This window comes from Deltaproteobacteria bacterium, assembly GCA_016709225.1.
In the GTDB taxonomy this organism is placed as follows: Bacteria; Myxococcota_A; Polyangia; order Nannocystales; family Nannocystaceae; genus Xiheibacterium; species Xiheibacterium phototrophicum.
On sequence record JADJEE010000012.1, the window covers coordinates 746,005 to 803,675 of the forward strand.

Here is a 57,671-nt window from a genome sequence, read left to right on the forward strand (position 1 = left end):
CTCGCGGCCGCCCACGCGCAGGGCGTGTTCCACCGCGACTTCACCCCCGACAAGGTGCTGCTGGGCCCGCCGGGTTCGCTGCGGGTGGCCGACTTCTCGCTCGCGCCGGCGGTCATCGACGCGCCCGATGCACCCACCGAAGACGTCGCGCGGCTGCGCAAGCGCCTGGGCCTGGACGGTGCGGTGCCGCCGTTGATGATCGGCACCATCGAGTACGCCGCGCCGGAGGTGCTCGCGGGCGCCGAAGCCGATGCGCGCAGCGATCAGTTCTCGTTCTGCGTCGCGCTCTACGAGGCGCTCTACGGCGAGCGGCCGTGGCCAGCCGACACCCGCAACGCGCTCGCGGGCGAGATGGCCGACGGCCCGCCGCGCACCGCCCCCGATCACAGCCGCGTGCCAGCGTAGCTGCGCGATGCGTTGCTGCGCGGCCTGCAGATCGCCCCCGAGGATCGCTGGCCGTCGATGGAACGGCTCATCCGCGAGCTCGATCGCGATCCCGCGGCGAGCCGTCGACGATGGCAGCGAGGGCTCGCGGCGATCACCGTGGTCGGCACGCTCGCGGGTGCCGGCGCGTGGTGGGTCGATCGCACCGAGCAGCGCTGTGCCGAGGCCGGCAGCGAGCTCGAGGGGGTGTGGGACGCCCGTCGCCGCGCGGAGCTGTCACGGGTGTTCGAGGGCGACGGCGCGGCCTATGCCGTCGACAACGCGCGGGCGGTCGGCGATGCCATCGACGCGTGGGCAGCGGTGTGGTCGCACCTGCAGGTCGAGGCCTGCGAGGTCACACGCGTGCGCGGCGAGGCCTCGGAGGAGCTCTACACCGAGCGTCGCGCGTGCATGGCGGTGCGACTCGACGAGCTGCGAGCGCTGTTGGCGATGCTCGAGTCGATCGACGCCGAGGGCCACGAGCGCGCGCTCGCGGCCGCCGAGTCGTTGACCTCGACGCGGGTGTGCACGCGGCCGTCGGGCCTGCTCGAGCTCGCGGTCGGTCCCGATGTCGATCCCGCGCGAGTCGACGATCTGCGGCTGCGCATCGCTCGAGCCACCACGCTGCTGCAGCTCGGGCGCGCGCGTGCGGTCGAGGCCTCGCTGCCGGAGCTCGAGCGCGACGCCGACGGTCTGGCGCAGGCGGGCGTGCAGGTGCAGCTGGCGCAGCTGCGCGGCGCGACGGCGCGGGCGCTGGGCCGTGACGACGCCGCCATCGACGCCTTCCACGACGCCGCGATCCGGGCCAGCCAGAACGAGCTCGATCAGGCGCTCGCGCTGGCGTGGCTCGAGCTGGCCGCCATCTTCGCCGACGGCAAGCAGCTCGACGAGGCGACCCGCGCCCTCGACCACGCGCGCAGCTTGGTCGAGCGCACGCCCTACGACGAGGTGCGCTGGCGCGTGGCCGCGACCGCCGGCCAGATCTCCGCACGGGCCGGGCGCGACGCCGACGCGCTCGCGCGCTACCACGAGGCGCTCGCACAGCTCGAGCGTCGACGAGCCTCGACCACCGCGCGCTACGACCTCCTGCTGCAGCTGGGCGAGCTGACGGCCGCGCGCGGCGACGTGCCGGCGGCGACCGGCTACTTCACGCGCGCGCTCGAGCTGGTGCGCGACCGCCTGGGCCCGCAGCACCCGACGTTGGCGACGCCGCTGCTGCGCCTGGGTGAGCTGCAGCTGCCGCGCGAGGGCACCGCGGCCGCACGCGCGACCTGGGAGCGCGCGCTGGTCATCGTCGCCGAGGCCCACCGCTCCGACGCCAACGCGGTGGTCGAGATGCTGCTGCGCATGGCGACCGCGCTGCGCGAGCACGGCGATGCCGACGGCGCGCTCGAGTACGACGGCCGTGCGCTCGCGGCCATCGAGAGCACCCACGGCGACGACGACGCCCGCGCGACGGTGTGGCTCGACGAGGGGCGCAGCCTGCTGGCGCTTGGTCGCGTCGCGCAGGCCCGCGTGCCGCTCGAGCGCAGCCTCGCCCACCGCGAGTCGGTGCTCGCGAGCCTGGGACCGACGTCCGCCACCACCAGTGGCAACGCCAGCCATCGCAGCGCGGCGGCGCAGATGGTGCTCGACGCCGGCGCCGAGCTGGTGCGGGCACTCGCAGCGCAGGATCCCGCCTCCGACGCGGCCACCCAGCTGGCCCGCCGCCTGCGCGTGGTCGCGGCGCAGCACCGCCTCACGGTACCGTCGTGGCTGGTGGGTGTGACCGACACCGCCGCCTCGGGGGCTCCGCCGTGATCGCACGTGTCGCTGCGTTGGCACTGCTGTGCACGGTCGCGTGTGACAAGCAGCGCGCGGCAGCGAAGGTCGCGAGCGCGGTGCTGGCCGAGCGGCCGCCTCGCACCGCGCCCAAGTCCGACAGCCTCGTCGCCGGCATGCTGGTGGCCGGCGATCCGACACCGGCACCCACGGCAGCGGAGCTGCTCGCCACCGCCAAGCTGGTCGGCATCGGCGGTGGCGCGGACGCGTGGTTGTTCGACGAGGCCATGCCCGACGACAACCCCGGCTGGATCGGCCCGCGCATCGATCGCGCCGGCGGCTCGAAGGCGGGCCGCGATCAGCTGGCGCTGCGACGCGCCGCATTCGCGAGCCACGTGCCTGCCGTCGGTGACCGCGGCGATCTCGACGATCGCGAGCTCGCCGAGCGGGGCATTCGGGCCGGCGCCGATCTGGTCGCGCTGGTCGGCCCCGAGCGCAGCTGCATCGCCGGCCGCGGCACCCCGTTCGTGCAGGCGGTCGATCTCGGCGGCCACGTGCTCGACGTGCGGTGGCGACTCGATGGCTGCGGCGAGGGCCCATGGGCGCCGATCGGGCTGGTCACCGATCGCGTGCCGGTGGCGCTGCGTTGGGTGCCGTTCTCGTGCGAGCCCGACGACGCCGGCGCGCGTTGGCAGGATCCTGCAATCGGCGACGGCGTGATCCGCTTGGGCGCGCTGTGGCAGCTCGAGGCGCCGGTCGCGTTGGTCGGCGTCGACGACGACGGTGGCGTGATGTGGATCGTGGGCGACGACGGGTTGCAGCCGGCGCGACGCTTCGCGACCGGTGACACCGTGCCACGACGCCTCGATTGCGGCGATGCACCGACCGCCGCCGACGCCGATGCGGTCGACGACGATCGCGACACCGACGTCCCCTGACGCGGCGCGGCGATCCACATGCACCAGCGCCGGACCGGCGAACTGCCGGAGTGCAAGCGAGACGACGGGTCGTGCACGCGAAGAAGCACCGCCGTGACGGTCGTCGTGCGCGGGGCCACGAATGCGCGGGCGCGATGCAACAACTACGGCCGACCCGCGTCATCCGTCTGAATCGGACCCCCTGCGTGCCCGCTCGACCCCACCGCCCCGCTGCCAGGCTCCACCTGCGTGCGCCGGCGCTCGCCCTCGCGATCGCATCGGGCTGCTTCTCGGAGTCCCCGGCGCAGGAGTCCACGGCGGCCTCGATCGGCGAGGGCGGCAGCAGCGGCGAGCCGAGCACCAGCAGCGGCGACACCACCTCGGGTGCATCGAGCACGGACGCCGGGGACACCACCACCACGCCGATCGTGACCGACGGCTCGCTCGACACCGGCGGGACCACGGCGGCGGACAGCGGCGAGTCCTCCGGCGGCGCCGACGACAGCTCCACCACCGCCCCCGACGCGACCTCGAGCTCGAGCGGCGGCGAGTCGTCGAGCAGCGGCGAGCCCGAGCCGCTCACGGTCGACCAGCTCGTGCCCGGCGACCTCGTGATCACCGAGGTGATGTGGAACCCCTACTGCACCGGTGACGCCTGCGAGTGGGTCGAGCTGTGGAACGCGACCGGCCAGGTCGTCAACCTGCTCGATCTCTACGTGCAGGACATCGACGAGAGCGTCGGCAATCAAGGTCGGATCACCGACGACGTCTTCGTGGGCCCCGGCGAGTACGCGGTGATCGCCCGTGGCATCGGCGACTGGCCCTACTTCTTCGAAGCCACGGCGGCCTACGGCCCCAACCCCGGCCTCAACAACTCCGACCCCGACACGGTGCTCGTGCGCAGCGAAGCCATGGTGCTCGACGAGATTCCCACGCTGCCCTTCGATACGCCGCAGGGCACCGCCTGGTCGCTCTCCGGCAGCACGCTCGGCGCCGACGACAACGACAACGCCTTCAACTGGTGCCTCGCGGACACCGTGCTCGACACCACCGTGACCGACGAGTACGGCACACCGCTCGAAGCGAACCCGGACTGCTGACGGCAGGCGCGGGATTCCACGGCCGCGGTCTGTGCTCGACCGCGCGATCCCCCGCGGTCACGTCGGCAGGCCCAGTCGGGCTGCGAGCGCCGCCCGCGAGTGGATGCCGAGTCGCTCGTAGACGTTCGACAGGTGCCGACCGACGGTGGCCGGGCTGATGTGTAGCTGCTTGCCGATCTCGGCGTTGGTCAGGCCGGTCGCGACCAGGCGTGCGACCTCGAGCTCGCGGGGCGACAGCGGCAACGCGGGTGCGGGTGCGGGCGTCGGCACCGGAGCCGATGCCACCGGGGTCGCGGCCACCGGCGCGGCCACGGCTTGCCCGCGCGCACCGACGTAGCGCAGTCGCAGCACCACCGGCCCGATGCGCAGCTCGTCGCCGTCACGCAGCGAGGCCTGCTCGACCTTGCGGCCGTTGAGGTGCGTGCCGTTGCGCGACGCGAGGTCGACCAGCAAGATCGCCCCGCTCGCCTCGACCACCAGCCGCGCGTGCTTGCGCGAGACGCCATCGACCGGAATCGGCACGTCGACGGCGGCATCGCGTCCGATCACGAACACGCCGGGGGCCAAGCGGCGGGGCGGCCCCGGTTGGGCGCCGCGCACGATCTCGAGGTACGGCGTCCCGAGCTGCGTCTGCTCCGCCTCGTCGTAGTCGCTCGTGGGCCCGTCGTTCGGCAAGGGAGCACCCAATCTACCATGTGACCGTACGCATGGCCTCGGTGACGCGCCGCCTTGCGGCGCGCGCCCGCGATAGGTGAGCATGCCGCAGCCGTCGTTGCAGCCCTCGCCGACGCCCCGCGAACATGTTCAAGAAGCATCCCCGAGGTCTCCCCGTCCTGTTCTTCACCGAGATGTGGGAGCGCTTCGGCTTCTACCTGTTGCTCGGCATCTTCGTGCTCTACATGACCGACCCCGCGGATCCCGAGAATCCCGCGATGGGCGGCCTGGGCATGTCCGACCGCGACGCGTCGGACATCTTCGGCACCTACCTCGCGCTGGTCTACCTGACGCCGTTCGCGGGCGGGCTGCTGGCCGACCGCGTGCTCGGCTACGGGCGCTCGATCATCATGGGCGGCGTGTTGATGGGCGTGGGCTACTGCATGCTCGCGATCCCCGGCGACGGCCTGTTCTTCTGGCTGTCGCTGCTGCTCATCATCATCGGCAACGGCTTCTTCAAGCCCAACATCTCGGCGCTGGTCGGCAACCTCTACGACACCGACCGCTTCCGTCCGTACAAGGAAGCCGGCTTCAACATCTTCTACATGGGCATCAACATCGGCGCGTTCGTCTGCAACTTCGTCGCCGCCGTCGCCCGCAACAAGATCGGTTGGTGGGCCGCGTTCATGTCGGCCGGCATCGGCATGTTCCTCGGGGTGGCGTGGTTCATCGCCGGCCGCAAGCACGTCGCCGAGGCCGACGTCATCAAGCCCACCAAGCCCGGCGACGAGCCGGTCGGCCGCATCCTCGGCAAGGTGCTCGGACCCGCCGCCGCGGCCGCGGTGCTGGGGTGGTTCGGCGTGCCGGCGCTGCTCGGCGAGGGCTCGACGGTGTTCGGCTCCCACAGCAACGACGCGTTCCTGTTCGCGTGCGTACCGGTGGTGTGGTTCTACGTCTCGCTGTGGCGCAAGGCCGAGGGCGAGGACCGCGAGCGCGTGGGCGCGCTGCTGCCGATCTTCGGCGTCGTGGTGGTGTTCTGGGCGGTGTTCCACCAAAACGGCTCGGCGCTGACCGTGTGGGCCGATCGCTTCACCGATCGCGACATGCCGGCGTCGGTCGCCTCGGCCGCGAAGACCTTCGATCTGGTCGAAGAGGTCGACACGACGCCGCGCATGGTGCCCAAGACCGACGCCCACGGCGTGCGCCAGCTCGACGCCGACGGCAAGCCCATCGAGGTCGAGGGTCCGCACCCGTACTTCAACAACGTGCCGGAGTCGCAGTGGCCGCCGCCGCAGGTGAAGAAGCCGCTGTTCTCGACCGAGCTGTTCCAGTCGATCAACGCGTTCTTCGTGGTGCTGCTGACGCCGTTCGTGGTCGGGGTCTGGGCGTGGGCGAGCCGCCGCGGCAAGGAGCCCTCGACTCCGGGCAAGATCTCGATCGGGCTGTTCATCACCGCGCTGTCGACCCTGGTGATGGTCGCGGCCACCTACGCCACCCACAACGGCGTCGAGAAGGCCTCGTGGCTGTGGCTGGGCGGCACCTATGCCGTGATCACGGTCGGCGAGCTGTGCCTGTCGCCGATGGGCCTGTCGCTGGTGTCCAAGCTGAGCCCGCCGCGGCTGACCGCCGTGATGATGGGCGGGTGGTTCCTGTCGACTTCGATCGGCAACAAGCTGTCCGGCATCCTCTCGGGTCTGATGGACGCCTTCGAGCACAAGTCGGTCATCTTCTTCATCAACTTCGGCGGTGCGGTGGCGGCCTCGCTCGCGATTGCACTCATGATCCCGCGCATGCGCGGGGTCATGCAGCGCTACGTCGGTAAGTAGTGCGATGGCGGCGACGGCCGCCATCCGTGCACGCCCTGGTCTGTAGCCCAGAGGTTCGTCTGCGTCGCCGAGCTGCCTGCTATGCTCGATGGCGGACGTGGCGACCGGTGAATCCACCGCGGGCTCGGGGCCCGCCCAGACCCTGCCGGCCGACGGCCCGGAGGCCCCGCAGGGGCTGCAAGCCGAGACGCCGCGGCTGCAGCAGGGCGCGCAGGTCGGTCGCTACGTCGTGCTGCGTGAGCTCGGGCGTGGCGGCATGGGCGTGGTCTACTCCGCCTACGATCCCGAGCTCGATCGTCGCGTCGCGATCAAGCTGCTGCACGGCGACGACCGCTCGGACCGAACCCATCAGCACAATCGCCGGCTGGTGCGCGAGGCCCAGACGCTCGCGCGTCTCAACCACCCCAACGTCATCACGGTCCACGACGTGGGCACGTGGTCGCACTGCGTCTTCATCGCGATGGAGTACGTCGAGGGCGGGACCCTCCGGCAGTGGCTCGATCGCGGGCGACACCCGTGGCCGGAGGTCGTCGCGCGGCTGGCCGCGGCGGGTCGCGGTCTGCAGGCTGCGCACGACGTGGGCCTGGTGCACCGCGACTTCAAGCCCGAGAACGTCCTGTTGGGCACCGGCCCGGAGCCGCGCGTGCTGGTGGCGGACTTCGGCCTCGCGCGGGCCGTCGGCGAGGTCGTGGCGGATCCCGAGCGCACGCTCGACGATGGCACGCCGCTGCCACGATCGCTGGTCGGCGCCGAGCTGACCATGACCGGTGCGCTGCTGGGTACGCCGGTGTACATGGCCCCCGAGCAGCACATGGGGCGCCCGCCCGACCGCCGCACGGATCAGTTCGCGTTCGCGTTGGTGTCGTGGGAGGCGCTGTTCGGCCAGCGCGCGTTCGCGGGCAAGACCGCCGCCGAGCTGGCCTGCACCGTCACCACCGGTGCGATCACACCGCCGCCATCGCGTGCCGGGGTTCCGCGCGCGATCCATGCCGCGCTGCGGCGGGCACTCTCGGTGGATCCCGAGCAACGCTTCGGTGACCTGCGCGAGCTGCTCGCGGCACTCGAGCGCACGCAGGGCGGCGGCCGTCGCCGCACCGTCGTGGTCGCGCTCGCGACGGCCACGGTGGTCGCCAGTGCTGCGGCGCTGCTCGGCCGGTCCGCGCCACCGTGCGAGGGCGGTCCCGAGGCGCTCGCGCCGGTGTGGAGCCCGAGCCGGGCCAACGCGCTGCGCGACGCGTTCGTGGGCACCGGAGCGCCCTATGCGGAGGCGACCTTCGACCTCGTGCGCGCGCAGCTCGACACGCGCGCACAGGCCTGGCTCGAATCGCACCGCGAGGCCTGCGAGGCGACGCGCGTGCGCGGCGAGCAATCCGAAGCCGCGCTCGACCTTCGCATGCAGTGCCTGCGTCGACGCGCCCGCGAGCTCGACGCGGCGCTCGAGGTGATGCAAGACGCCGACGCCGACGTCGTGCGCAATGCCGTCGACGCCGCCCACCGTCTGCCGCAGGTCGAGGCCTGCAACGACCTCGACGCGCTGCAGAGCGCGCTGCCACCCCCATCCGACGCCGACGCCCGCACACGGCTCGGCGACTTCGAGGCCCGGCTTGCCCGCGCCGACGCGCTGCGCCACGCGGGCAAGTACGACGATGCCCGCGATCTGGTGGAGGCGCAGCGCTCGACCGCCGAAGATCTCGATCGCGCCGACGTCGACGCCGAGTTCGCACTGGCGCTCGCGCGCACCCTGCAACCGCTCGGCCAGGGCGACCCGGCGCTCACGGCTGCGAAGCGGGCAGTGTGGACCGCCCACGCGGCCCGGCTCGACGAGCTGGAGTTCAGCGCAGTCATCACCGTGTTGGCGATCATCGTCGACGAGCTGCGCAAGCCCGAGCTCGCGGGCGACTGGGTCGAGCTCGCCCGCGCGACGGCGTCGCGCATGGGCAATCCGCCGACGAAGATGGCAGAGCTGGAGCACCGCATCGCGGGCCTGCACTTCCGCGCCGGTGAGTACCAGCTGGCGCTCGAGGCCAACGACCGCGCGTTCGCACTGGTCGAGCGCGCCGACGACGACCCCATGCTCGTGACGCTGCAGGCGCAGCGCGCCTCGATCCTCATCGACCTCGGCCGCACCGCCGAGGGCATCGCCGCCAACCGCAGGGTGCTGGCGCTGCGCGAGCGCACGCTCGGGCGCGAGCACCCCAACACCGCGCGCGCACACAACAACCTCGGCAACGCGATGTTGAATGCCGGCGAACGCAAGGCCGCGATCGAGGAGTACACCGCCGCGCTCGACATCTGGACCCGCTCCCTCGGCACCGAGCACACCGACGTCGCGATGGCGCACATGAACCTCGCCAACGCCCTCGCCGAGTCGGGCGGCGCCGTGGCGGCGCGGGCCCTGCCCCACTACGAGCGTGCGATCGCGACCTGGACCCGGCTCTACGGCCCCGACGACGTCCGGGTCGGCCTCGGGCTGTCGAACCTCGCGCGCTACCAGCTCTTCAACGACCACGTCGCCGAGGCCCTGGCTGCCCTCGAGCGCTCGATCGAGATCGCCGAGCACACGCAGGGGCCGGAGCACCCCGACCTCGTGTTCCCGCTGCTCAACGTCAGCGACGCGCAGACCAGCCTCGGCAACTTCACGGCCGCCGCCGAGGCGTCCGCACGCGCGCTGGTGATCGCCCGCAGCGCCTTCGAGGGCTCACACCCGATGATCGCGCGGGCGCAGGCCATGCATGCCACCGCACTACTGCACGGGCAGCAGCGTCGCGTCGATGCCAACCTGGGGGTCGAGCACGCCGTGCTCGACGCTGCCGTCGCGGAGCTCGAGGACGCGATGGCGATGCAGACCGAGCTCGCCGTGCGCAACGACGAGCTCGGCCTCACGAAGTACGCGCTCGCGCAGGCGCTGCTCATCGGCGGTGGCGACCGGGTCCGCGTCCGCACGCTCGCGCAAGAGGCGGTCGTGCTGTTCGCCGCCGACCCGTACCAGCGCGAGCTGACCCAGGCGTTCGTCGATCGGCTGTGAGCGGCGGTTGGCCGCCTGTCCGCATCGGCTTCAGCCCCGCTCGCGCTCGGCCGCCGCCGCGGATTCCTCCTCGCCGTCGTCGCGGTACGCCCCCGCGGCGCGCTGCCACGCCCGGCTCGCTGCACGGTGGTCCCCGCGCGCGCGCTCGATCGCCGCGAGTTCGGCGTACGCGTCGCCCAGCATGCCGGGTCGACGATCGCGCCTGCCCTCCAGCTCGACGAGTGCGCGCTCGATCGTCGCCGCTGCTTCGCCGAGCTGGCCACTGTTTCGCAGCGCCTGCGCAAGCGCCTGCCGTGCGACCGGAAGCGTGCGTGCGTCGTGCTGCACCGCGTCGAGTTCATCGACCAGCGTGCGCAGGATCGAGGTCGCCTCGCCCGCCTCGCCCGCAGCGAGCAGCAGGCCCGCGAGGTTCAAGCGCGGCGCATGAGTGATCTCGTGGGTCGGGCCGTGGCTGCGCGACAGTGCGGCCACAGCCTCGCGCTGGGTCGCGAGATCCGGCCGACCGAGTTCGACGAGGATCCCGCCCAGTAGATCGAGCAGCTGCCCTCGCCGGTGCGCGTTGGGACCGAGCAGTGCATCGAGATCGGCGATGGCCTCGCGGATCGCCAGCTCGGCGGCGCTCGGGTCCCCCGCCAGCAGCTCCGCGACCGCCAGCCCGTGCAGGGCGGTGACCAACTTCTCGTCGAGGCCGAGCGAGCGCGCCGCGGCCACTGCGTCGCGCGCGGCCGCTCGCGCACGTGGGCGGTCCTGGGTGATCGAGTACAAGCCGAGCGCGGCCGTCGACCACGTGGCCCGCAGCCGCGGCGGTGCCCCAGCGCGATCGAGCTGCACGCGGGCGTCCTGCAGCCAGCGCCACGCGGCCTCGTGATCTTGTCGCTCGGCGGCGAACCCCGAGAGCTCGGACGCGCTCTCGACGGCAAGCGCGGCGTCACCGGCTGCGCTCGCATGGCCGAACGCCGCTTGGTACCAGCGCCCCGCCGCCGCGGTGTTGCCGGCGCGGATCTCGAGCTTGGCCAGAAGATGCGCCGCCTGGCCAAGGACCGCATCGCCGTAGGCCACCGCTGCATCATCGACGACCGCAGTGAGGATCCGACGCGCATCCTCGACCGCGCCCACCTGCAGCGCTGCGGCGGCCGCATCGAGCTGCGCAAGCCCACGCAGTGCCGGCGGCTCGACGAAGGAGGCGCCGGTGCAAGTCCGCCGCTCCACGTGCTGCTGCACGGCCGCCGCCAACGCGGCCAGCGAGCCTGTGTCCGCCTCGTCGATCGCATCGAGGAGCGCGCGGGTCTCGGTCCGTGCGGTGTCGAGGCACGCGATCTCGACTGGGTTCGGCAGTCGCTCGCACGCGAGCCGCAGCTCGGAGCTCCACGACGCAAGATGGGCATCGAGGCGCACGACGACGCGGTCGAGCTGTCGTTGCTCCGGGCTGCCGAACGGTGCGTCCACGCGCGCGCGCAGATTCGCCTGCGCCACAGGACTCCAGCGCGGGAACGCCAGGGCGAGCAACGCGGCCGGCTCGTGGCGAGCAGCCGCATCGCACGCGACTGGATGGTGCTCACGGGTGCCAGGCAGCGAACTCCACCCGAGTGCGAGTGCAGCGGCGCTCGCCGCTCCCGCCCACGCCAGCGCTCGCGCTGCCGACGGCTGGCTCGCACGCCGCAGCGCCGAGGCGAACGCGTGCATGCTCGAGAATCGCTCGCGGGGATCGATACGCATTGCCCGTGACAGGACGCGCGACAGCGCTGCTGTGGGCGGTCGAGCGGGCAACGCAGGATCGGGTGAGCCCAGCAGACGCGCCGCCACCTTCGCCAGCGCGTACTGGTCGCTGCGCGCATCCACCGATCCGCCGGCGCGTTGCTCTGGCGACATGTAGATCGGTGTGCCGCCCCCCTGGGCGCCGCGGGTGGCGACCGCGAGGCCGAAGTCCGAGACGCGCACCACGCCGGCGTCGGTACGCAGCAGATTGCTGGGCTTCACGTCACAGTGCACCAGCCCTGCGTCGTGGGCCGCCGCGAGCCCCAACGCCGCCTGCACCACCGCATCCATGATCTCGTCAGGACGGGGTCGGCAGGTACGCCACCACGACTCGAGGTCGCCGCCATCGACGCGGCGCATGACGACGTACGCGCGGCCCTCCGCCCACCCGAGGTCGAACACCTCCACGACGTGGGGGTCGGTGATGCGCGCCTGCGCCCGTGCTTCACGCAGGATCGCGGCCTGCGATGGGTCACCCACCGCGACCAACGGATGCAGCACCTTGATGGCCACCTCGCGCTGCATCCGTGGATCGCGGGCCACGTAGACCGTGCCGAAGGCCCCCGCACCAAGCCATTGCCGCAACTCGTACCGTCCCAGCCGCACCGGCGTGGCGCTGCCCAGCAGACTGCCCTTGATGCGCGCCACGACGCGGCGCAGCTCGAGCGTGTCGGTCGGTGGTGCCGCCTCCTGGACACGCGCAGCCGCGATCGCCTCGGGTTGTCCCGCGCCCATGCCCCTGGTATCTACGATGATACGTGCCGACCGACGACGTTGCACTCCTGCTCGCGTGGCGTGCGGGCGACCGCGACGCCGGCGGCGACTTGATCGAGCGATACGCCGAGACACTGCTGCAGTTCTTCCGCAACAAGGTGAGCGGGCCCGTCGATGACCTCGTTCAGCAGACCTTTCTGACCTGCGTCGAGCACCGCGACGACGTGCGCGACCCTTCGCGGTTTCGGGCCTACCTGCTGACCGTCGCACGGCGCGTGCTGCTCGAGCACTACCGCGTGCGCTCACGCGACCGTCACCACTTCGACCCGCTCACGACCTCGGTGTGGGACGTCGATGCTTCGCCCAGCAGCATCGCGGCCGATCGACAGGAGCGACAGCTCCTGGTCGAAGCGCTACGGCGCATCCCGCTCGACTTCCAGGTCGCGCTCGAGCTCTACTACTGGCAGGACCTGTCGGGCCCCGAGCTGTGCGAGGTCCTCGCGCTGCCCGAGGGAACCGTACGCAGTCGCCTGCGACGCGGCCGCGAGCTGCTTCGTTCGCAGATCGAGGCACTCGCCGCTGACAACGCGCTGCTCGACGCCACGCTCGGTGAATTCGAGCGCTGGGCCGACGCTGTGCGCGACGCGGTCGAGCACTGACACGCGTCATCCCGCCTGGCGTGCCACCCAGGCCTTCGCGTCGGCGGCGGCGCGCGCAAGTTCCTCGTCGGTCATCATCGAGCCCAAGGTGAGGCGATCGGGACGGTCGAGACTCATCGATTCGATCGCGCGCGCGCCGGCGACCGCGAGCTGGGAACCTTGGGCGCTCAGCTCCTCCGACTTGGTGCCGCCGCCGACATCCGGGACGTCGAGTGACGCCTCGCACAGCGCAGGGTCATCGAGCACTTTGACGAGCTTCGGCCCGAGCTCTTTGTAGAACCTCCGCATCGAGCCGAGCCCGGAGACCGCCTCGCAGCGGACGTACGCGTTGCCGTCGGCGAGCAGCTCGAGCAGGCGATCGCGTGCGGTCGGATCGGCGCCGACGAGCTTCGCCCAGGCGCGCGCCGCCGCGCCGCGCACCGCCGGCTCCGCGTGCGACGAGAGCCCTTGCACCGCAGTGAGGATGCGTGCGCGTAGCGGGTCGGCCTCGTCATCGGCAACCATCGTGTCGAGCACCCGCCACAGGCGCGACGGCGGGCCGGCCGGGTCGAGCGCCGCGAGTGATAGCTCGCGTTCGGGTCGTCCGACGGGCAGCCGCCACAGCGAGGCGAGCGCATGGTCCTTCACCGCCTGGTTGGGGTGGCTGCGCGCGGCGTCGGCCAGCGCCTCCATCAACAACTTGTCGTTGACGAAGACCGGCTGCCCCATGAACTCGGACATCGCAGAGATGATGGCATCGAGCACCTCAGGGTCCGCGGTCCGCATTCGTGCCGCCAGCACCTTTGCGCCGGCTGCGGTTGGGGCCTTGGACATCGCAACCCCGATCAGTGCGTCGCCGGCCAGCTTGGGTGTCGGTGCGGTCGCAGCCACCCACGCCAGTGCGTCGGCGCTACCGTCGACGCGGTCGTCGTCGGTCAGCGCGTCGTCCTGGGCGCGGGCGATCATCTGCGCGGCGGCAGCCTTCGCATCGGCCGCGACCTCGAGTTCGAGCGGCCCGAACGGCACACCGTAGCCGCCCGCGTCGGGGCCGACCGACACGCGCTCGGCCTCGCCGGCGCTTGCGACGGACTTCCCGGCGTCGCTGGGCGCCGATTCGCGGTCGCATGCAACGAAGAGAGCGCACAGGGAGAATGCGAGTCGGATCTTGGTCATCTCGCGCCCCCCAGAGGAACGAGTCGACACTTCGATCAGACACCCGCGCGTGAGCTAGCAGCCAGTCGTGACCCGTGGCGCGAGAACGACGTCATCGGAGGCGAGGGGATGAAGACGTGCCGGGCGCATGCCGCGGCTCGACGCATCACCGGGGCTTCTTCGGCACCGCACCGCCCGCTACCGCGGTGGCCCCATGGGCACTGCCGGGTCCGAACGCATCGATGCAGCCGCGGATGATCGCCGACTGATCCTCTTTGAGCTCCACCGGCGCGCTGTCCAGCGCATGCACGATGCACGCGCCGACCTCGACGCTGGCGGTCTTGGTGCACTGCGCGATGACCATGGGCAGCTGGGTGCCCTTGGCGCTCTCCCACTTGGCGAGCGTCTCGCCCTCGTAGAAGCGCTTCATGAAGCGGTCGTACGCAGGGCCGACCGCCGCGCACGCCTTGTCGAGCGACTTCTCCGGCTTCTTGCCCGGCGGCAGCACGCACACCGCTTCGATTGCCTTGGCCTTGGCTTCGTCGGCGGCGGCCTTGGCCTTCTCGTCGGCCTCGCGCTTGGCCTTGCGCTCCGCGAGGCGCTTGTCGAGATCGGCGTCGGACGCCTTCGAGTCGTCCTGCTTGGCGGCGGGCTCGGTCTTCTTGCCGCCGTCGCAGGCCGCGACGAGCAGGCAGGGAATCAGCACCCAGGTCGGCGATGACGCGAACTTCATGCCGGCACAGGATACCGGAGGCACGCCGTCGCCCGCGTCGACTCCGCGGTATGCTCACCCCGCCGTGGTGATCCCGATCCGTCGTCCCCGCCATCGCGTCGTTGCCCGCATGACCGCCGCGCTCACGCTGGCGACCGCGTGCGGCGGCGACAAGCCGGGCGCAGGGGCGGCCCGGGACGGGGGTGCGGCCGCGGCCACCACCACGCCGGGTGATCCGTCGACGAAGCCCGACGGGCCGGCGGACAAGCCGGTGGCGCCGCTGCAACGCGCGAGCGCGGCTGCCCCGGGCAAGGCCAAGGGCGCCTCGCAGCTGGGCTTCGACCTCGCGTTGCTGTCCTCGCTGTACGCGCTCGACGGCCGCGCAATCGCGGCGTCGTGGGGCGCCGCTGGCGAGGGCGAGCCCCAAGCAGCGCGCGACGACGATCTGGGGACCGCATGGCGGTGCGTCCCTGCCGAGGGCCAGCCGTGCGCGATGGGGCTGTCGTTCGCGGAGCCGGTGTCGCTGCGGGCGGTGCGACTGTTCGCGGCCGCAGGCCCGCGCTGGAACGACTACCGCGCGCACCCGCGACCGAAGCACGTCCGCGTGCACACCGACGCGGGCTGGTTCGACGCCAAGCTCGACGACGGCGCAGCGCACCACTACGTCGTACTCGACGCGTCGGTGAAGACCACGACCGTCGCGATCGAGGTCACCGACGTCTACGCCAGCAAGAAGCCCGCACCGCTGTGGTTCGCCGAGCTCGAGGCCTTCGGCGACGACGGCCCCATCCGGCCGCCGCTGCCATTCGACCCCGCGCGTACCGTGGTCTCGTTCGAGACCGAGGCGTGGAAGAGCGACGCCGGCTCCCACGGCATCCGCGTCGCCTTCCTCGAGGAGCTCGGCCAAGACGGCGCGCTGCACCGACGGACCCGGGGCACCGCCGTGCACGGCCGTGCGGGCGATCGCTTCGCGGTCATCGAGCGCCGCTTCGGCACCGACTGCGTGCACGGCCGCGGTGCGTACCTGCTGCTCGATCGCACCACGCGCGTGATGTTCCCGCTCGGCGACAAGGCCGACGTGCCGGCGACCGTGACGCTGCGCAAGGACGGCCTCGGCGCGCTGTTCGTCCGCGAAGGCGCGCCGGAGCACACGCGTGCCCTGGTCTACGAGAACGACGCGCTCGTGCGACACGTGCCGCGAACCAAGAAGGGCGAGACCGACGCGCAGTTCGCCGCGCGGCTCGGCTTCACCGGCGTCGCCGAGCGCCGCGGCGCGGCCAAGCCGGGCGATGCGATCGCCGGCTGCGTGAGCGGCGTGAAGGAAGAGGCACTGGTGCAGCAGGTCGCCACCGCGCTCGGGCTCGAGAACCTCCGTGCCGCAGACGCCAGCGTGTGTGCGATCGGCACCTCGGAGCGCGCCGTGGTCGGCACCGACGGTGCGGCCTGCGGCGCGCGCTGGTACGCCGCGGTGGTCGGCGCGGGCAACGAGATCGTCGCGCAGAACCTCGCAGGCGACGGGGATGGGGACGGCGCGGAGTTCACGGTGATCGCGGGCGTCGGCGTGGTGCTCGAGGGCAGCCGTGGTGCCGGGCTGTCGAGCGACCTGTGGCTGCTCGCCCCGAGCGGCATCGAGATGTTGGTGAAGGGCGGCGCCCTGGCGGTGCGCGAGCCCAAGGCATGTCGCCCGTGCCAGCCGGCGACGCCGGTCGAGCCCGCGGACACCGACACCGACGGCCCCGCGCCCGACGGCGGCGACGGTGCACCCGCGAACGACGACGGTGCACCCGCGAACGACGGCGGTGCGCCGCCCGACGACGATGCGGCGCCCGGCGGCAGCGACGATCCCCCGACCCATGACGATGCCGCGGGCAAGCTGCCCGACGTGCGCGACCTACCCGACCCGCGACGCGACGACGACGAGCCCTAGGCGCCCGCGGACCCACGCAGGCCTCCCCGCACGATGCTCGACCCCTGCCCCGACGAAGCCGCGGTGCTGCGCTACCTCGCGGGCGAGGCGGGCGTGGAGGCGCTCGCACTCGAGGCCCACGTCGATCGCTGCACGCTGTGCCGCCGATGGTTCGCGGAGCTCGCACGCACCTCACTGGGCCTGCCCGCGGTCGCGGTCAGCGACGACGATGCGGCGGGACCCAGCCTCGGTGAACACCTGCCGCCGGGCACCGAGGTCGGTCGCTACCGCGTGCTGCGGGTACTCGGCAGCGGCGGGCTCGGGGTCGTGTACGCCGCTGCCGATCCACGGCTTCGCCGCACCGTGGCGCTCAAGGTGCTACGCACCGAGGTCGCGCAACGACGCCGCACGCCTGCTCGCCGAGGCCCGTGCGATGGCGAAGCTCTCGCATCCCAACGTGTGCGCGGTGCTCGACGTCGGCGTTATCGACGGGCGGTGGTTCCTCGCGATGGCACTGCTCGAGGGCGGCACGCTGGCGCAGTGGCTCGACCAGTCGCGTCCGCGCGCGGCGATCCTGCAGCGCTTCACCGAGGCAGCGCGCGGACTGCTGGCGGTGCACCGCGTCGGCGTCATCCACCGCGACTTCAAGCCCAGCAACGTGCTGCTCGACGCCCACGGCACCGCGCAGGTGTCGGACTTCGGACTGAGCGCCGAGCTCCGCGAGAGCACCGAGGCCCACGGCGGCACGCCGCATTACATGGCCCCCGAGCAACGCGACGGCGGCGGTGATGCGCGGGTCGATCAGTTCGCCTTCGGCGTCGCACTCGGAGACGCACTGCGAGGGCCGTCGTTGCCGAGTTGGCTGCTCGAGCTCGTCGCGCGATGCACCGCCATCGACCCCGCCGCGCGATACCCCGACATGGCCGCGGTGCTCGCCACCCTCGAGCGTCGCGGTGGCTCGCGCCTGCGCCGGGCCGCACGTCTGGGCGCCGTCGCCACCGTCGGGGTCGCGGCGGTGATCGGTGCGACCGTGATCCCGCGCAGTGGGTCCCCCGAGCGGGCCGACGCCGCCGAAGCACCGCCGCCCGCGGCTGCTCCGATCGACACCGAGGTGCGCGCGCGGATCGATCGCGCGGTCGCGCGGGATCTCGCCGGCGCAGAGCCCACGATCATGATCGAGATCGAGGCCGCGATGGCGGTCGCGCTCTCGCACGGCGACGCCGCCGGCATCGCCCTGTCACGCCTCGCGCGGGCCGAGGCGCTGGCCAAGTTCGGTCGTCTGCAGGCCGCCTACGACGAGCACGCGCGCGCGTTCGAGCTGGCCACCACGATCCCGCGCGATGACATCGCGGTCGACGCGGCTGCCGCCGCGGTGAGCTTGCTGGTCGACCTCGGCCGCGCCGACGAGGCCGACCAGTGGCTCCGCCGCGCCGAGGCCACGCTGGCCCGCATCGATCAACCCGACACCCACAGCGTCGCGGGTGTCGAGGTCGCCAGGGCGCGCGTGGCCGAGTCGGCGCACGACCTCGAAGGCGCGAGGGTCCGGCTACGACGCGCGATCGAGCTGCTCGCCGCCGCGGCACCCCGGCTCGACGGCGAGCGCGCGGTCACGCTCTCTCGGCTCGCGCAGATGGAGGCGCGCATGGGCGACGGCGCGTCCGCTCGTCGTCACTTCGCCGAGTCGATCGCACTGGCCTCGATCGTCAGCGGTCCGCAATCCGTCGAGGTCGCCGAGACCGAGGCCAACCTCGCGTTCCTCGAGGCCGAGCACGGCGAGTTCGAGGCCGCACGCGTGCGGCTCGAGCGGGCGCGCAGCTCGATGATCCGCGAATTCGGCGAGGCCCACGACGACATCGTCGCGCTCGACTCCAACCTCGCCAGCTTGATGCTCCGCACCCGCGCCTTCGACGATGCGCTCCGGCTCGTCGACGCCACGCTCGCGCGCGCCCCGGAGCGGCGCCCAGTCACGTGCGTGCTGCGAGAGCAACGTGCGCTGGCGTTGATGGGGCTGACCCGCGAGGCCGACGCCGTGGCGCCGCTGCAGTCCGCCATCGACTGCTACGACGCCGTGCTCGGACCGGGTAGCCGCGAGGCCGAGCTGGCGGGCGTCGATCTCGAACGAATCCGCGGCAACGGGGCCGCCCCGCAGTGATCGTCTTGCCACTGGCCGTCGACGCTCGACATCCGCCGCGGGCGTGACGGCGCGGTGTACCATCCCCCGCCGATGGCACGACGTCGGAGGGTCTCGCTGCTGTGGCTGGTGTTGCTCTCCTGCGCCGGCGGGAGCAAGCCAGGCGTGGGCACCAAGCGGCCCGAGATCCTCGGTGATCGCTGTGACATGGCCGCGAAGCAGGCCGCGCCGCTCATCGTCGACTGGAGCTCGCAGGCGCGCAGCCGACTCGAGGCCGCGGTGCGCAGCGGGCCGGTCGTGCCGGTGCGCGTGAGCGACTGCGAGATCGAGCCACTGTGGCAGTGCCAGCTGCCGGCGAGCTACGCCTATCAGCCCAGCTCGGTGCGACGCGAGGCCGAGCACATCGCCGATCGCAACGCGCTCTTCGCCCGCATTCCGACCACCGCGGTCTCACTCGAGGCGACCATCGCCGCCGGCTCCGAGCTGCAGGTCGACAAGACCACCGTCGGTCGCTTCGCACTCCCCACGCTCGCGCTGGCGGAGAACCAACTGGTCGGCCAGTGCACCGGCGCGACGCACTTCATCTCTGCGGTCGACGTCGGGGCGTTCGAGTTCTCGAGCGGCCGCAAGCTCGACGCGGACGCGAAGGTCACGGTCGGCAACGCCGGCGGCGGGATCTCGCACGGATCCGAGCACCAGGTGCTCGCCGCCGACGGCGAGCTGCAGCGCTGCGCCGACGAGGCCGGCGACGCCGCGGCACCGCGTGAGGGCTGCCGCGCGCCGATCCAGATCGACCTCACGCCGCTGCAGCCCTCGCTGACCAAGGACGAGTTCCTCGCGATCGGCGTGAAGGGCAGCCAGCTCGCCTTCGACACCTGCCACGTCGGCAAGCAGCTCGGCGGTCGCTCGGGGGTGAACCTGCTGGTGTACGTGATCGCCGAGCCGAGCGGCTCGCTCTCGCTGCGCTACCCCGGCCCGCCGCCCGAGCCGGCCTACGACGACTGTCTGCGCAGCGTGTGGAGCAGCCTCCGGGTCGAGCCCTTCACCGGCCCAGCGCTCGTGTTGGAGGCGATGGTCTACGACCTGTCCGTGCAGCCCGGCGAGGGCCGCGAGCAGGTCCACGCGGCGATCCGCCGCTCCTACCTCGACAACTTCAGCCGCGCCGAGCCCGGCATTCCGCCGCGCACGATCGGCGAGCAGATCCACTACGACTACGCGCGCAACGGCGTGACCGCCACCGATGCATGGCAACCGCGATGACGCGGTGCAGACCGTCGCGAGCCGCCCCGCCAGTGGTCGTTCTAACAGCCCGAGAGCGCTGCGCGCAGGGCGTCGATCAGCCGATCCGTCGCCTCGGCCGCCGCCTTCGACACGCCGGTCAGCTGCAGGTACCCGTGGGGCAGCGACGGCTCCCGCAGCAGCTGCACCGCGACGCCGTGCTCGCGCAGGCGCTCGGCGTACGCGAGGCCCTCGTCGCGCAGTGGATCGAAGCCCGCGATCGTCACCAACGCGGGCGCGAGTCCATGCAGCGCATCGGCGCGCAGCGGTGAGACCCGCGGGTCGGCGCGGTCGAGCTCGCCGAGCGCGTGGCGCTCGAACCACTGCATCAGCGGCTCGGTGAGCCACGGTCCGTCGGCGAAGGCCCGCCGCGAGGCGTAGCTGCCGGCGACGTCGGTGTTGGGATAGATGAGCACCTGCAGCGCTGGCTGCGGCTCGCCGTGCAGCGCCAGCTGCTGACACAGCACCGCCGCGAGGTTGCCACCGCGGCTGTCGCCACCGACCGCGATCCGCTGCGACGCGATGCCGAGCCGCGGTGCATTCGCCCGCAGCCATCGCATCGCCGCCAGCGCGTCGTCGGCCGCCGCCACATACGGCACCTCGGGCGCGAGTCGATAGTCGACCGCGACGACCGTCATCCCGCCGCGGACCGCGAAGGTGCGGCAGATGGTGTCGTGCGACTCGAGGTCACCGATGACGCCACCCCCACCGTGGAAGTACAGCAGCGCCGCGTCGCCGTGGGCGGTGTGCGGGCGGTAGCTGCGGGCCGCGATCGCGCCGTCGTCACCCGCCATGCGCAGCTCCTGGGTGGTGACGCGTGGCGGGTCGCGCTCGAGCACGCGCATGCGTCGGTACTCGCGACGGGCCCGCGCGACGCTGCCGTGCTCGATGGGTCGGTGTCGCGCCGCCTTGCGCAGCAGATCGGCCCACTGCACCTGCGGATCGAGCCGGTGCCCACCGTGCTCGACCGGCATGCGCGCGAGCATGCGCTGCACCACCGGCGCAGGCAGACGGCCCAGCGTGCGCGCGATCGCGGCCTCGACGCGCTGCCGCGCGGCCTTGAGGCGGCCGCGCGCGCCATCGGAGCCGTGATCGTCGCGTGCCACGGCCGAGGGCCCTAGCCTTCCTTGCTGGCGAACAGGCGCAGCATGTCGACGCAGCGCGCCGAGTAGCCCCACTCGTTATCGTACCAGGCCACGACCTTGAAGAAGCGGTCGTTGAGCTCGATGCCGGCCTTGGCGTCGAAGATGCTGCTGCGCGGGTCGCCGATGAAGTCGCTCGAGACGACCTCGTCCTCGGTGTACCCCAGCACGCCCTTCATCGGCCCCTCGGCGGCGGCCTTCATCGCGGCGTTGATGTCGGCCAGCTTGGTGGCCTTCTCGGTGCGGAAGGTCAGATCGACCACCGACACGTCCGCGGTGGGCACGCGGAACGACATGCCGGTGAGCCGACCCTTGAGCGCCGGGATGCACAGCGTGACGGCCTTCGCGGCGCCGGTGCTGGCGGGGATGATGTTGGTGTACGCGTTGCGACCGCCCCGCCAGTCCTTCTTCGACGGGCCGTCTTGGGTCGGCTGCGTCGCGGTGGCGGCGTGCACCGTCGTCATCAGGCCCTCGGCGAGGCCGAAGGTGTCGTGGATGACCTTGGCGACCGGCGCCAGGCAGTTGGTCGTGCACGACGCGTTCGAGATGATGGTGTGCTTGCTGGGATCGTACAGCTCGTGGTTGACCTTGTACGCGAAGGTCGGGACCTGCTCGGGGCTCTTGGTCGGGGCCGAGAGCACGACCCGCTTCGCACCCGCGTCGATGTGCTTGTGGGCGCCCTCGTAGTCGAGGAAGATCCCGGTCGACTCGAGGACGTAGTCGACGCCGAGATCCTTCCACGGCAACTTCGACGGATCCTTCTCGGCCAGGCAGCGCGTGGTCTTGCCGGCCGCACGGAAGCCACCCTCGACGACCTCGACCGGCTGTCCGAAGCGACCATGGGTCGAGTCGTAGCGCAGCAAGTACGCGAGGTTGTCCGCGGGCACGAGGTCGTTCACGGCGACGACCTCGATGTCCTCGCTGCGCGCGGCCATGCGGTACACCAGACGGCCGATGCGGCCGAACCCGTTGATTGCGACTCGGATGGTCATGTTCGTTTCCTGGCCGACGAAGACGTCGCCGGCGTAGCTGCGGCGACCTTAATGGCCTTTGGCCCCGCGGATCAAACGACATCGATCGCCGGGCGCCGCCCGCCACACGCAGGCACTGCGCTGCAGTGGGAGCCAACGCACAGATCCTCGCGCGCGGGCAGACGGCGTCGCAAGGCTTGCCGCGCGCGTGCGCCCGAGCCGCGCGACCGTGGTACGAAGGCGGCAGTGACGAGCGACGTCCCTGCCCTCTCCGGCACGATCTACATCCCCGACACGTCCTCGCTGGTCGAGAACCCCGACGCACTCGACCGGCTGCTCACCGACGGCAACGTCGTGGTGTTGCTGCATCAGGTCATCGAGGAGCTCGGCCGCCTGCAGGGCAGTCGCAACAAGTCCGACGGCGTGCGCGCCGCGGCGCGCACGGCCACGCGCAAGCTGCTCACGCTGCGCAGCCAGGGCCACATCCGCCACGACCTCGACGGCATCCTGCGCGCGCCCGATCCCGCGAAGATTCCGCGCACGCCGCAGGGCGGTGTGATCGCGTGGGAGCCGGCCGGGCCCACGTTGCCGCCCTACGACACCGCGAGCGGCGACAACCTCATCGTCGCGGGCGCACGACGCGTGACCCTGCTGGCCGAGGCCGCCAAGCCCGGTGCGTTCACCGTCAACGTCGTCTCGGAGGACAACAACGTCCTGCTCAAGTGCGACGCGATGGGGCTGCACGCCGAGAACCTGCGCTACGGCAAGCTCGAGCTCGGCGGGCTCGACGAGGTCTACCGCGGCTACGCGACGCTCGAGGTCGACGAGGCCACGCTGCAGTCCTTCTTCGACAGCGGCGAGGCCGGTGAGCGGCGGCTGTCGCTGGCCGCAGTCGAGGCGGTCGCGGGCGCGCGCATCGGCGACGACATCGTGTGGAACACCGGCGTGGTGCTGAGTTGTGGTGAGCGCACCGTGCTCACGCGCGCCGATCTCGACGTCGGCGAGCTGCAGGACCTGCGCTACGCGCAGTACTGGGATCGCAAGCGCCACACCTACGGCCCGCGGCCGGTGCTGGGCATGACGCCGCGTGATCCCTACCAGTGTTTCGCGATGGAGTTCCTGCTCGATCCCGAGGTCCAGCTGGTCGTGCTCGACGGCCCCGCCGGCTCGGGCAAGACCCGCATGATGGTCGCCGCCGCGCTGTACCTACTGCTGGGCCAGCCCACCAACGTACGCTTCGCCAACGGCTCGAGCCTGGCGCACACCAATCGCTTCGACAACGGCCTGTTCCTGCTGCGACCCGAGCACCCGTCGTCGAACTACGAGCTCGGCTTCCTGCCCGGCGATCACGATCAGAAGCTGTCGCCCTGGCTCGAGCCGTTGCTGCAGCACATGCGCTCGCTGTCGGCGCTCAACGAGCATGATTTCGTGCACGACCTCGAGCAGCGCGAGCAGCTGCACAAGCTCTCGACCGCGATGCTCCGCGGCCTCGACATCGAGCGCTCGGTGGTCCTGGTCGACGAGCTGCAAAACGGCGACCGCCACCTCGCCAAGACCCTGATGAGCCGCTTCTGCGAGACCTCGAAGGTCGTGCTGGCCGGCTGTCTCGACCCGGTGCAGATCGACAACCCCTACGTCGACTGGCGCAGCAACGCGTTGACCCGTGTGAAGCAGACCTACAAGGGCTTCGGCCGCTACGTCGCGCAGATCAGCCTGGTCAACAACTACCGCGGGCCGATCTCGAAGAAGGCCGACGAGCTGTAGCGGCGGGTTTTAGGGTTTGATGCTGCCGAACATGATGCCGTCGAAGCCGGACGTGTCGATCTCGTCGCCGCAGTAGCTGGCCTTGCCGGCGAGGTGCCCGGCGAACACGATATTGTCCTGCGAATCGACGGCGATCGCCTCACCGACGGCATCCGATCCGGCCATGCTCGCAAGCGATCGCTGTGCGAGCAACGAGCCATCGTCGGCGCTGTAGCGGGTGATGAAGAGATCCTTCGTGCCGGCGCTGACGACCGCCCCGCCCCCGAGATCGCAGCTGCCCGAGAAGCCCGAGGTCATCAAGATGTCACCGTTGCCATCGATGTGGGTGTCGGCCCACGTGAGCGCGGTCCCTTGCTGGTCGCACGGCAGCTGCCGGACCCACAGCACGTCGCCGGTCGCGGCGTCGAACTTTGCGAGGAAGAGGTCGAGGACTTGATCCGAGAAATCGACCGGACCCGCACCGAAGTCGACCGTTCCCAGGCCGAACCCGGCCACCACGATGTTGCCATCGTCGGTCACGTCGACGCTGTAGATGTCGGTGAGTGCGCTTCCGGGTTCGCCACCGATCGTCTTCGTCCACACCAGGGACCCATCGGTAGCATCGCGCCGACTGACCACACTGGTGAACTCGTTCCACGAGTAGCCGACGAGGTAGAACCCGTTGGCGTCGTCGATCGCGGCGCCATGGCTCCACGTCCAGTCGCCGCTATCCACCGACCACAGGTGAGTGCCGTCGCTGCCGTCGTACTTGGCGACGAGCGTGCGGCCGTCGGCATCGGCAGGAAAGCTCGGACCGCCGAGGTCGAAGGACACGGGAGTTCCACCGATGTCGGCCGCGACGTAGACATCACCGGCAGCGTCCGCCGCGGCCGTACCCGAGTCGGTGACGAAGGAGTTGGTGCAGAACCCGTGGGACCACACGTGAGCGCCGCTGGCGTCTGCGTAGCGTGCGACGAAGATGCCGCCACCGGACGAGGAATCATCGAGCGGCGGACAACTGACTTCGCCGCCACCGAAGTCGACCGTCCCGACCGCACCGAGGACGTTGGGCTGGTGGCTGAAGTAGCCGGCGGCAAAGACATCGCCGCTGCTGGGCTCGATCGCGAGGCCGACCACGGAGTTCTGCGCGCTGGCGAGCTCGTCGACCGTGCTGAGGCAGTGATGCCACTGCTCGACGCCGTACGACGCGGTCAGCTTGGTCACGAAACCCGCCGTGAACGCCGGGATACATGGCGCGCCCGAAGGCGAGCCGAACTGGAACACGCCTCCGCTGTAGTAGCCGCCGACGAAGACGCTGCCGGCGTCGTTGGCTGCGATCACACGCGGGTGCCCGTAGACATCGTCAGCGGCCCCGCCGAGCGCCCGTAGCCACCGCATGTCGGTCAGCTGGACCTCCACCTCGACGTCGTCGTAGGGCGTGAACATGCAGCTCTGGTCGGAGCCTGCGCACGGCCCCGACCACCCGCGAGCCTCGAGCTGACCGGGCTCGGCGGTGAGCGTCACCTCCGTGCCGGGCTCGAACACCGCACTGCACTCGGCACCGCAGGCGATGCCGATCGGCTCCGAAGAGATCGTCCCTTCGCAGCCGGTCGGCACCACCGTCACGGTGACCCCGGAGCCACCCGAGCTCGAACCCGACTCGCTGCCCGACGCCGTGCCATCGCTGGCGGTGCTGGTCGAATCTGCGGTGCTCGGCGCAGTCGTGCCGGAGTCCGCGTCGCTGGAGTCGCCCGGCGTGCCCGTGGTCGTCGTGAGGCCAGTTGCATCGGTCGCACTCGTGCCCCCGCTGGTGTCTGCGACGACGCCGATGTCACCGGAGCACGCGCTGCAGAACACCAGGGTCGTCACCAGGCGTCGATCGAGAAGGTCTGTCATTCGCCCAGGCTTGGTGGGGCCGCGGGGGGCGAATCGATCACGCGCGACCACGTCGCCTCGCTCGCGTTGACTCACGCGTGCACCCACCAAGGTGCGCGCGCTGGTCTTCGTTGCGTGCAGATCCAGCAGGTCGGAGTGCCGCCGCTCGTCCCCATGAGCGAACACACGACGATGACGATGACCGATCGGGCCCTCGCATCTCCACCAACCCGGTCGAGCTACGCTCGTGTCGTTGTCGATGTCGATCCCAGAGCCGGCCGCGGACGCGGTGGCCGCGTCGTCCGTGGCCGACACGCTCCGCGCGACCGGCCCGCTGGTCCTGCGGGTCTGCCGCGGCATTCTGCACGACGGACCCGACGCCGAAGATGCCGCTCAGGAGGCGCTGGTCGCCCTCGCGAAGGCCCTGCGGGGGTTTCGCGGCGAGTGTTCGCTCGCCACGTACGCGACTCGCATCGCGATGCGAACCGCGATGCGTCAACGCGCCCTCCGGCGGCGCCTCGATCTCGCCCACACCGGCGAGCGTCCGACCGCCGACGTGCCGGCTGGGGCGCTCCCGAGCGCCGAGCTCCGCTTGCTCGTCACATCGCTGCTCGATCGGCTTCCGCGCGAGCAAGCCGACGCCTTGGCCCTGCGGTTCGTGCTCGGCCATACGCCGGCCGAGATCGCCGAGATCTGCGGGGCGCCGGTGAACACGATCCGCAGCAGGATCCGGCTCGCCCGGAGCGCGCTGCGGTCTGCCATCGCAGATCATCCCGCATTGCGCGAGGACGTAGAGGTCGACGATGAGTGATCGCGAACCCACCCACGCGCGGGGAGACGGCGGCCCCGCGATGACCCGCGTACCCCTGGAGGCCGCGTGCCGGCAGGCGTTCGACGAGGTCATCGCCCGTCGGCCGGGCGACGCCGCGCGCCTCGATGCGATGATCGCCGCCGTGCTCGCGCCGACAGCTCCGCCGGCGCAAGCTGGCGCGATCGTGCGAGCCGGCCCCGTGATCGTCGGCGTCGCCCTGGGCAGTGCGCTGGCGTGGGGTCTCGGCCATCACGCGACGGGCAGCATCGCGCCCATCGCCCGCGTGGCGCCGCAGCTCGATGCTGCACCCGCCGACGACGCGGCGCCGCAGCTCGATGCTGCGCCCGCACGCGTCCATCACGACCCGCGGGCGCCGCAAGACCCGCGGGCGCCGCACGAGCCGCTGCTCGCCGAGGCACCTGCTCGCGCGACCCGACCCGCTGCGGTGAACGTCGACACGCCGACGAGCGCGATGACCGACGGACCCACGGCCAGCGCGAGGGCGTCGTCGCGATCGCGCGAGCGATCGCCGGAGCGAACTCGACCAGCTGCTTCGGTGGTACCCGCCTCCGCCAGCGAGCTGCTCGAGCGCGCGAACGCAGCGCGGCGGCGAGCAGAGTTCGTCCGCGCCGACGAAATCTACGCTGAACTCGAGCGCGAGCATCCGGGCTCACGGGAGGCCAACGTCGGTCGCGTGAGTCACGGGCGCCTCTTGCTCGACCAGCTCGGGCGCCCCGACGCCGCGGCGGTGGCATTCGCGACATATCTCGCCGAGAACCCGGCGGGCAACCTTGCCGCGGAGGCGCGCGTCGGTCGTGCTCGCGCGCTCGATGCCGCCGGACGCCGCGATGAGGCGCGCGAGGCTTGGCGCGACCTGCTGCGCGCACACCCGAACTCGATCCACGCCGATCGGGCTCGGCGCGCGCTCGCCGAGTGATCTGGCATTCTGCGCCAGGTGCGTTCGAGACTGCTGACGTCCTGGCGCGGGCCGCTGCTCGCGTCGGTGCTCGGGCTGCCAGCGATTGCGACGGCTGCGCCCGCGCCGGCGGACACCGCCGCGTCGAGCCAACGTGGGCTGCGCGTGCGATTGGTGGTCGCCGGATCGGCCGCGCACGTCGACGCCGCGCGTGAAGTCTTGCTCGAGCTGCTCGGGCGGGTCGAGCCCGCCCTCGTGCTGGAGTTCGTGCCGGGCGAGGAGCTCGATCTCGACGAGATCGTCGCGCGGCGCCCCGACGCTCGCGACGCGCTGGCTTTCGTCTACGTCGATCTCCGCCGATCCGAACGCCTGGTGCTGATCGCCGACGGGCCCTACGCACGAATCCTCGTGCGCCGGCTCGGGTCCGGCGAGTTCGACGAGGCTGCGCGCGAGGAGATCGCGGCGATCGTGACCGCTGCCGTCGAGGCGCTCGTCGACGGGGCGCAGATCGGCATTGCCCGGCCGTCGCAGCTCGAAGACCCCGTGGTGAGCCCGTCGAAGCCGCCGCTCGCATCGGCACGGGCCGAGCCCGCACCGCGTGCGCATCGGTCGGTCGCCCACGTGCATCGCCGCTGGGCGCTCGCACTCGCCGGCGCCTATCGGGTGCAGGCACTCGCGCCCGCCGCTCCGCTCCACGCGCTCGACCTCGGTGTCGGCACCGTGAGTCCGTCGCGTGTCGCGTTCGAAGCCATGGCGTGGGCCGGAGCGCTGCTGCCCGCCCGCCCGGGCGAAGCCGCCGGCGTGCGGATCGCCGGCGCCTCGGCGCGCGCACAGCTGGGCGTGCGCGTTCGCTTCACCCGACGCCTTTCGTGGCTCACCGCGGGTGGCCTCGGCATCGCCGTGCTCTCGGTGCGAGTCGACGACCGGCCCGCGACCGTGGCCGCGATCCCAACCGCACACTGGCGCGCAGGACTGTCGCTGCAGCTCGCCCCCCGCTGGAGCCTCGGCCTCGTGGGCCACGCCGATCTGGACCTCGTCGACACGCGCGTCGTCGCGCGCCCGAGCGGGCGCATCCTCTTCGATCCGTGGCGCGTCTGGCCCGGCGCGGCGCTGGTGATCGGGTTCGGCGTGCCAGCACGGGCACCGACGCGGCAGTAGGCTCCCGCGCGTGAGCCCGGCCGCCCGTCGCGAAGTTTCGTCCTCCGCTCGTCATCCGCCGCGGGCTTCCGGGCAAAGGGTCGGGCGTGATGCGCCAACCCCACTCCATCGCACTGGCCGCCGCTGTCGACTGCAGGGGCAGCGCTCTGCTGACAGCGCTCGTGGTGGTGGGGCTCGTGGTGGGTTGCGGGGGAATGAAGCGATCGGTGCAGTCGGGGAGCGGGCACGGTGCAGAGGGTGTGTTCGAGCTCTCGCCGGACTTCGTGCCCAATCCCACGGTGGTCGACGTGGGTCTGCGACGCGATCAGTTCGACCTCCACCAAGGGCTCGAGCCCTACGGGTTCGGTCAGTGCGGAAAGAGCGGAGTGACGACGCCCACGCCGGCACACACCTTCCGCTTGAGCGCGACCCATGAGGATCTCGAGGTGCGCCTGGTCGGCAGCGCCAACGTCCGCCGGGCGGCGTTGGTCGATCCCGCGGGCAACGTCACGTGCCTCGAGGCCGAGACGCCCGCGAACCTCGGACGTTGGCCCGAGGGCAGCTACGCGCTGCACCCGATCAAGGAACCCAGCGGAGAGCCCGGAACGCCCCAGTTCATCTTCACCGCGCCCATGCGCGCGCACGCGGACGCCGGGGCGCAGCTCGCCGGTGAGCTTCGGCCCGGAGCGAGCGCCAATCCGGCCTATGCAACCGCGGCCGCCCCCAAGGGGACGCTGCTGCGCGCCGGCGACGTTGGCGTGGGCGAGTGCGCCGGCGCGGCGACGCCTGTCGCTGCGGTCTCGAAGCTCGTCGTGAACGAGGCGTCGAGGTTTCTGCTCGACATCGAGCCCGCGATGGCGCCCAAGTTGTTCGTTGCCAAGGAAGGCGGCGGCTGTGTCGAGCACGGTACGCGCAAAGGCGTGGAGCTCCCCGCTGGTACGCACGAGCTGTGGATCGCCGTCCCGCAGAGCACGAAGCTGCCCGAGGCCTGGGAGGTCGCGGCGACCGACGCCGAAGCGCCGCTGAGCTTCGGTGATGCGCCCAGGCACACGCTCGGCGCCGAGCCAGTGACCGTCCTGACGACCACAGGCAAGCTGCAGATGAGGGGCGGACCGGCGTGCGGCCAGGGGCAGCGCGCTCCGAGCTTCTACTTCGTGCACGACGCCAAGGCAGCGCCGACGGTCTCGCTGCTTCACAGCAGCGAGCCGGCGAAGCTGTCGTTCGTCGGCCCGCTCGAGCGGCAGTTCGAGCCGGACGGAATCCACTGCCAAGGGCAGCTGCTCGGACCGGGAACGTACGCGGTATGGGTGGACGCGCCCGAGGGGACCGACGCGGTCGTGCTCGTGGGCGACCCGCAACGCGTCGACCCGTTGGCCACGGCACGCCCGGTGCCAGCGAACCCGTCGCTCGCCGAACGGGAGTATGGCCGCTACTTCGCGTACTACGGCGAGCGGGACGGCTTGCCGATCGAAGCCCTGTTCGCCGCCGCGCCCAAGCAGCTGTTCGTGTTCTCGACGCGGGCCACCCAAGGGATCGCAGCCGGTGAGCCGCTACTCTTGCTCGATCACGCTGCGAAGGAGTCCGTCGTGGTCACGCTCGCGGGTGGGCATCGAAAGCTCCGCACGCCGGATCTCACGACGACGGTCCCGAAATCCGTCGTCATCCCGAAGCTGCAGGCGCCCAGCGCCCCTGCGAAGGTCAACTGGTACTACGCGCGCGGGGACCTCGCGAAGGTCGCGGGTCCTGGCGAGTCCGCGTTGCTCGCCGCGTACGAGCGCGAGCGAGACGAGATCTACGGGTGCGTGCAGGACTATCGCAAGGAACACGACCCGACCTACGACAAGAACTACGACCTGGTGAACCTCCGCACCGGCGAGACCCTGGCAAGCAAGGTCGCCACGGTGGCGAAGCACAAGTGCGGCTTCGCGAAGCTGATGAGCAAGGCGGAGCGACTCCCGGCCCAAATCGTGGAGTCGCGCAAGCGCTCGCAGGCGCGGGCGGTCGCCGCTTTGGCGGAGAAGTTCGAGTAGGTCGGAGCGCGCCGGCCGGCGCACGTGTCGAGGCGGTGGATCGCGGTCGATCGTGCCGGCCGCGGGGCTGGCGTGCGCGCGGCTCACTTCACCAGCCAGTCCGTCGGCGACGGTCGAGTCAGTCCAGCCGTGGTACGGGTTCGTCGTCCGCGGGTGGCTCGTCGTCCGCGTCGTCGAACTCGTCCACCAGCCCGATGCCGGCGTCCTCGTGCTGTTGCACGCAGGCTTCACTCTCCGTGACGGAGGCCGCGCATTGCTCGTCGCAGTACGGACAACAACCGAGCTGCGAGATCAGACGCGCGTGGCATTGCCCGAGCTCCGTGGCGCCCGCACACGATGCTCCCCACACCGCACACGACGCGATCCCCAGGAGCGCGACGAATCGTGCGGCGTCCATGGTGGCAGCATGCGTCCCCGCGGCGATCGAGGGCAAGCGGGCTTCCCCTCGAACGTTCTGCGCTGCACCGCACGCGGGCTATCGACGACGGCGAAGGTCCGCGCGCGGCGTCGACGGGCAGCGCGTGGTACGCCGATCAGCGGCGACCGGTGGGCCCGCGATGGACGACGCGCCGTTGCACGGGAGCACCACCATCGGTACGCGCGCCGGTGTCCGTGGTGCGCAGCACGCTCGCCGACACGTCGTCGACCCGTCCATCGTGGGCCCAACGCATGGCGTCGAAGCCCTCGGCGCCGGCGGGCAGGTCGATCCAGATCAGCTCGCCGTCGCCGTCGGCGATCTCGTAGCGCACGGCTGTCGATACCGCGATCGCGACGCCGTCGGCCCAGAACGTCACGTCACCGCCGATGCGACCGGACTGCGCCGGGCGACCCGCCGCCACGCGAACCCACCGGGTCGGGCCATCGGGTCGTGGGTTGCCGACCAGTGCGAAGTGACCGGGTTCGGCGTCGTCGGCCAGCATCCCGACCGCGTCGATTCGCGCCAGCGTGCGCGCCCAGGTCCAGTTGCTGACCCACGATGGATCGCAGTACGTCATGTAGTCGAAGCTGTTGCCGCCGTACAAGCTCTGGTGGTACGGCGCCCAGCCCCAGCCGGTGATGATGCCGTCGGCGTAGGGATAGTCGGGAGTTGCATTGGCCGGCGACGTATTCGGGCACGGCACGTGACGCAGGCCCTGATTGTGCCCGACCTCGTGCACGAGCACGTCTGCGGTCGTGATCGCGTCGGTCCACAACGAGGTCGAGACCCGCAGCTGCGCGTTGGCGAGATCGTCGTCGCCCAAGGTCACACCGATACCGTTGGTGCCGGCGCTGCCGCAGCCCACCACCGGGCAGCCGATGTCGACCAACCCGGCGTAGTAGACCTGCGGTGAAGCGCCGTCGGCGTTGCGCAGATCGACCAGAAACGCGAGCGTGTCGTTCAGTTGTGCGGTGGTGCCGATCGCACCGCTGTACACGACCGGCTCGCGCAGGCTCAGCACCAACTCGCGGACCGGATGTTCGTCGTACAGCGCACGCCCGATCTCGTCGAGGTCGGCCTGTGCGAGATCGACGGTGCTGTTGCCACCGGCGGCGTACGTGAGCGGCACCAGCATGACCTCGAGTCGCGCGAACGTGTCCGCGATCGCGAGTGGCTGATAGCCCTGTGCCGGCATCCGTGCGGCTGGCCCCACGTCCGGCCCCGGCAGCGCGACGTCGACCTCGCGGATCTCGACGGCGATCTCGGCGCCCGCGTCGATGTCGGCGGTCGACACCTCCCACAAGAAGCCGCCCTGGATCGTCGTGGCATCCGCGTCACCATCGACCGACACCACGTTGGAGTAGATCGACACTTCGGTGCCGCGTCGCACGAGCAGGCGCCCCTCGAGTTCGCGCGGCACGAACCCGGGCTCGACCGTCCACAGCCCCCGCACGAGCGCGGGGCGTCCCGCGACGAGCTCGCCGTCGTCGATGAACTCGCCGTTGTAGAGCACCGCACGAGCGACTCCCTGGTTCACTTCGATCGTCGTGACGGTGACGTGCTCGGCGAGCGGCGCTTCTTCGGCGCCCGGGCCGGCCGATGTCTCGCCCTCGTCAATCCCGTCGGATCCGGCGGATTCGGTGGATCCGGCGGACGCGGGCTCCGTGCTCGCCTCGGCCCCCGGACCCGAGCTACCGCCTTGCCCCGATCCACCGCCGCCGTCGGAGCTCGACCCCGTCACGACGCCCGACCCACGTCCACCCTCGGCGAGGCCGGAGTAGCACGCCGAACCGAGGAGCAACCACCACACCGTGTCTCTTGCCGCCATGGAGCGACGCTAGCAAGCAGGCATCGCACGAAACATCCGCCGAACCGACTACGTGTTTCGTCGCACCGCGTCGATCGAGGCATCACGATTCGACGACGGTGCGGACAACGTCGCGGGCGTTTGCGCCGGTCGCCGATCGATCGTGCCGCCAACGCGAAGCCCGCGTCGCATCGCGGACTACCAAGAAGGCGTCGCTTGCGGCGGTGCGACGGAATCGAAGGCAGCGCGCTACGCAGTTCGGTGGATGCCGCGTAGCGAGCTGCGCTGCTAGAACCGCGTCATGGGGACGGCACGATCGACGTCGCGGGGTGCGTTGGCGATTCTCTGCACGACGGTCGCATGTGCCGGGCCGAACGTCGGTGACGGCGCGGGCATCGACCCGAGCTCGGGCACTGCATCGGCGAGTTTCGGCGAACCCAGCTCGGGGGCCACCGGCGGTGGCCCATCGTCCGGGAACGACAGCGACGTCTCCGGCGCCACCGACGACGCCACGACCACAGCGGGTGGGAACTCCACTGCCGGCGAGGACGAGTCGAGCGGGGGACCATCGGGATCGGTCGATGGCATCTGGATCTCGGCCGAGGAGTTGCTGGCGCTGCCCATCGAGGGTCCGGCTTGGGATGCGGTGCTGGCTGCGGCGCAGGCCGACGCGGGCACGCCCGATCTCTCCAACCAGGATCAAGCCAACAATGTGCGAGTGCTTGCCAAGGCCTACGTCTGCGTCCGGCTCGACGACGCGGCGATGTGCGACGCCGTGCGAACGGCGGTCATGGCCGCCATCGGTACCGAGGACGGAGGCCGCACGTTGGCGCTCGGCCGCGAGCTCGCTGCCTACGTCATCGCAGCGGATCTCGTGCCGTTGTCGGAGGCCGACGACGAAGTTTTCCGCGCCTGGCTCTCGGATGTCCTCGACGAGGACCTCGATGGCCAGACGCTCGTCAGCACCCACGAGACGAGGCCCAACAACTGGGGTACGCATGCCGGCGCAAGCCGACTCGCAGCGGCGCTCTACCTCGGCGATGACACGCAGGTCGAGCGCTGCGCGACGGTGTTCCGCGGCTGGCTCGGCGATCGCGAGACCTACGCGGGCTTCGAGTACGGCGAGCTCGACTGGCAGGCTGATGCAGATGCCCCGGTCGGCATCAATCCCGTCGGAGCGTCGATCGAGGGACACGACGTCGACGGCGTCTTGCCCGACGATCAGCGACGCGCAGGTGCTTTCGCGTGGCCGCCCCCCCAGGAGAACTACGTCTGGGAAGCACTGCAGGGCGCGGTCGCGCAGGCGGTGATGCTCGAGCGCCATGGGTACGACGCCTTCGCTTGGCAGGACGCCGCGCTGGAACGCGCACTGCTGTGGCTGCACGAGCAGGCCAACTACCCGGCGGCTGCCGACGACACCTGGATCCCACACGTGGTCAACGCCTTTGCCGGCACCTCGTTCCCGGCCGATGTGCCGTCGTCGCCAGGGAAGAACCTCGGCTTCACCGACTGGACGCTCGCGCCGCAGTAGAGACAAGGCCGATCGACTGCGGGCGGGGTCGCGCGGACGCGCGTCGCCTCACGCACGTGCGCCGTCCTCGCGCGCCTCGAGGCGCCGCGCCGCGCCGTGCCGCGCCGCCCGTGTTACCTTCGGACCCGGCCGCGGTCGTGATGCTCGAGGGCAACGCAGTACCTCGCGACGATGAGTCGCAGTCGCTGACCGGCGTGGTCAGGCGACAGCACACCGTCGTGCTGTGCTGTGCGCAGAGCGTCGTCGAGCTCGTCGAAGAGGTCGCCCGCAACCTGCGTGGGCTCGGCTTCGAGGTGCAGGTGATCTGCGGCGCCGAGGCGCGCACGGTGTTGCTCGGCCAGGGTCGCGATCGCGACGAGCCGACGATCTACGTGGTGTGCGTGCAGGGCACGCTCAAGGAGCAGGTGCTCAAGCCGCTGCGCCAGGCGTTGGCGACCCATGGTGGGCCGAACCAACACCTCTTCGTCGCGGTACTCGACCTCGCGTTGCCGCTGGCGATGGTCGGCCAGATCCGTCGCTTCGCCGAGGCGCTCGAGCGACCGCTCACGGGCCGACGACGCGACGCACTCGGCGAGCGTCGGCAGTGGCGCGAGCAGCTCGGCCCCCACACCGAGCGGGTCGCGACACGCTCGTACCGCGCGATCGAGCTGAAGGGCACCGAGGGGCCGGCGGACACCCAGGTCAGCACGCGTCGCAGCGGGCCGCAGGCGATCATCGGCCACATCTCGCCGGCCCGCATCGGCGTCACCGACAAGTTTCGCGCGGTGACCGGTGCCCTGCCGAGCGTCGACGCCGAGTCGTCGGGCACCCACGATGGCAGCGGCGCCCGCAAGCGTCGCAAGGGCCACGCGCCGAAGGTCCGCGTGAAGGCCGTCGCGAACCCCCGCGCGCGACGTAGCACGCCGCACCCGCGGGCCCGCGGCGAGGCCTCCGGCGCCTCCGATCCCACCACCATCACCACCAGCAGCGACGACGCCGAGAGCGCGACGACGCTGGCGCGCGGGACCATCATCACGCCCGCACGCACGGGCGACACCGTCGTCAGCGGCGCGCCGCAGCGTGTCGACGCCGGACACACGCCCGCGGTGCCCGTGGTGTCGCCCGCCGCCGCGAGCGTCGATGATGCGGCCGTCGTGGCACCACGCGGTCGCGGTCGGGCCGGGCTGTGGACCGGTGCTGCGATCGCGGGCGTGGCGATCGCAGCGGTGGCGCTGTGGTCGACCGGTGCGATCGATCGACTCGGTCGTGACGATGGCCGTGGCGGCGTGCAGGCCAGCGCGGCGGCCCCGGTGCCGCCGTCGGGCGGGGCGTCCGCGCCCGAGCCGGCAACCCTCGCTGCCGCCCGCGACGCCGCCGTGGACACACCGCCCGCCGTCGCGGACGCACCGCACGTCGATGCAGCGACCGCGCTTGCGGATGCTCCGACTGCGGTCGCGGATGCTCCGACCGCGGTCGCGGATGCTCCGACTGCGGTCGCGGATGCTCCGTCCCCAGTTGCGAATGCTCCGTCCCCAGTTGCGGATGCTCCGACCGCGGTCGCGGATGCTCCATCGGTGCCACCCGTCGCCGCGGCCGCGCCCGCAGCCAGTGCCACCGACGAACCCGTCGATGCCGACGGCGATCGCGAACCCGCGGACACCGGCTCGACGCACACGTCCCCCGCGATCCCGGCGTTGGTCGCCGCCGTCGCAGCCCATCGCCTGCGCGAGACCGACACGCTGTGGGTCACCGCGACCTCGGCAGCCCCGCGCACGTGGGCCGAGGCCCGCAAGCGCTGTGCCGCGCTCGAGTACGACGGCGTCAGTGGCTTCCGGCTACCGCACCGCCGCGAGCTCCAGCTGCTCGACGCCATCGGGCTACTGCCCGACGAGCCCCACTGGTCGCGCACCGTGCCCGACGACGACAAGGCGTCGGCGTGGGTGCTGCACCCGAGCACCGGCGCCCTGACGGCGTGGCTGAAGGACGAGCCGGCCGCCTCCGTGTGCGTGCGCGCGCGCTGAGCTGCGAAGCGAACCCCGCTCGGCGGGCGCGAGGTCAGGGCTCGTCGGCGCGAGGTGCTTCACTGCTCGACGCAGGCGCAACGGCCTCGTCGCCGGGCTTGCGACCACGAATGCGCCACCACAGCGCGGCGACCAACGGCGTCACCGCCAGCGTCACGATGATGCGCAGGGGCTGCGTGGCCTTGGTCGCGAGGTAGGCCGTCAACACCGTGCCGGTCTCGCCGGCGGCGCCGTCGAGCGAGATGCCCGCTCGAATCGCGATCACGAAGCCCAGCCAGGTCAGCGCGAAGATCACGAAGTAGGTGACGATCGCGATGCCGCCGTACTCGGCAAAGTGATCGCTCAGCTGCTGCTTCTGGCGCCGCAGCCATGCGGTCACCCGACCGAACCCCGTCGGCGGCGTCGCGCTGGGTTCGTCATGTGCCATGGGCGAAGGTCCGCAGCTTGGTGCCGAGCACGTCGAGCGCGACGTCGTTGCGACCGCCCTCGGGGATGATCATGTCGGCGAAGCGCTTCGAGGGCTCGACGAACTCCAGCGTCATCGGGCGCACCGAGCTGTAGTACTGCTGGCGCACCGAGTCGAACGAGCGGCCGCGCTGCTCGATGTCGCGTCGGATACGGCGGAACACCCGGATGTCGGCGTCGGTGTCGACGAACAGCTTGATGTCGAACATCTCGCGCAGGCGCGCATCGGCGAGCACGAGGATGCCCTCGACCACGATCACCGGCGACGGGACCACGTGGAGGGTCTCTTGGCTGCGGCGGTGGGTGGTGAAGTCGTAGACCGGCACCGCGACCGTCTCACCGCGACGCAGTGCGCCGAGGTGCTCGACCAGTAGCTCGGTCTCGAGCGATTGCGGGTGGTCGAAGTTGAGCTCGCAGCGCTGCTCGTAGGTCAGCTCGGGACGGTCCCGGTAGTAGCTGTCGTGCTGCAGCAGCGCGACCCGCCCCTCGACCGCGGCGGCCAGGCGCGAAGCGACGGTGGTCTTACCCGAGCCGGTCGCACCGGCGATTCCAACGACGAGGCAGTGCACGGGTGATCTCGCGGGATGCCATAGCACACCGGCGGGCGGTGATGCGGCCGGCGGCCGCGCATGGGTCGGCGTGACCGCACGTGCGCGCCATGGTGGCCGGCGGAGCGGTCCGCGCTCTCGCAGTGGCCGCGTCGGCGTCGCCACACTACGAAGCCAACATGACCCTCGGTCACCGCTTCGCCGCCCACGATCGCGCGTGGCTGCGGCTGTCCCCGGGGCAGAACGAGGCGCGCTCGCGCGTGCTGGCGAAGCTGCACGACGGCACGTACGAGCTCGAGGCGACGCCGTGCTTCTGCGGCGGACCGCCCCGCGATCTCGAGATCTCGCTGCGCGATCGCTACGGGCTGCCGGTCCGCACGGTGTTGTGCGAGCACTGCGGCCTCATGCGCAGCGATCCACGCATGACCGCGGCCGCGGCCGCACGCTTCTACGACGAACACTACCGCGATCTCTACACCGGGCCCGGCAACGGCGAGGCGCTCTACCGCAGCCAGGTCGCACGTGGGCGCGGGCTCACCCAGCTGCTCGCGAAGCTGCTGCCGCAGATCGAGCGCGTGTACGAGGTCGGCTGCGGCGCCGGTGGCCTACTCGCCCCCTTCGCCGAGCTCGGCAAGCAGGTCGCGGGCGTCGACCTCGGCGGCGAGTACCTCGAGGTCGGCCGCGGCCATGGGCTCGCGCTGGTGCAGGGCGACGCGTCGGCGCTGTTGGCCGCGCAGGGCCGCACTGCGGACCTCGTGCTGCTCATGCACGTGTTCGAGCACTACCACGACCTGCACGCGAGCGCGGCGGAGCTCGCGACCCTGCTCGACCCCGGCGGCGTGCTGCTGGTCGAGGTGCCGGGGATCGCAACCATCGGCACCCACTACCGCAGCGATCTGCTCTCGTACCTTCAGAACGCGCACAACTATCACTTCACCGCCACCACGCTCGAGTTCGTGCTGCGACGCTGTGGGTTCGACGTGCTCGCGTGCACCGAGAGTGGCGTCGCACTGTGTCAGAAGCCCGAGGCCCCGACCGCGACGATGGTTCCGCCCCCGCGCGGCGAAGCGGCGCGCGTGCTCGACATGCTGCGCGGCTTCGAGGCCGCCTTCGTGCGCGCCAACGCGGCCTGACCGAGGTCGCCCCCATGGGCCGCCGCGCCACCCCGCCGCACAACCGCTATGCTGCGGGCCGTGCCCACCGCGACGCGCGTCGACGTTCCTTCGGCATCCGCAGCTCGAGCCGCATGGCGATGGGCCCGGACCGTGGCGATGCCGAGCCTCGCGTGCGTCGCGGCCTGCTCGGGTAGCGCGGCGACCACCGCCCACGGCACCACGGCGTCGAGCCCACCGGTCGAGCCCGCCACGGCACCGACGCCGGTCGCCCCCGTGGTCGCGCCGCCGGTCGAGCCCACGCCGCCGCCGCGAGCGGTGGGCTGCTGGGAGCGCGAGTTCGGCACGCCACCTTCGGCGGGCAGCGAGCGCCCGTCCCTGAACAGCGCGATGCCAGGCTGCGAACGCTGCGAGCAGCTGCGCGTCGGCCCGAAGGCCGATGGCCTGCACGCCGAGGTGCTTCGCCGTGTCCGCGACGTCGTCGAGTCACTGCCGGCACCCGAGGTCGACGAGCCGGTGCTGTGGATCAACTCGGGCAAGCGCGACGGCGATCCGGACGCCAGCATGCACAACCAGGCGCTCGGCATCGACGCGGTGATCTGCGGGCTCGACACCCGCGCCACCGGCCAGCGCCTGCGCGAGGCCGGCTTCACCTGCGTGATCGAGTACTACGACGGCGCCGGCAACCCGTGCCACTTCGCCCACGCGGACCTCCGCGGGACGCGGTGGGCGGCGGGCGCCTACGCCAAGGGCGGTCGCAAGTCTCGCAGCTGCCCCAAGCGCGCGGTGAGTCGTTCGATGAACTGCGACGGCAACGCCAAGCGCGACTGGACCTACTCCGAGGGCTGACAAAGCCCGCGTGATCGATCACCCGACGCGGGCTCACGCCGGCTGCATGGACCACGCGGGCGCGCCGAGGATCTCGGCCAGCGCCTTGTAGGCCCGGTGCGCGCGCACGCGAACCGCCCCCTGCTTCACGCGCAGGCGATCGGCGACCTCGGCCATGCTGAGGCCGCCGAGCTTGTGCAGCCGCACGACATCGGCCTGCGTCTGCGGCAGCAGCTCGAGCGCCGCATCGAGCACGCGCGCGGCCTCCTGCGCGGCCTCGACCTCGAGGCCGACGTCCTCCGGGCTGCCGCCCGGCTCGGGCGCACCGATCGAGGCACCGTCGCCGCGGGCCAGCACGTGCTGGTGTCGACGCTCGCGGCGGTAGTGCTCGCGGAGGTGATCGAGCGCGACGTTGCGGGCGATCGAGAGGTACCAGCCCTCGACCGCACGGTCGGCGGCGGCCGACACGGACTCGAAGCGCTCGCGCGCCGCGTGGGCGCGCAGGAACGTCAGCTGCAGCAGGTCTTCGACCAGCACCGGGTCGTGGACCAGCCGCGAGAGCCGGGAGCGGATCTTCGGCGCCAGCAGTGCGTGCAGCTTGGGGAAGACCTCGGGGTCGCCATCGATGTAGCGGACCATCAGAGCATGCAGCGCGGTGCCGGCGGGCACGCGCCTCGTGGCGGGCGTCGCTGCGGGGATCTCGGGTTGGATGGCGGCGGTCATGGCGGGCACCTCGTGCAGCGGGCGGAGTTGGACTCTCGGAGACAATAGTTGACTGGTCGTCTAATCTGACGGGACGAGCCGACGATTTTGCGCGTCGGTTCGAAGCGGTCGCTTCAGGCGGGCGCAGCGGCCGGGCTCGCGCCCACACCGACGCGTCCCTGGAACGCATCGAGGGCGGCGCCGGCGACCCGGGAAAAAACCGCGGGATCGTTGGCGGTCTTGCTCAACACGATGGCGCCTTGGATGGTCGCCACGAGACCCTCGGCGGCGTCCCGCGGATTCGCGACCGCGAACTCTCCCCGCGCGACGCCTCCCCGGATGAGACCTTCGACACCGGCGGTGAGTGCCTCGAAGACCTTCGCGATCTTGCGGCGGATGGCCTCTTCACGATCCGCCATCTCGAGCGCGAGGTTGCCGATCGGACAGCCGCGCATGCAGCCGTCGCGGTTGTGGCCCTGCTGCAGGGTCTTGCCCAAGGCCTCGAACATGGTCCGGATCTGATCCATCGCGGTCGCGCCCGGCCGCAGGCACCCGATGAGCAGCGCCTCGTAGCCGCGGGCATACTGCTCGATCGCGTCGAGGGCGAGGTCGAGCTTCGAGGCGTAGAAGTGATAGAAGCTGCCCTTCTTCAGGTCAGCGGCGTCGCAGATGTCCGCGACCGACACGGCCGTGTAGCCGCGCTGATGAAACAGGCTCGCCGCAGTCGCGACGAGGCGCTCCTTGGCATCACTGCAGCGGCCCATGTTCCGATCCGGTCATTCTTGACTGACTGGTCAACTATGAGAGGCGCCCCCCGGGCCGTCAAGGGGGGGACTACGCGCCGAACTCCACGGGGACCCGGCTAGCGGGGCTTGGGGCCGGTGCCGCGGGCGCGGGTGGCGGGGCGGGGCCGGCCGGCGGCCTCACCGCGTCCGGCCAGGGCCGGCGACGGCGGCAGCCCGGTGTGCTGTGTCAGGGCGGTGCCCGGCCGCGGGCCCAGCTTGCGTCGCCGCCCCTCGGGCGCTGCACCGGTCCCCGCGGGCTGCCACGATGGCACCAACTGGTGACGACCATCGCCGATCAGATCGCCGCGACCCATGCGATGCAACGCCGCGCGCAGCATCGGCCAGTTGTTGGGATCGTGGTAGCGCAGGAAGGCCTTGTGGAGTCGACGCGTGCGCATCGCCTTCGGCACCACGACATCGCCACCGCGCCGACGCACGCGCGCCAGCGGGCTCTTGCCGCTGTGGTACATCGCCGTCGCACTCGCCATCGGCGACGGCAGGAACGCCTGCACGGCGTCGGGTCGGAAGCCGTTGCGCTTGAGCCACAGCGCCAGCTCGAGCATGTCCTCGTCGCTCGTACCCGGGTGCGCGGCGATGAAGTACGGGATGAGGTACTGCTCCTTGCCGGCCTCACGCGTGAAGCGATCGAACAGCGCCTTGAAGCGGTCGTAGGTGCCGATGCCGGGCTTCATCATCGCCGAGAGCGGGCCCTGGGCGATGTGCTCGGGGGCGATCTTGAGATACCCGCCGGTGTGATGGGCCGCCAGCTCGCGCACGTACTCGGGTGAGCGCACCGCGAGGTCGTAGCGCACCCCCGAGGCCACCAACACCTTCTTGATGCCGGGCAGCGCCCGCGCGCGGCGGTACAGCTGGATGAGCGGCCCGTGATCAGTGCCGAGGTTGCTGCAGACGTCCGGGTACACGCACGACGGCTTGCGGCACGAGGCCTCGATCTCGCGGCTCTTGCAGGCCAGGCGATACATGTTCGCCGTCGGTCCGCCGAGATCCGAGATCACGCCGGTGAAGCCCGGCGCGGTGTCGCGGATGCGCTCGATTTCACCGATGATGGAGTCCTCCGAGCGGCTCTGGATCACGCGCCCTTCGTGCTCGGTGATCGAGCAGAACGAGCAGCCACCGAAGCACCCGCGCTGGATCGTCACCGAGAAGCGGATCATCTCGTAGGCGGGGATCTTGGCGCCGCCGTACTCCGGGTGCGGGACGCGGGCGTAGGGCAGCTCGTAGACCCGATCCATCTCGGCGGTGGTCAGCGGGATGGGCGGCGGGTTCAGCCACACGTCGCGGTCGCCGTGGGCCTGCACCAAGGCCCGCGCATTGCCGGGGTTGGCCTCGAGGTGCAGCAGCCGCGACGCGTGGGCGTAGAGCACCGGGTCCCGCGCAACCAGATCGAACGCCGGCAGCCGCACCACCTGCTGCCCGCGATCGGCCCGCAGCGCCGCGAGGTTGCGGCGACGCAGCGTGACGACCTCGCCGGCTGTGTTCGCAGCCGGCGTCGGCGTGCTCGCGTAGGGATCGGGCAGCGGCCCCACGGGTCCCGGTTCGTCGAGGTCGCGCGAGTCGATCTCGTGCCACGTGCCCGGCGGGAACTCGCGGCACACGAACGCGGTGCCCCGCACGTCGCGGATGTCGCGGATGTGCTGGCCAGCGCCGAGCCGGTGCACGACCTCGACCAGCGCCCGCTCGGCGTTGCCGTACAGCAGCAGATCGGCCTTGGCGTCGAGCAGGATCGAGCGACGCACCGCGTCGGACCAGTAGTCGTAGTGGGCGATGCGACGCAGGCTGGCCTCGATGCCACCGATGACGAGCGGCACGTCGGCGAAGGCCTCGCGGCAGCGCTGGGCATAGACGATCACCGAGCGATCCGGCCGCAGTCCGGCGGCACCGCCGGGCGAGTAGGCGTCGTCGCTGCGGATCCGGCGATCGCTGGTGTAGCGGTTCACCATCGAGTCCATGTTGCCGCCGGTGACGCCGAAGCAGAGGTTCGGCCGGCCGAGCGACGCGAACGCGGACGCGTCGTGCCACTGCGGCTGCGCGAGGATACCGACGCGGAAGCCCTGCGCCTCGAGCAGCCGTCCGACCAGCGCCATGCCGAAGCTCGGATGATCGACGTAGGCGTCGCCGCTGACGATGACGACGTCGCAGCTGTCCCAGCCGAGCTCGTCCATCTGCGCGCGCGAGGTCGGCAGGAACGGTGCGACCCCGAAGCGGTGGGCCCAGTATTGCCGGTGCCCGAAGAGGTGCCGTGCGGGCTCCATCGGTTCCCCAGATACACCGGCGTCGACCGACGAAGCAAGCTGCGTACGGTCACGCGCGGCCTGGGGAATGGCGCCATCGGCGGCCCGGTCGGCTGGGCATGGATCCCGAGGTCGTTTCCGTGCTCGCGTGGCTACCCGTACCGCTGCTGCTGCTGGGTGTGATGGCGCTGCTGCGCTCGACCTTCTTCGTCGTGCATCAGCAGAGCGTGCACGTGGTCGAGCGCTTCGGTCGCTTCTCGCGGCTGGCGCGACCGGGCCTCAACCTCAAGATCCCGTGGTTCGAGCGCGTCGCTGGGCGCGCGAACCTGCGCGTGCAGCAGCTCGACGTGAACGTCGAGACCAAGACCCGCGACGACGTGTTCGTGCGGGTGGTGGTCTCGGTGCAGTTCTTCGTCATCCCCGAGGCGGTCTTCAACGCGTTCTACCGCCTCAGCGACCCCGCGGGGCAGATCCGCAGCTTCGTGTTCGACGTCGTGCGGGCGCGCGTGCCCAACATCCCCATCGACGACGTGTTCCAGCGCAAGGACGACATCGCCGACGCGGTGAAGGCCGAGCTGTCGGAGGTCATGGGCGGGTTCGGCTACGGAATCGTGAAGACGCTGGTGACCGACATCGACCCCGACCCCCATGTGAAGGCCGCGATGAACGAGATCAACGCTGCGCAGCGGATGCGACAGGCCGCTGCCGAGCGCGGTGAGGCCGACAAGATCCTGCGGGTCAAGGCCGCCGAGGCCGACGCACAGAGCAAGGCGCTAGCCGGCCGCGGCATCGCCGACCAACGTCGCGCCATCGTCGACGGCCTGCGCGAGTCGGTCGACGAGTTCCAGCGCTCCGTGCCGGGCGCGACGCCGCAGGACGTGATGCAGCTGGTGTTGATGACGCAGTACTTCGACACCCTCAAGGAGCTGGGCCAGAGCTCGGCGACCAACACCATCCTCATCCCGCACTCGCCGGGTGCGCTGTCGGATCTCTCGTCGCAGCTGCGCGAGGCGATGATGACGGCGAACCAGGTCCGCACGGTGACCGGTCGCTAGCAGGGGCGGTGCTGTCCCACGGTGGGCGTCGCGACGGCGTCGGAATCCGCGACGTCGCCACGCCGCTCATCGACCTTGCGCCGGCTCGTCGTCCTCGGCCAGGGCGTTGCGCTCGAGCTTCGCCACGCTCTGGCGCACGAGCTCGGGGTCCGCCGACGAGTTCAGCAACCGCTCGCGCAGCGCCACGCGGGCGCGCGCCAGTCGACTGCGGACCGTGTGCGGCGAGATACCCAAGATGGTCGCGATCTCGGCGCCCGGGAGCTCCTCCCAGTAGGCGAGCTCGAGCACGATCTGGAAGTCGACCGGCAGCTGACGCAGCGCGGTGAGCATCAACACCTCGTCCTGTTGCCGCGCGATCCGCTGGCTGACCGAGGTCCCGAGGTCGACCACCGACATCGTGGTCGGGTCGAAGACACCATCGTCGCGCACACGCCGACGCAGGTGATCGAACAGGCGGTTGCAGGCAATGCCGAGCAGGTAGGCGCGGAAGCCCGCCGACGGCACGCTGTCGCGGGCGCGGACGGCATCGGCGAAGGTCTGCTGCACGAGGTCCTCGACGTCGTCGCCGAGCTTGCTACGGAAGAACCGGCCGATGGTCGCAAAGTGCCGACGCAGCAGCTCGTCGCCGGCGCTGCGATCGCCCCCGCGCCACGCTCCAAGCAACGCTGCATCGTCGGCCACGGCGACAGCTTACCACGGCCGTCGCGCCGTACGGCTCCGCGCCGCCGCGGTGGGGAGGCGACGGCGTCGGCGCGCGCGGCGTTGGCCGGCGGGCCGAGCGAGCCGCCCACCGCTCGGCCGCTGCCCGCGTCGGCCTCAGTTTTCGGTCGGCAGCAGCGATGCGTCCTTGGCGTACTCCAACATCTGCTGCGTGAAGTCCTCGGGGTACTCGATACGGACGTCCTTGATCGTCTCGCCGTCCATCACGGGCACCAGGCGCGGCTGGATGAAGCCGGCGTAAGGCGCGATGCCCAGCGCGGCGTAGCGCTTGCGCACCTGCGCGTGCAGCTCGCGATCCACCTTCACGCCGTAGGTCTCGACCAGCGCCTTGCCGGCCTCGTAGTCGCCGGTGCTCTTGATGCGCTGGACCTCGGCGAGCAGCTGACCGAAAAGGTCGCGCAGCTTGGCGTAGTCGCGGATCACGAAGTAGCTCTTGCCGTCGCGCTCGACCCGCTCGACGACCTTGTCGGCCTTGCCCTTCTCGAACACCCACGCGGCGACCATCTGGCGGTTGCGCATGTGGGCCTCCTCGAGGTCCTCGCCCTCTTCGAGCCTGGCGAGCTGCACCATCAGGCCGTTGCGGATGTAGTTGTCGTACGCGGCCTTGCCGACGTCGGTGGTCTTGGCGACGCCGATCTCCACCAGCTTCGGATCGGGCATGTAGTAGAGCGCGACCAGGTCCGCACGCGCCTCCTCGAGGGTGTTCGAGTAGTTCTTGAGGGTCTCGTTGGGCTGCGCCACGTCCGGCTCGAGCTGCCCCGACGCGTGACCGATGACCTCGTGCATGTCGGTGTGCAACGCGTCGGCGAGATCGGCGTGGGCCTTGGCGCGCGCGACCTCCTCCTTGCTCGCCGCGAACTCCTCGAGCACGCCCGACTGCCGCTTCGAGGCGTCGTAGGCGTACACGATGTTGCCCAGGTTGACCGACTTGCTGCCGTGCTCCGCCCGCACCCAGTTGGCGTTGGGCAGGTTGATCCCGATCGGCGTCGACGGGGCCGAGTCGCCGGCCTCGACCACGGCGAGGATGACCTTCGCCGAGATGCCGGTCACGCTGGGCTTGCGATGGTTCTTGGCGATCGGGGAGTGATCCTCGAACCACTGCGCCTGAGCACCGATCGCGGCGATGCGCTTGCTCGCCTCCATGTCCTTGATCGACACCACCGACTCCCAGGCCCCGCGATAGCCCAGCGGGTCGCCGTAGACCTCGATGAAGCCGTTGACGACGTCGACCCGCGACTCGGTGTCGGCCACCCACGCGATCGAGTACTCGTCGAAGCGCTTCAGATCACCGGTGCGGTAGAACTCGATCAGCTTCTGTAGCGCGAGCTTCTGCTTGTCGTTCTCGGCCACGCCGACCGCCAACTCGAGCCACTTCACGATGTCGCTGATGGCGGCGTCGTACATGCCACCGACCTTCCACGTGCGCTCGACGACCTTGCCCCTGCGCTTGGCGAGCTGCGAGTTCAGGCCCCACGACACCGGCGTTGGGTCCTTCTTGTCGACCTTGCGCGCATAGAAGCGTTCGACGTCCTTCTGGCTCACGCCGTCGTAGTAGTTGGTCGCAGAGGACTTGATCAGATCCTGCTTGGGATCGAGGTTGACCCGCTTGGGCGCGACGCTGGGGTCGAACACGACAGGCGCCAGGGTCGCGAGCAGCTGATCGATGCTCTGACCACTGCGCAGCGGCAGCTTGCCTGGATCGACCGCCTTCACCATCGCGGCCAGCTGCTCGGCGTCGAAGCCGGGGGTCAGCTTCTTCATCGAGTAGTGATGATGGATGCCGTTGCTGAACCACACGCGCTTGGTGTAATCGAGCAGCGCGGCGTAGCCCGGCAACGCGTGGCTGGCCTCGTTGCCCACCACGGCCTCGAGGGTGCGTCGCACCAGCAGGTTGTGGCGGTAGTTCTGATCCCAGATGATGTCGCGGCCCGCGAGTGCGGCGCGGTAGAGGTAGTAGACCAGCTGCTTCTGCTGCAGCGGCAGCGCCTCGAAGCCGGGTACGCGGTAGCGCAGGATCCGAACGTCGGCGAACTGCTCGGCGAGCACCTTGAAGTCGTCGGCGGGCGCGGCGTCGCCCTGCGTCTCACCCGCGGCGGCGCCGGCAGGGCCGTCCGTCGTCGGCGCGGTGGTCTCCGGACGGGTCGGTCCGGGACAAGCCGACAGGGCGAGCAACGACAGCGCGAACGCGACCGTACGGGGCTTTTGCATGGGGGGAGACAACCCGCGGGCGACCGCGCTCGTCAAGCGCGGAAGCCGGCTTGGTGCCGGTCCGGCCCGGGCCAGGCCGGGCCGAATGTCACGGATTCGTGCGGCGCAGGCCATCGCGATCGATGTGCGGGCCCCGCTCGCCCCCCTGGACCTGAGCGGACGCGCAGGTACCGAAAGGGGGTCGGTGTTTCGGTCCGCAGCTTGGCCCCGTGCGTGGACCCCACCTAAGCTTGGATCCCTCGGCAGTGAACCCTCCCCTGCAACCCTCACCGTCACGCGTCATCGAAGAGGAAGCGCCGCACACCGATGCGATCGCGCAGGTGCTCCGCGTGCTCTCGATCCTGCGTCGGCGATGGCTCGTCGTCGCGGTGACGGTGGTGCTCGCCGTCGCGGCCGCGGCGCTCGCGGTCACGATGCTGCGACCGCGCTGGCGCGCGAGCACCTCGGTGGTGCTGCACATGTCGGGTCCGCAGGTCCTCGACAAGGTGAAGGGCATCGCCGAGGACGCCGACGCGCGCGTGGTCGGCTACAAAGAGTACTACCAGACCCAGCGGACCATCATCCACAGCCGCGCGGTCGCGAAGCTGGCGCTCGCGAAGCTGGGCCTGGCCTCGGATCCGACGTTCCTCGGCATCGACGGCATCGAGTCCGAGGCCGAGCGGGTGGCGGTCGCTGCGACCATCGACCCCATCGAGCGCCTGCGGGACCTCGTGTCGGTCGAAGAGGTCCGCAACTCGCGGGTGCTCGAGATCTCGGCCGAATACCCCGACCCCGAGGTCGCGCGCGACATCGCCGACCGCGTCGCCGAGGCCTACCTCGAGTACGTGCAGTCGAGCCGTACCGATCTGGGCAGCGTCGCCAAGGACGACATCGCAGCCGAGCGCACGCGCGCCGAGAGCTCGATGAACGAGGCCGAGCACGCCCTGCAGGATTTCAAGGACAAGCACGGCATCGCGGCCGCCACGCTGTCCGACCGTCAGGATGTCATCAACCAGGACGTGATGATCTGGTCGTCGCGTGCGAAGGAGGCCGAGGCCGAGCGGATCACCCACGAGCGCATGCTCGAGCAGGCCAAGCGCCTGCACGAGGCTGGCAACCTCGCGGGCGCCACGCTGCTGCCGGAGAGCCGCCGCGCGTTGTTCGAGACCATGCGCCAGCAGGAGCTGGAGGCCGAGGCCGAGTTCGCCACCGCCGACGAGGTCTACGGCCCCAAGCACGTCGAGCACGCCAAGGCCAAGCGGAGGCTAGAGCTCGCGCAGCGCAAGATCGAGCGTGAGGCCAAGAGCCTGATCGAGTCACTCGAGGCCGAGGTCGCTGCTGCGGCCGCGACCGAGCACGACCTCGAGCGCAAGCTCGGCGGTGAGAACTCCCGCGCACTCAAGCTCGGTGGGCTCGAGCGCGAGTACCGTGAGCTCGAACGCGCGGCCAAGAAGGCCGAGGAGGACTACCTGCTGATCGCGCGTCGCGACACCGAGATCGCGGTCAGCAACCGCGTCGAGGACGAGGGCATCGAGGTGCTCGACTGGGCGGTGGCACCCAACGTGCCGGTGTTCCCGCGCAAGGGCCTGATGTTCGCGCTCGCGGTGGTCGCAGGGCTGTCGATGGGCTCGTTGCTGGCGGTGGCGGTCGACTTCCGCGACCATCGCATCCGTGGCCTGCTCGACCTCGAGCGCGCACTCGCGAGCTTCGGGGTGCCGGTGCTCGGCCAGCTGCCGCTGCTCCCGCCCGACACGCGCCTGGGCGTCGCGAACGCCCGCGCGCAGCGGCGGCAACGCGATCTCTACGCGCACCTCTATCCCCAGTCGCTGATGGCCGAGCGCTGCCGCGGCATCCGTACCTCGCTGGCGTTCTCGCAGGGCCCCGACGCGCTGCGCACCATCATGGTGACCTCGCCGAGCTCCTCGGAGGGCAAGAGCTCGACCGCGATGAACCTCGCGCTGTCGTTCTGCCAGGCCAGCAAGCGCGTGGTGCTGATCGACGCCGACATGCGACGCCCGCGAATCCACCAGGTCTTCGCGTCGCCGCGTGAAAAGGAGGGCACCGGGTTGTCGGCGTACCTCACCGGCGTCTCGACGATCGACGAGGTGATCCTCGACGCACCCGACGACGCACCCGCGCAGCTCAAGATCGTGCCGTGCGGCGGCCTGCCGGCGAACCCTGCCGAGCTGCTCGACACGCCGGTATTCCGCCGCGCGCTCGCCGAGCTGCGCGACCGCTTCGACGTCGTGATCGTCGACACCCCGCCGGTGCTCCCCGTCACCGACCCGCTCATCATCTCGCGCGAGGTCGATGGCGTGGTCGTGGTGACGCGTTGCGAGTCGACCACCCGCGGCGAGCTGCAGCGCACGCTCGCGCAGCTGGCCAAGAGCGACACCAACATCCTCGGTGTCGTGCTCAACGAGGTCGACGCGCGACAGGAGCGTTACGCGTACAACTCCGCGTACTACACGTACCGCGCCAACGAAGCCGAGAACGAGCCGGCGTAGCCCGGCGCTGCCGCGTCGTCGCGCCGCGCGAGAGCACATGGACGAACCCGAGGTCGCCACCGGACCCGACGACGAGCCCTCGCCGGAGCGCGGGACCCATCGCCGCGGACGCCCGACCACGCCGTGGTCGCGGCTGCTGCTGGGCGCCGCGATCGGCATGCCCGCGATGGCCTTCGGCGGGGTTCATCCGGCCACCGTGATTGCTTTTTGCGCGCTGGTGCTGGCGCTGTGGCTGCGGCTGTGCCTGCGTGCGCGCTCGGGCCTGCAGATCCCGGCATGGACCGCCGTTGGGCTGCTGGCCGTGCTCGCGACCACGCTGCAGTGCTTGCCGCTGGCCGGCGTGCGGGAGTCGCTGGCCCCCGGCCTCGATGCGATGGTGCGCGAGGCCCTGCACGGCACCGGCGTGCAGGCACGCGAAGGCCTCTCGCCGACGCCCGCCGACACCGGCCTCGAGGCCGCGCGACTGCTGGCCCTCACCGCGTTGTTCGTGGCCGCGGCACAGCTGTCGTGGCGCGTGAGCGCGGCGTTCGTGACACTGCTCGGCACCGCGGTCGCGTTGGTCGGGTTCGCGCACCAGGCCGCCGGCCTGCACACGATCTACGGCTGGTACATGCCGCTCGACATCGATCGCGCGGGCGTACCGGCGCTGCTGGGGACCTTCGTCAACCCCAACCATCAATCGGGCCTACTACTGCTGGGCATCTTCAGTGGCATCGCGGTTGCGGCCGACCAACACGCGCACGGCCTGGTCACCGCGGATCCCGGCCGCGTCGATCGCTATGGCGATCGATTCCTCGCGGCCATGGCCGGCGTGACGATCCAGATCCCGGCGCTGGTGCTGTCGCTGTCGCGCGGCGCGTTGGTGGCGTTCTTGCTGTTGGCGCCGGTCGCAGGCTGGCTCGCGCTGCGGCGGCAGTCGGCGGGTCGGCGTGCACGCCGGCGACGTACCGAGCGGCTTTCGCCGGCCCGCATCATGGTCGTAGCCGGCGCGGTGGGGCTGTTCTTGCTGGTCGCGCAGCACGGTGCGTGGCGAGAGCTCGCAACGCTGTCGTCGCTGCACGACTCGGTGGGCGAGACCGATCACAAGCTCGGCCAAGCGGTGCAGGCACTGCGCATGCTCAGCCTGTCGCCGGTGCTGGGTGTCGGCCGCGGGGCCTTCGTCGATCTCTTCCCCTCGGTGCGCGCCGACGGCTCGTACGTGCTCGCAACCCACCTCGAGTGTGCACCGGCGGCGATGCTGCTCGAGTGGGGCCCATGGTTCGGCGGCACCGTGCTCGGCGGGCTGACGCTGTGGTGGCTGGTGGCGTTCGTGCGCGGCGGGCCCCGCTCCGATCGCAACGCGCGGCGCGTGGTGCTGCTGGGCCTGCTGGCGCTGGCGCTGCAGAACACCGTCGACTTCTCGTTCGAGTTCCTCGGCGTCGCCGCGCCCGCGGTCGCACTGGCGGGCGCGCTGTCGACTGGCCCGATTCGCGTGTTCGGCTCGCGCCGCAGCGCCGTGGTGGGTGGGCTCGCGCTCGCGGCCGGACTGACACTCGCGATCGTCAGCCGCGGTCACTCGCAGCTGCTGCGCGAGGACGTCAACAGCCGCATCCTCGCCGGCGACGAGGCACTCGAGCTCGCGGCCCTGCGCGCGCGGCCGCTCGACGGTCGTCTGCACGGGCTGCTGGCACGACGCGCAGCCAAGGCCCGCGACTACGCGACCGCGGTCGAGCGCGCCGACGTGGCGGTGCGACTGCGCCCCGGCAATGTCGACCCGTGGCTCATCCGCGGGGTCGCGCTGCGACGACTCGGTCGCGTCGACGAAGGCGACCGCTCGATCGCCGAGGGCCTCGCGCGGCTGCACGAGCGGCCCGACGAGGCGTTGCTCGCGTGGCTGCTCGGCGAGTACCCCGACCCCGCGACCTGGGCGACGCTGTGCCCGACCGAGCCCGCGCCGTGGCGCGCACTGGTCGACGCGCTCGCCACCGTCGCGCCGCAGCACGCCGACGCGGTGGCGGCCGCACGCGCGCGGGCCCTGCCCGACGACCCCGAGCCGCTGCGCGTGCGTCACGACCTCGCGCTGCAGGCTGGCAACCCCACGCTCGCGCTGCATCATGCACGCCTGCTGCGGCAGCTCGCGCCCAACGACGTCGCGGCCCATCTCGCGGTCGCGCGGGCGCTGCGGGCCCTCGGACGCACGACCGAGGCCCGCGACGCGCTGTTCGCCGCGCTCGACGAGGACGCACCGCGCGGCCCCGGCTTCGCGGATCTCGCCGAGCGCGGCCTGCTCGAGCAAGACCTCGTCGCGGTGCTGCTCGAGCTCGGCGACGCCGACTCGATCGCGCGCGCACGCAAGCTGATGCCGGAGCTACTGTCGCGACCGGCGAGCCGCGACGCGCGGCGGGTCTCCGAGGCGCTCGCGGTCCGGCTCGACGATCTGCGCTGAGCTCCCACGCGAGCGCGACGCGCATCGGCGAGTCGTCGCCGCAGGCGGACAGAACGCGTCGAACACCAGCTCGCGGAAGAACCTCGACCACGCACGCCGCCGCGATGCCGCTCGACGACGGCGACATGGCATGATCCCGTGATGGATCGCCGGACCTCGCTGTGCGTGATGTTCTCGCTCGCGTGCGCCAACTCGCCGGCGACCGACGAGGACTCGGGCACCACCGCGGGCAGCAGCTCGGGCCAGGTCGGCGACGATGGCACCACCGCGACCACGGGCGCCTCATCGACCACCGCTACAGCCACCACCGCCGCGGACACCACCGCCGCCGATGCCACCACCGCCGCGGACTCCGGTAGCGGTGAGGACGACGGCGGCAGCAGCACCGGCGCGCCCGCGATCGCGCCCGCCGACCTGTTGGATCTCGCGGCGTGGAAGCTGACGCTGCCGATCGCCCGCGACGAGCCCGATCAACCGCTCGAGATCCTCCAACCAGAGCTTGGCACCTACGCGATCGAGCCGTGGTTCCACCTCGACGACGCCGCCACGGCGGTGGTCTTTCGCGCCAACGCCGGCGGCGTGACCACCAACAACTCCGGCTATCCCCGTGCCGAGCTGCGCGAGATGGCCAATGACGGCCTCGATCCCGCCAGCTGGTCGACCAGCGATGGCGTCCACTCGATGACGATCACACAGGCGATCACCCACCTGCCGGACGCCAAGCCCCACGTGGTGGCGGGGCAGATCCACGACGCCTCCGACGATGTCGTGATGATCCGGCTCGAAGGGAGCCATCTCTTCGTCGAGGGCGGCGGCGACGAGCTCGGCGACCTCGCGACCGACTACGTACTCGGCACCACCTTCACGGTGATGCTGCGGGCTTCCGAGGGCGCGATCGACATCTACTACGAAGACCTCTCGACGCCGGTGGTGTCCATCGAGCGCGACGTCGATGGCTGCTACTTCAAGGCCGGCGTGTACACCCAGTCGAACCCCGAGCACGGTGACGAGCCCGACGCCTACGGCGAGGTCGTGATCTCGGAGCTCGTCGTCACCCACGCATAGACCGCTCATGACGCGCATCTCGCATCTGCTGCTTCGCACCACCGATCTCGCCGCGGCGCGTGGCTTCTACGACGAGATCCTCGTGGGGGGCTGCCCCGATGTCGTCGAGCTACCCGCAGCTGCACGGGCGCGCGGCGCCAAGCCGCACTGGCTCGGGCACATCGCCGTCGACGATCCCGCCGCGATGATCGCCGCGCTGGTCGACCGCGGGGCACAGCTGCTGGGCCCTGCGTTCACGACCCGCGGCGCCACCGCGCAGGCGCTGCGGGAGCGCGGTGGCGCCGTGATCGCGATTGGCGGACCGGGCGATGCGACCGCCCGCAGCGACCTCGCGTGGCACCTGACGTGGAGTCACTCGCCGGTGGAGTCGCTCGCGGATCACGTCGAGCTGTTCGGTTGGCAGGCGACGACGCAGGTCGACACCAACGGTTTCGGCATCCACCGCGGGTTTGCGTGGACACCGGGTGGACCGAGCGTGGGTGCGGTCGCCGATGTCGCGGCGGTGGCGGGCGTGCACGCGCAGTGGTTGTACGTGTTTGCGGTCCCCGATCTCGACCGCGTGGTCGCGAAGGTCCGCGAACGCGGCGGACTCGCGCTCGGTCCCACGACGCTGCCCAGCGGCGCGCGCATGGCCGCGTGCGACGATCCCCAGGGCGGCGCGTTCGGTCTCACCGACGCGACGACGCTCGCGGTGTGAGCGACGCGCCGTCGGCGGACACGTGCGACGAAACCGGCCCGCTCGCCGATCAACCGCCGGCGCGGAAGCCAATGCGCGCATGCGTGCCATCGCAGAAGGGCTTGTTGGCCGAGCCACCGCAGCGGCACAGCCGGGCCGACTCGACGCGCGCGATGGTGCGGCCGGTGCCGGCACAGATCTCCACGGGGCCGGCGATCTCGAGCGGGCCATCGGGCAACGGCGTGACCTCGAGTGCGCCGCCACGCTGGGCCAGCGGTGCCGTGTCGATCGTCGCGGGCTCGCCAGTCGCGTGGAACGCCGCGCCATTGTGCGAACCGTCGCAGAAGGGCTTGTTCTGCGACGCGCCGCAGCGGCACAGCGTCGCGCGTCGCAAGCTGCCGCGACCGGCCAGCCGCACGTCGGCGTGCAGGGCATACGGCCCGTTCTCGCGCAGGCGCATGACGTTGACCTCGGGCACCGGCTCCGGCGGACCTCCGTCCAGGCGCTCGTAGGTGATCGCGCCCGACGGACACGTGTGGGCGATGCCGACCAGCGCCTCGACCGAAGCCTCGTCCGGGTGCAGCCACGGGCCCTGCACGTTGGCGAGGAAGACCCGCGGCGCCCCGAGCACGCAGTGCCGCGAGTGGATGCAGCGCTTGGTGTCGAAGCGGATCTCGAGGTGCTTGCCGCGCGCTCGGTCGACGTCGACCACGGGATCGACCGGCTGCGTCGGTGCGGGCGAGGCCGGGGCGACCACGACCGGTGCGGGCGCGTGGCTCGAGGTCAGCGTGGTCGCGAGCGTGGCGAGACGATCGCCGATCGTACCGATGCGCTCGGCGACCGGTCGTGCATCGGCGGCCAGCGGCAGCACGTGCTGGTCGAGCCCGCGGGCGATCGAACGCGACAGCTCGACCAACGACTGCACCGCACCGCGGGGATCGGGCTGCACCGCGAGCGTGCGCGACGTCGCGAAGCTCAGGCCCGCGAAGGTGCCCGGGTGGTTCGCGGATGCGGGCAGCGACGTCAGCAGCTCACCGATCGGGGTCAGCGCCGACATCGACGCCACCGCGAGGCTGTACAGCGGCCCACGCAGGCCCGGCGTGGCCCCCACGGGTGACAAGAGCACCTCGAGCGCACGCAGCATGAGCATGTACATCGCGTTGCCGACATCGAGCACCGAGGCCGCCGGCTCGGCGTCGATCCACACCAGGCCATCGGGCAGCGGTGGGCGACGCATGACGGGATTGCGCGCGACGCGAGCGGCGGGATCGAAGCTCGGATCCTCGGCTTGCATCGCCGCCAGCTCGTCGCGCATGCGGACGAAGCGACAGTAGTGCGACTCGTGGCCGGCATCATCGGCGCCTTCGCCCTGCGCGACGATCACGTCGATGGCCGCATGGGCGCTATCGAGGTCGCGCACCGAAGAGGTGCCGGGGAGGGTCACCGGTGGCGCGCCGAGCTGCAGCGCTGGGTTGCCGCAGAACAGCACCGCCTCGCCCATCTGCTCGGCGAGCTGATCGAGCCCCGCCCGGATCCCGCGATAGAGGTGACCGACGGTCGCGTAGTCCTCCGCGCTCGGTGTCAGTCGCCCCGGCGTCATGCCGCGTCGGTACTGCCGTGGCGACGCGAAGCCCTCGCCGTCGGGCAACGCCACACCCTCGGGTCGCTCGAGGAACACGAAGTGATCGAGGGTCGCGCGTGAGAACGGAGCCAGCGACACCACCACGCCCGCGGGGTGGTAGCCGGGCGACACCGGAAAGTTGGGGCGCAGCAGGTGGGGCGCGACCCCGACCGCGCTCGCGACGTTGGACACGTTGACGAGATGGACCATCTCCTCCCGCGCGACGTCGACGATCTGCTCACGCCAACGCGACAGCACCGCAGCGTGGGACTCGGACACGCGCCCACGCGCCGGTGCGCCGATGCTGAACGCGGCGTACAGGTAGCAACACATCAAGCCGTGCTCGATCTCGGCGGCTTCGCCGAGCAGGTGAGCGAGCGTCTCGCGGTGCTGGATGTGGATGACGGGCTCGTCCATGGCAGCTCGGGAGTCTGCCGGACTCCCAGCGCCGCCGCACCCCGCCCATCGGGCTGCGCTAGCCGGGCGGGTTGGCGACCAGCCCCAGCCCGCTACCGGTCATGTCCGAGTAGGTGTACGGATCGACGAGCCCCTCCACGACCACGCTGCTGCCGTCGCTGGGGTCGACCCGGTAGGCCCGCGCGGCGCCGCGATCGACCACCCACACCATGCCGGCCGCGTCGACGCTGACGCCGACCGGCTCCTGGCAGTCGGGCAGCGCGATGGCACCGTCGACGAGCACATCCGCGACGGTGTCGTAGCGCATCAGGCCGCAGGGGTTGTTGCCGGCGACCCACGCGGAGCCATCCCGATCGATCGCCAGGCCGCGCAGCCGCGTCGGTCCACCTTCGGTGTCGCCCTCGTCGATCCAGCTGCCGGCCTCGCGGTCGAACTTCCACAGCTTGCCCGACCAGCCCGCCACCCACGGCGTGCCGTCGCCGTCGAGCGCGATGCCATACATCACGTGATCGACGGGGTTGTCCCAGCGATCGACCGCGAGCGTCTCGGCGTCGACGCGGAACATGCTGCCGCTGGTGCCGAGCGCCCAGAGGTTGCCGTCGACATCCGCGGCGCCGCCGTAGGGCCCGTGCCCCCAGTTGTCGGGCCAGTCCTCGATCACGACCTCGCCGAGCGTCGTGCCGAGATCGCCATCGAGCTTGCGGATCGTCGCCGAGCTCGCGGGCTGGTTGCGCCAGCTGATCCACAGCTGCTCGCCGACGGTGTCGCAGGTCGCAGGGTCGATGCTGCCGCGGGTCCACGCGGTCGCCCGCGGGCCGCCCTGGCTGCCCGCGACGCCGGGATCGAAGCCGGTGTCGTGGTGCCACAGCACGCACTCGTCCTCGCCCCACGGCAGCACGTCGTCCCACGCACGCGAGGTGCGGATCTCACCGTCGCCGTCGCCATCGACGCAGCGCTCGATGGTGCCGGCGAGCTTCGTCACCGTGCCGCGGCGATTGCTCACCGCGACGTCGCCGCTCAGGCTCACCGCCGTGCGCGAGGGATCGCTGCCGTCGGGGCCGGTGCGGTAGCGGGCCAGCTCGGTCGCGGTCGCGGTGTCGATCTTCGAGACCGTGCCCTGCGAGCTGTTGGCGATCCAGATGATGCTGAAGCTGTTGCCGACCTCGCCGTCGCCGCAATCGACGGTGCCCGTGGGGCTGCCGACATCGAACACGATGGTGTGGCCGTCGTCCTCGCTGCCGTCGGCCCCGTCGTCGCCGCCGTCGTCGCGTCCGGTGCCGCTACCCGAGTCGTCGCGGCCGACGACGATGCCGCTGCTACCGGATTCGTCACTCGCCTCGATGGCCTGCCCCTGGCAGGCGAGCGAGCAGGACAACGACACCAGGATTGCGGAGCGATGGCGCGACATGACCCGTCACTTGTCGGCGAGTCGCTCGCGATCCTGTGATCCCGCGGGCGCGCGGGTGTGGGCCCACGGCCCGCATCGGGTCGCCACGGCTCGACCCGATGCCGCATCGATCGCCGCTGCGGCCGCGACGCGGCCCCAAGTCCACCGTGATAGCCTCGCGCAATGGCATGCGCCCGCCGACGCGCGTACGGCATCGCGCTCGAGGTCCTCGCTTCGCTGTCGATCGCCTGCGGGCCGCGCTACGTCGCGAACGGTCAGCCCGAGCCCGCGCCCGCCCTCGACGACGACGACGCATCGGCGTCGGCGAGCACGCCCGAGCACACCGCCGACCCCCAGGCCGGCTGTCGGATCGACCCCGAGTGCGGCCTCCCCGAGGATCCACGGATCTTCGCGGTCTGTGAGGCCGGCACGTGCGAGCGGTGGGACACCGCGCAGATGTGGTCATGGGCGACCAGCGTCGCCCCCGAGCTTTCGTCCCTGCGCGAGGCAGGAGCCCTCGCGAACGTGCCGTGGATCCCGGCAAGC

The 57,671-nt window shown here is 71.3% G+C and carries 43 protein-coding genes (2 of these 43 only partly in view); 25 read left to right on the top strand and 18 right to left on the bottom strand.

The window, feature by feature from the left end; genetic code table 11:
- The 4 genes from IPH07_28095 to IPH07_28110 all read left to right on the top strand — a co-directional run.
- A protein-coding gene (locus tag IPH07_28095; protein MBK6921291.1) for a serine/threonine protein kinase crosses the window boundary here: on the top strand, positions 1-405 show its 3' end. It extends 669 nt beyond the left edge of the window; 405 of the gene's 1,074 nt are visible here — the last part of the coding sequence; its start codon lies beyond the left edge, outside the window; the stop codon is at positions 403-405.
- A gap of 57 nt (positions 406-462) precedes the next feature.
- Positions 463-2,223 carry a tetratricopeptide repeat protein gene (locus IPH07_28100; GenBank protein MBK6921292.1) on the top strand — a complete coding sequence of 587 codons (1,761 nt, stop codon included), beginning with the start codon at positions 463-465 and terminating at the stop codon, positions 2,221-2,223.
- Positions 2,220-3,122: a hypothetical protein gene (locus IPH07_28105; GenBank protein ID MBK6921293.1), complete on the top strand. Its 903-nt coding sequence runs from the start codon at positions 2,220-2,222 to the stop codon at positions 3,120-3,122. The genes IPH07_28100 and IPH07_28105 overlap by 4 nt, the downstream gene beginning before the upstream one ends.
- Positions 3,123-3,307: 185 nt before the next feature.
- Positions 3,308-4,201 (top strand): lamin tail domain-containing protein, encoded by an 894-nt coding sequence (locus IPH07_28110; protein MBK6921294.1) that lies wholly within the window; start codon positions 3,308-3,310, stop codon positions 4,199-4,201.
- A 57-nt stretch (positions 4,202-4,258) separates the two neighbouring features.
- On the opposite strand, the gene IPH07_28115 is transcribed toward IPH07_28110, so the two are convergent.
- Positions 4,259-4,654, bottom strand: a complete 396-nt coding sequence (locus IPH07_28115) for an FHA domain-containing protein (GenBank protein MBK6921295.1) — start codon at positions 4,652-4,654, stop codon at positions 4,259-4,261.
- A gap of 347 nt (positions 4,655-5,001) precedes the next feature.
- On the opposite strand from IPH07_28115, the gene IPH07_28120 reads away from it, so the two are divergent.
- On the top strand, positions 5,002-6,681 hold the full coding sequence (locus IPH07_28120; GenBank protein ID MBK6921296.1) for a peptide MFS transporter: 1,680 nt from the start codon (positions 5,002-5,004) through the stop codon (positions 6,679-6,681).
- A 97-nt stretch (positions 6,682-6,778) separates the two neighbouring features.
- Positions 6,779-9,706, top strand: coding sequence for a serine/threonine protein kinase (locus IPH07_28125; protein ID MBK6921297.1), 2,928 nt, complete (start codon positions 6,779-6,781; stop codon positions 9,704-9,706).
- Positions 9,707-9,736: 30 nt separating this feature from the next.
- Here the strand turns inward: IPH07_28125 and IPH07_28130 are convergent, their stop codons facing one another.
- Positions 9,737-12,196: a serine/threonine protein kinase gene (locus tag IPH07_28130; protein MBK6921298.1), complete on the bottom strand. Its 2,460-nt coding sequence runs from the start codon at positions 12,194-12,196 to the stop codon at positions 9,737-9,739.
- Positions 12,197-12,219: 23 nt separating this feature from the next.
- Here IPH07_28130 and IPH07_28135 point away from each other — a divergent pair, with 23 nt between their 5' ends.
- On the top strand, positions 12,220-12,834 hold the full coding sequence (locus IPH07_28135) for a sigma-70 family RNA polymerase sigma factor (protein MBK6921299.1): 615 nt from the start codon (positions 12,220-12,222) through the stop codon (positions 12,832-12,834).
- Between the two features lie 6 nt (positions 12,835-12,840).
- On the opposite strand, the gene IPH07_28140 is transcribed toward IPH07_28135, so the two are convergent.
- Positions 12,841-13,872 carry a HEAT repeat domain-containing protein gene (locus IPH07_28140; GenBank protein ID MBK6921300.1) on the bottom strand — a complete coding sequence of 344 codons (1,032 nt, stop codon included), beginning with the start codon at positions 13,870-13,872 and terminating at the stop codon, positions 12,841-12,843.
- Between the two features lie 259 nt (positions 13,873-14,131).
- Positions 14,132-14,698, bottom strand: a complete 567-nt coding sequence (locus IPH07_28145) for a hypothetical protein (protein MBK6921301.1) — start codon at positions 14,696-14,698, stop codon at positions 14,132-14,134.
- Between the two features lie 64 nt (positions 14,699-14,762).
- Between IPH07_28145 and IPH07_28150 the strand changes: the two genes are divergently transcribed.
- The 3 genes from IPH07_28150 to IPH07_28160 all read left to right on the top strand — a co-directional run bounded on the left by IPH07_28150 (position 14,763) and on the right by IPH07_28160 (position 19,974).
- Entirely contained in the window at positions 14,763-16,604 is a 1,842-nt protein-coding gene (locus tag IPH07_28150; GenBank protein MBK6921302.1) for a hypothetical protein, read from the top strand.
- A 412-nt stretch (positions 16,605-17,016) separates the two neighbouring features.
- Entirely contained in the window at positions 17,017-18,735 is a 1,719-nt protein-coding gene (locus IPH07_28155; GenBank protein ID MBK6921303.1) for a serine/threonine protein kinase, read from the top strand.
- A gap of 72 nt (positions 18,736-18,807) precedes the next feature.
- Positions 18,808-19,974 carry a hypothetical protein gene (locus IPH07_28160; GenBank protein ID MBK6921304.1) on the top strand — a complete coding sequence of 389 codons (1,167 nt, stop codon included), beginning with the start codon at positions 18,808-18,810 and terminating at the stop codon, positions 19,972-19,974.
- A gap of 41 nt (positions 19,975-20,015) precedes the next feature.
- On the opposite strand, the gene IPH07_28165 is transcribed toward IPH07_28160, so the two are convergent.
- Both IPH07_28165 and gap read right to left on the bottom strand, forming a co-directional pair.
- Positions 20,016-21,098 carry an alpha/beta hydrolase gene (locus IPH07_28165; protein MBK6921305.1) on the bottom strand — a complete coding sequence of 361 codons (1,083 nt, stop codon included), beginning with the start codon at positions 21,096-21,098 and terminating at the stop codon, positions 20,016-20,018.
- A gap of 11 nt (positions 21,099-21,109) precedes the next feature.
- On the bottom strand, positions 21,110-22,126 hold the full coding sequence (gene gap, locus IPH07_28170; protein ID MBK6921306.1) for a type I glyceraldehyde-3-phosphate dehydrogenase: 1,017 nt from the start codon (positions 22,124-22,126) through the stop codon (positions 21,110-21,112).
- A gap of 225 nt (positions 22,127-22,351) precedes the next feature.
- On the opposite strand from gap, the gene IPH07_28175 reads away from it, so the two are divergent.
- Positions 22,352-23,869 carry a PhoH family protein gene (locus IPH07_28175; protein ID MBK6921307.1) on the top strand — a complete coding sequence of 506 codons (1,518 nt, stop codon included), beginning with the start codon at positions 22,352-22,354 and terminating at the stop codon, positions 23,867-23,869.
- 9 nt (positions 23,870-23,878) lie between these two features.
- Here IPH07_28175 and IPH07_28180 read toward each other — a convergent pair whose 3' ends face one another.
- Positions 23,879-25,744, bottom strand: a complete 1,866-nt coding sequence (locus tag IPH07_28180; protein ID MBK6921308.1) for a PQQ-binding-like beta-propeller repeat protein — start codon at positions 25,742-25,744, stop codon at positions 23,879-23,881.
- A gap of 238 nt (positions 25,745-25,982) precedes the next feature.
- Between IPH07_28180 and IPH07_28185 the strand changes: the two genes are divergently transcribed.
- The 4 genes from IPH07_28185 (at position 25,983) to IPH07_28200 (ending at position 30,617) form a co-directional block, all read left to right on the top strand.
- Positions 25,983-26,534 carry a sigma-70 family RNA polymerase sigma factor gene (locus tag IPH07_28185; protein ID MBK6921309.1) on the top strand — a complete coding sequence of 184 codons (552 nt, stop codon included), beginning with the start codon at positions 25,983-25,985 and terminating at the stop codon, positions 26,532-26,534.
- Entirely contained in the window at positions 26,527-27,471 is a 945-nt protein-coding gene (locus IPH07_28190) for a tetratricopeptide repeat protein (protein MBK6921310.1), read from the top strand. The genes IPH07_28185 and IPH07_28190 overlap by 8 nt, the downstream gene beginning before the upstream one ends.
- Before the next feature lie 18 nt (positions 27,472-27,489).
- Positions 27,490-28,608 (top strand): hypothetical protein, encoded by a 1,119-nt coding sequence (locus tag IPH07_28195; GenBank protein MBK6921311.1) that lies wholly within the window; start codon positions 27,490-27,492, stop codon positions 28,606-28,608.
- 194 nt (positions 28,609-28,802) lie between these two features.
- Entirely contained in the window at positions 28,803-30,617 is a 1,815-nt protein-coding gene (locus IPH07_28200; protein MBK6921312.1) for a hypothetical protein, read from the top strand.
- 118 nt (positions 30,618-30,735) lie between these two features.
- Here IPH07_28200 and IPH07_28205 read toward each other — a convergent pair whose 3' ends face one another.
- Positions 30,736-31,014 (bottom strand): hypothetical protein, encoded by a 279-nt coding sequence (locus tag IPH07_28205; GenBank protein ID MBK6921313.1) that lies wholly within the window; start codon positions 31,012-31,014, stop codon positions 30,736-30,738.
- A 136-nt stretch (positions 31,015-31,150) separates the two neighbouring features.
- Positions 31,151-32,863 (bottom strand): hypothetical protein, encoded by a 1,713-nt coding sequence (locus IPH07_28210; protein MBK6921314.1) that lies wholly within the window; start codon positions 32,861-32,863, stop codon positions 31,151-31,153.
- A gap of 565 nt (positions 32,864-33,428) precedes the next feature.
- On the opposite strand from IPH07_28210, the gene IPH07_28215 reads away from it, so the two are divergent.
- On the top strand, positions 33,429-34,373 hold the full coding sequence (locus tag IPH07_28215; protein MBK6921315.1) for an alginate lyase family protein: 945 nt from the start codon (positions 33,429-33,431) through the stop codon (positions 34,371-34,373).
- Positions 34,374-34,483: 110 nt separating this feature from the next.
- The gene (locus tag IPH07_28220; protein MBK6921316.1) at positions 34,484-36,373 is read left to right on the top strand and encodes a hypothetical protein; all 1,890 of its coding nucleotides are present in this window, start codon (positions 34,484-34,486) and stop codon (positions 36,371-36,373) included.
- 34 nt (positions 36,374-36,407) lie between these two features.
- Here the strand turns inward: IPH07_28220 and IPH07_28225 are convergent, their stop codons facing one another.
- Both IPH07_28225 and udk read right to left on the bottom strand, forming a co-directional pair.
- Positions 36,408-36,800 (bottom strand): hypothetical protein, encoded by a 393-nt coding sequence (locus IPH07_28225; protein ID MBK6921317.1) that lies wholly within the window; start codon positions 36,798-36,800, stop codon positions 36,408-36,410.
- Positions 36,790-37,407: a uridine kinase gene (udk, locus tag IPH07_28230; protein MBK6921318.1), complete on the bottom strand. Its 618-nt coding sequence runs from the start codon at positions 37,405-37,407 to the stop codon at positions 36,790-36,792. Before udk ends, IPH07_28225 begins: the two co-directional genes overlap by 11 nt.
- A 158-nt stretch (positions 37,408-37,565) precedes the next feature.
- Here udk and IPH07_28235 point away from each other — a divergent pair, with 158 nt between their 5' ends.
- Both IPH07_28235 and IPH07_28240 read left to right on the top strand, forming a co-directional pair.
- On the top strand, positions 37,566-38,519 hold the full coding sequence (locus tag IPH07_28235) for a class I SAM-dependent methyltransferase (protein ID MBK6921319.1): 954 nt from the start codon (positions 37,566-37,568) through the stop codon (positions 38,517-38,519).
- 132 nt (positions 38,520-38,651) lie between these two features.
- Positions 38,652-39,347: a hypothetical protein gene (locus IPH07_28240; GenBank protein MBK6921320.1), complete on the top strand. Its 696-nt coding sequence runs from the start codon at positions 38,652-38,654 to the stop codon at positions 39,345-39,347.
- Between the two features lie 33 nt (positions 39,348-39,380).
- Here the strand turns inward: IPH07_28240 and IPH07_28245 are convergent, their stop codons facing one another.
- From IPH07_28245 to IPH07_28255, 3 genes are all read right to left on the bottom strand, one after another.
- The gene (locus tag IPH07_28245; protein MBK6921321.1) at positions 39,381-40,049 is read right to left on the bottom strand and encodes an RNA polymerase sigma factor; all 669 of its coding nucleotides are present in this window, start codon (positions 40,047-40,049) and stop codon (positions 39,381-39,383) included.
- 113 nt (positions 40,050-40,162) lie between these two features.
- Positions 40,163-40,792, bottom strand: a complete 630-nt coding sequence (locus tag IPH07_28250) for a TetR/AcrR family transcriptional regulator (protein ID MBK6921322.1) — start codon at positions 40,790-40,792, stop codon at positions 40,163-40,165.
- A gap of 98 nt (positions 40,793-40,890) precedes the next feature.
- A complete protein-coding gene (locus tag IPH07_28255; protein MBK6921323.1) occupies positions 40,891-43,086 on the bottom strand; it encodes a YgiQ family radical SAM protein in 2,196 nt (731 codons plus the stop codon).
- A 98-nt stretch (positions 43,087-43,184) separates the two neighbouring features.
- On the opposite strand from IPH07_28255, the gene IPH07_28260 reads away from it, so the two are divergent.
- Positions 43,185-44,120 carry an SPFH domain-containing protein gene (locus IPH07_28260; protein ID MBK6921324.1) on the top strand — a complete coding sequence of 312 codons (936 nt, stop codon included), beginning with the start codon at positions 43,185-43,187 and terminating at the stop codon, positions 44,118-44,120.
- 66 nt (positions 44,121-44,186) lie between these two features.
- On the opposite strand, the gene IPH07_28265 is transcribed toward IPH07_28260, so the two are convergent.
- Positions 44,187-44,801 (bottom strand): sigma-70 family RNA polymerase sigma factor, encoded by a 615-nt coding sequence (locus tag IPH07_28265; protein ID MBK6921325.1) that lies wholly within the window; start codon positions 44,799-44,801, stop codon positions 44,187-44,189.
- 135 nt (positions 44,802-44,936) lie between these two features.
- Entirely contained in the window at positions 44,937-47,048 is a 2,112-nt protein-coding gene (locus tag IPH07_28270; GenBank protein ID MBK6921326.1) for a dihydrofolate reductase, read from the bottom strand.
- 245 nt (positions 47,049-47,293) lie between these two features.
- Here IPH07_28270 and IPH07_28275 point away from each other — a divergent pair, with 245 nt between their 5' ends.
- From IPH07_28275 to IPH07_28290, 4 genes are all read left to right on the top strand, one after another.
- A complete protein-coding gene (locus IPH07_28275) occupies positions 47,294-49,534 on the top strand; it encodes a polysaccharide biosynthesis tyrosine autokinase (GenBank protein ID MBK6921327.1) in 2,241 nt (746 codons plus the stop codon).
- A gap of 37 nt (positions 49,535-49,571) precedes the next feature.
- Positions 49,572-51,959: a hypothetical protein gene (locus tag IPH07_28280; protein MBK6921328.1), complete on the top strand. Its 2,388-nt coding sequence runs from the start codon at positions 49,572-49,574 to the stop codon at positions 51,957-51,959.
- Positions 51,960-52,100: 141 nt separating this feature from the next.
- Positions 52,101-53,024 (top strand): polysaccharide lyase family 7 protein, encoded by a 924-nt coding sequence (locus IPH07_28285; protein MBK6921329.1) that lies wholly within the window; start codon positions 52,101-52,103, stop codon positions 53,022-53,024.
- A 7-nt stretch (positions 53,025-53,031) separates the two neighbouring features.
- The gene (locus tag IPH07_28290) at positions 53,032-53,721 is read left to right on the top strand and encodes a hypothetical protein (protein MBK6921330.1); all 690 of its coding nucleotides are present in this window, start codon (positions 53,032-53,034) and stop codon (positions 53,719-53,721) included.
- Between the two features lie 49 nt (positions 53,722-53,770).
- On the opposite strand, the gene IPH07_28295 is transcribed toward IPH07_28290, so the two are convergent.
- Positions 53,771-55,738, bottom strand: a complete 1,968-nt coding sequence (locus IPH07_28295) for a CDGSH iron-sulfur domain-containing protein (protein ID MBK6921331.1) — start codon at positions 55,736-55,738, stop codon at positions 53,771-53,773.
- Between the two features lie 58 nt (positions 55,739-55,796).
- Positions 55,797-57,146 (bottom strand): hypothetical protein, encoded by a 1,350-nt coding sequence (locus IPH07_28300; GenBank protein MBK6921332.1) that lies wholly within the window; start codon positions 57,144-57,146, stop codon positions 55,797-55,799.
- Between the two features lie 162 nt (positions 57,147-57,308).
- Between IPH07_28300 and IPH07_28305 the strand changes: the two genes are divergently transcribed.
- Positions 57,309-57,671, top strand: partial view of a hypothetical protein gene (locus tag IPH07_28305; GenBank protein ID MBK6921333.1) — the start only. The gene runs 660 nt beyond the window's last position; only the first 363 of its 1,023 coding nucleotides appear in the window; it begins with the start codon at positions 57,309-57,311; its stop codon lies beyond the right edge, outside the window.

Bases quoted from the DNA above. Each gene is read 5' to 3' on its own strand.
- IPH07_28255 (MBK6921323.1), bottom strand. From the start codon at position 43,086: ATGGAGCCCGCACGGCACCTCTTCGGGCACCGGCAATACTGGGCCCAC.
- IPH07_28225 (MBK6921317.1), bottom strand. From the start codon at position 36,800: ATGGCACATGACGAACCCAGCGCGACGCCGCCGACGGGGTTCGGTCGG.
- IPH07_28180 (MBK6921308.1), bottom strand. From the start codon at position 25,744: ATGACAGACCTTCTCGATCGACGCCTGGTGACGACCCTGGTGTTCTGC.
- IPH07_28210 (MBK6921314.1), bottom strand. From the start codon at position 32,863: ATGGCGGCAAGAGACACGGTGTGGTGGTTGCTCCTCGGTTCGGCGTGC.
- IPH07_28285 (MBK6921329.1), top strand. From the start codon at position 52,101: ATGGATCGCCGGACCTCGCTGTGCGTGATGTTCTCGCTCGCGTGCGCC.
- IPH07_28205 (MBK6921313.1), bottom strand. From the start codon at position 31,014: ATGGACGCCGCACGATTCGTCGCGCTCCTGGGGATCGCGTCGTGTGCG.
- IPH07_28120 (MBK6921296.1), top strand. From the start codon at position 5,002: ATGTTCAAGAAGCATCCCCGAGGTCTCCCCGTCCTGTTCTTCACCGAG.
- IPH07_28160 (MBK6921304.1), top strand. From the start codon at position 18,808: ATGGCACGACGTCGGAGGGTCTCGCTGCTGTGGCTGGTGTTGCTCTCC.
- IPH07_28155 (MBK6921303.1), top strand. From the start codon at position 17,017: ATGGCGAAGCTCTCGCATCCCAACGTGTGCGCGGTGCTCGACGTCGGC.
- gap (MBK6921306.1), bottom strand. From the start codon at position 22,126: ATGACCATCCGAGTCGCAATCAACGGGTTCGGCCGCATCGGCCGTCTG.
- IPH07_28260 (MBK6921324.1), top strand. From the start codon at position 43,185: ATGGATCCCGAGGTCGTTTCCGTGCTCGCGTGGCTACCCGTACCGCTG.
- IPH07_28250 (MBK6921322.1), bottom strand. From the start codon at position 40,792: ATGGGCCGCTGCAGTGATGCCAAGGAGCGCCTCGTCGCGACTGCGGCG.
- IPH07_28145 (MBK6921301.1), bottom strand. From the start codon at position 14,698: ATGAAGTTCGCGTCATCGCCGACCTGGGTGCTGATTCCCTGCCTGCTC.
- IPH07_28245 (MBK6921321.1), bottom strand. From the start codon at position 40,049: ATGACCGCCGCCATCCAACCCGAGATCCCCGCAGCGACGCCCGCCACG.
- IPH07_28295 (MBK6921331.1), bottom strand. From the start codon at position 55,738: ATGGACGAGCCCGTCATCCACATCCAGCACCGCGAGACGCTCGCTCAC.
- IPH07_28235 (MBK6921319.1), top strand. From the start codon at position 37,566: ATGACCCTCGGTCACCGCTTCGCCGCCCACGATCGCGCGTGGCTGCGG.
- IPH07_28270 (MBK6921326.1), bottom strand. From the start codon at position 47,048: ATGCAAAAGCCCCGTACGGTCGCGTTCGCGCTGTCGTTGCTCGCCCTG.
- IPH07_28130 (MBK6921298.1), bottom strand. From the start codon at position 12,196: ATGGGCGCGGGACAACCCGAGGCGATCGCGGCTGCGCGTGTCCAGGAG.
- IPH07_28280 (MBK6921328.1), top strand. From the start codon at position 49,572: ATGGACGAACCCGAGGTCGCCACCGGACCCGACGACGAGCCCTCGCCG.
- IPH07_28290 (MBK6921330.1), top strand. From the start codon at position 53,032: ATGACGCGCATCTCGCATCTGCTGCTTCGCACCACCGATCTCGCCGCG.
- IPH07_28100 (MBK6921292.1), top strand. From the start codon at position 463: ATGGAACGGCTCATCCGCGAGCTCGATCGCGATCCCGCGGCGAGCCGT.
- IPH07_28300 (MBK6921332.1), bottom strand. From the start codon at position 57,146: ATGTCGCGCCATCGCTCCGCAATCCTGGTGTCGTTGTCCTGCTCGCTC.
- IPH07_28185 (MBK6921309.1), top strand. From the start codon at position 25,983: ATGTCGATCCCAGAGCCGGCCGCGGACGCGGTGGCCGCGTCGTCCGTG.
- IPH07_28200 (MBK6921312.1), top strand. From the start codon at position 28,803: ATGAAGCGATCGGTGCAGTCGGGGAGCGGGCACGGTGCAGAGGGTGTG.
- IPH07_28190 (MBK6921310.1), top strand. From the start codon at position 26,527: ATGAGTGATCGCGAACCCACCCACGCGCGGGGAGACGGCGGCCCCGCG.